Here is a 55,734-nt window from a genome sequence, read left to right as displayed (position 1 = left end):
CGGCCCCTGGGCAGCGCGGCATGGTGCTGTTGATCAGCCTGGTATTGCTGCTGTTGTTGACGGTTGTCGGCCTGGCTTCGATGCAGGGCGCGACGTCGCAGGAACAGCTCGCCGGCAGCCTCAGGCATCGCAACCAATCGTTCCAGGCGGCCGAAAGCGGGCTCAGGCGCGGTGAGTCGGCTGTACAGGCGCGCGGGTTCGGTTTGCCGGCCTGTCAGTCGCTGGTGACCTGTGCCCCGCCGAACGAGGCGTATGCCATCAGCCAGCCAGGCGTCGACCCAGTCTCGGCTATCACCTGGGTCGGCATGAAAGCGGGTGTGTACGGTATTCAGAACCTCGGCCCCGCTAGCGGGTTGGCACATTTGCCGCCCGACACCCCAGCGACGTTGTATCGGGTTACGGCAGTGGGGATCAGTGGCCAATCGCGCACCGTTCTGGAAAGCGTCTATGCGCGGGTAGCCGCGGATGCTGATGCCAGTGAGCGATTCCGGCGAATTCTATGGCGACAACTCCAGTAGGTAATCATGACGATGAGCGGCAATTGCAAGGGGTTCACTTTGATCGAGTTATTGATCGCGCTGGCGATCATTGCCACCTTGGCGGCGGTGATCTATCCGGGGTACGCCGCCCACGTGAAAAAGGCTTACCGCACAGAAATCGTCGGGCTGCTCACGGAGCAAGCCCAGCATCTGGAGCGCTATTACGTGAGAAATGGCACTTTTATTGATGCCAGCGGCGTCAGCACCGGCAATGATCGCTATAGAATCACGGTGATGCTGAACCCCCAGGATTTCACCCTGACCGCGACGCCTTTTGCTGGCGCGATGCTGGGTGATCCTTGTGGTGAGTTCAGTTTGACCAGTACTGGCGCGCGGGCCAATCCCGGCGCCGCACCCGGCACCACGCGTCAGGAGTGCTGGGGGCGATGACGCTGGTGGGCGACGGGGTGCCTGGAGCACTCCTTTCTTTTTATGAGCTGGATCGAACAATGACCAAGCAACAGCAAGTCGTGGTTGTGGGTGGTGGTGTTATCGGGCTGTTGACGGCGTTCAACCTGGCAACCCAGGGGCTGGCGGTGGTGGTGCTTGACCGTTCGTCGGTTGGGCAGGAGTCTTCCTGGGCCGGTGGCGGGATTGTTTCGCCGTTATACCCCTGGCGCTACAGCCCGGCCGTCACGGCGCTGGCCCATTGGTCCCAGGATTTTTACCCGCAATTGGCCCAGCGCCTGTTTGCGGCCACCGGCGTGGATCCCGAGGTTCATACCACGGGCTTGTATTGGCTGGACCTCGATGACGAGGCCGACGCCCTGGCCTGGGCTGCGCGGGAAGGCCGGCCCTTGAGCAAGGTGGATGTGTCGTCCGCCCGTGACGCGGTGTCGGTATTGGGCGCGGGGTTCGCCGAGGCTATCTATATGGCGAACGTGGCCAATGTACGCAATCCACGCTTGATCAAGTCCCTGAAGGCGGCGTTGCTGGCATTGCCGGGTGTGACCCTGCATGAGCAGTGCGCGGTACAGGGCTTTATCCAGGAGGGCGGCAGCATTGTCGGGGTCAATACTGCGCAGGGCGAGGTGCGAGGCGACCAGGTAGTGCTCGCGGCCGGTGCCTGGAGTGGTGAGCTGCTCGCCAGCCTGGGGCTGACGCTGCCGGTGGAGCCGGTCAAGGGCCAGATGATTTTGTACAAGTGTGCTTCGGACTTTCTGTCCTGCATGGTCCTGGCGAAGGGGCGCTATGCGATTCCCCGCCGGGACGGACATATCCTGATTGGCAGCACGCTGGAGCATGAAGGTTTCGACAAGACACCGACCGAATCGGCTCTGGACAGCCTCAAAGCCTCGGCGGTGGAACTGATTCCGGCCCTGGCGGATGCCGAGGTGGTGGGGCATTGGGCCGGTTTGCGGCCTGGTTCGCCGGAGGGCATTCCCTATATCGGCAAGGTGCCAGGGTATGAAGGGCTGTGGCTCAACTGCGGGCATTACCGCAATGGCCTGGTATTGGCGCCTGCGTCTTGCCAGTTGTTTGCTGACTTGCTGCTGGGGCATGAGCCGGTGATCGACCCGGCCCCTTATGCGCCCACTGGTCGGATATAAACCGGGGGGCCTACCGTTCCAGAGGACTCAGCGCTCGATAGACTTCGGACCCTGCTCCAGATGCGCCTGGGTGCAATACCAGTCCTGGCGCTGGCTCAGTGCCCGGTCCTGCGGCAGATGCACGCCACAGTGTGCACAGCGAACCATCGGCGCGGCGCCTTGTTCGCCGGGCTGTTGCTGCGTCGAAGCGGGGCGCTTGAACTTGCGCCAGAACCATACCGCAGCAGCAATCAGGGCAATCCAGAACAGTAAACGAACCATGGCAGGCAGCTTCTCAACAGGGAATCCGGCAGTTTAGCCAAGGATGTTAGCGGCGCACAGGGTAATAAAGTCGCGCCATGAAAAAAGGAGCCCCGAGGGGCTCCTTCTTGCGCTGCCAAGACGGGTTTCAGTCAAAGACACCGAACGTCATGTAGCTGAACCACGAGCGATCCTGGTTGTTGCCCAGGGCTTCTGGTGCTTCTTCCTCGATCACGTCGCCGTTCTCGTCATGGGGCTTGAGCTCCGACGGAATGGCGTCCTTGGCATCCTGGTACTGCTTGAGGATGTCCTGGTTGGCGCGGGTTTCGCCCGGCGGCAGCGGTGGACGGGACTCGATCATGCCCAGGGTGTACTTGCTCAACCACGAGCGGTTGTCCGCTTCGGCAACCTGCGGCACAAACTGGCCGTCTTGCAGGCTAGGGTGGTCCGGGTAGTTGAGTTTCAGGGTCTCCAGGCTGGTAGCGGCCAGGGTATCGAGGTGCAGGCGCTGGTAAGCCTCGGTCATCACTGCCAGGCCGTCACCCACGGAAGGGGTTTCCTGGAAGTTCTCCACCACATAGCGACCACGGTTGGCGGCGGCGACATAGGCCTGGCGCGTCAAGTAGTAGTGGGCTACGTGGATTTCGTAGGAAGCCAGCAGGTTGCGCAGGTAGATCATGCGCTGCTTGGCGTCCGGCGCGTAGCGGCTGTTGGGGAAGCGGCTGGTCAGCTGGGCGAACTCGTTATAGGAGTCGCGCGCGGCACCTGGGTCACGCTTGGTCATGTCCAGCGGCAGGAAGCGCGCCAGCAGGCCAACGTCCTGGTCAAACGAGGTCAGGCCCTTGAGGTAGTAGGCGTAGTCCACGTTCGGATGCTGCGGGTGCAGGCGGATAAAACGCTCGGCAGCGGACTTGGCAGCTTCCGGCTCGGCGTTCTTGTAGTTCGCATAGATCAGTTCGAGCTGGGCCTGGTCGGCATAGCGGCCAAACGGATAACGCGACTCCAGGGCCTTGAGTTTGGCCGTGGCGCTTGTGTAGCTATTGTTGTCCAGGTCGGCCTGAGCCTGCTGGTACAGCTCGACTTCACTGAGGTTTTCGTCGACGACGTCCTTTGTTGACGAGCAAGCAGCAGTCATGGCGAGGATGGCGATCAGCAGCAGGTGTTTCACTTGCATGGCGGCTTGCGTCCCTATGACGGCCGCTGTCTTGGGCGGGGCCGTCCTGTTATGATGAGCGCCCCGATGAAAGCCTCGGGGCAAAAGACGCCGTATTTAACCACAAGCGCGCAGCCGAAACCAAAGGCTGTGCCACGCCTAGTCTGAGCATGTCCGATAAAATTGAACTTCGCGCAGAGGTGCCGTCCGAATTGGGCGGCCAACGCCTCGATCAAGTCGCCGCACAACTATTCGCTGAGCACTCGCGCTCGCGCCTTTCCGCCTGGATCAAAGACGGCCGCCTGACTGTGGATGGAGCGGTTATCCGCCCGCGAGACATAGTGCATGGCGGTTCGGTTCTTGAGCTGACTGCCGAGCAGGAAGCCCAGGGAGAATGGATCGCCCAGGACATCGAGCTGGATATCGTCTATGAAGACGACGACATCCTGGTGATCAACAAACCCGCAGGCCTGGTGGTTCACCCGGCGGCCGGGCACGCTGATGGCACCTTGCTCAATGCCTTGTTGCACCATGTGCCGGACATCATCAATGTCCCGCGCTGCGGCATCGTCCACCGCCTGGACAAGGACACCACTGGTCTGATGGTCGTGGCCAAGACCATTCAGGCGCAGACGCAGTTGGTCACACAATTGCAGAGCCGCAGTGTCAGCCGCATCTATGAGTGCATCGTGATTGGTGTGGTCGTGGCCGGTGGCAAGATCAACGCGCCTATCGGTCGTCACGGCCAGCAGCGCCAGCGCATGGCGGTGATGGAGGGCGGCAAGCAGGCCGTCAGCCACTACCGCGTGCTGGAGCGTTTCCGTTCCCACACCCATGTGCGGGTCAAGCTGGAAACCGGCCGTACCCACCAGATCCGGGTACATATGGCGCATATCAACTTCCCGTTGGTCGGCGATCCGGCCTACGGTGGTCGCTTCCGTATTCCGCCGGCCGCCAGTGTGACCATGGTCGAGTCGCTGAAGTCGTTCCCGCGCCAGGCGCTGCATGCACGCTTCCTGGAACTGGATCATCCGACGAGCGGTGAGCGGATGAGCTGGGAATCGCCTCTGCCCGACGATTTTGTCTGGTTGCTGTCGTTGCTCAAGCAGGACCGCGAGGCCTTTGTCGGATGAATGACTGGCTGATTCCTGACTGGCCTGCGCCGGCCGGGGTCAAAGCCTGCGTCACCACCCGTGCGGGCGGCGTCAGTCTGGCGCCGTTCGACAGCCTCAACTTAGGCGATCATGTCGAGGACAGCCCCGAAGCTGTGCTTGAGAATCGCCGTCGTCTCACCGCCGCATTTGCTATCCAGCCCGCCTGGTTGCGCCAGGTGCATGGTGTGGTCGTGGTCGAGGCCGATCCGGGACGGATTGCCGAGGCCGACGGCAGTTGGACCGGTACGCCCGGCATCGCCTGCACGGCGATGACCGCCGATTGCCTGCCGGCCTTGTTTTGCAATAAGTCCGGAACTCGTGTTGCTGCCGCCCATGCCGGTTGGCGTGGCCTGGCGGCGGGTGTGCTGGAAGCGGCCGCCGACAGCCTGGATGCTGCGCCTGCCGACGTACTGGTGTGGTTGGGCCCGGCGATTGGCCCAAAGGCCTTTGAAGTCGGCCCGGAAGTGCGTGAAGCCTTTATGCAGCAACACCCGCAAACCGCGCAGGCTTTCGTTCCCAGCCACAACCCTGGCAAGTTCCTGGCTGATATCTACCAGCTGGCGCGCCTGCGCCTGGCTGCGCGTGGTATCACCGCTGTCTACGGTGGCGGTTTGTGCACCGTGACTGACCCGCGCTTCTTTTCTTACCGGCGCAGCCCGCGTACCGGTCGATTTGCCTCCCTGATCTGGCTCGAACGCTAGACTCTCCTGATCCATATCAAGCATTGCCGGCTTGAATGTTCCAGAATCCCCCCCATCTATAGGGGTATCTGGCAGGTTTCTTCATTCAGGATGCGTTTCTCGCGAGCAAGCTCGCTCGCACATAGCTCCGGCCTGCTCAAAAGGAAGGTGACTAATGCGTATTGATCGTTTAACCAGCAAATTACAATTGGCGTTATCGGATTCCCAATCCCTGGCCGTTGGCCTCGACCATCCGGCCATCGAGCCCGCGCACTTGATGCAGGCACTCCTCGAACAGCAGGGTGGTTCTATCAAGCCCCTGTTGATGCAGGTGGGCTTCGATGTCAACAGCCTGCGCAAGGAGTTGAGCAAAGAGCTCGACCAACTGCCGAAAATCCAGAATCCGACGGGTGACGTGAATATGTCCCAGGATCTGGCGCGCCTGCTTAACCAGGCCGATCGCCTGGCCCAGCAGAAAGGCGACCAGTTCATCTCCAGCGAACTGGTGCTGCTCGCCGCCATGGATGAAAACAGCAAGCTCGGCAAGTTGTTGCTGGGCCAGGGCGTGAGCAAAAAGGCCCTGGAAAATGCCATCAACAACCTGCGCGGCGGCGACGCGGTGAATGACCCCAATCATGAGGAGTCGCGCCAGGCCCTGGACAAGTACACCGTCGACCTGACCAAGCGCGCCGAAGACGGCAAGCTGGACCCGGTAATCGGGCGTGACGACGAGATTCGTCGCACCATCCAGGTCCTGCAGCGCCGCACCAAGAACAACCCGGTGTTGATCGGTGAGCCTGGGGTGGGTAAAACCGCCATCGCCGAGGGCCTGGCCCAGCGCATCATTAATGGTGAAGTGCCGGACGGCCTCAAGGGCAAGCGCTTGCTGTCCCTGGACATGGGGGCCTTGATTGCCGGTGCCAAGTTCCGTGGTGAGTTTGAAGAGCGCCTGAAATCCCTGCTTAATGAGCTGTCGAAGCAGGAAGGGCAGATCATTCTGTTTATCGACGAACTGCACACCATGGTCGGCGCGGGTAAAGGCGAAGGCTCGATGGACGCGGGCAACATGCTAAAGCCTGCACTGGCTCGGGGTGAGTTGCATTGCGTGGGGGCTACCACGCTCAACGAGTATCGCCAGTACATTGAAAAGGACGCGGCCCTTGAACGTCGTTTCCAGAAAGTCCTGGTGGAAGAACCGAGCGAAGAAGACACCATCGCGATCCTGCGTGGCCTGAAAGAGCGTTATGAGGTCCACCACCGCGTGGCAATCACTGATGGCGCGATCATTGCGGCGGCCAAATTGAGCCATCGCTATATCACTGATCGTCAGTTGCCGGACAAGGCCATCGACTTGATCGACGAAGCGGCCAGCCGGATTCGCATGGAGATCGACTCCAAGCCTGAAGTACTGGATCGCCTGGAGCGTCGCCTGATTCAACTGAAAGTCGAATCCCAGGCGCTGAAAAAAGAAGACGATGACGCGGCGAAGAAACGCCTGGAAAAACTCCAGGAGGAAATCGGCCGTCTGGAGCGTGAGTATTCGGACCTGGAAGAAATCTGGACCTCGGAAAAAGCCGAAGTACAGGGTTCCGCACAGATCCAGCAGAAGATCGAGCAGTCGCGCCAGGAACTGGAAGCTGCCCGCCGTAAAGGCGACCTGAACCGCATGGCCGAGTTGCAGTACGGGGTGATCCCGGACCTGGAACGCAGCCTGCAAATGGTCGACCAGCATGGCCACAGCGAAAACCAGTTGCTGCGCAGCAAGGTGACCGAGGAAGAAATTGCCGAGGTTGTGTCCAAGTGGACCGGCATTCCTGTGTCGAAAATGCTGGAAGGCGAGCGTGACAAACTGTTGCGTATGGAAAGCCTGTTGCACCAACGCGTGATTGGCCAGGAAGAGGCCGTGGTGGCAGTGTCCAACGCGGTGCGGCGTTCCCGCGCCGGCTTGTCCGACCCGAACCGTCCGAGCGGCTCGTTCATGTTCCTCGGCCCGACCGGTGTGGGTAAGACCGAGCTGTGCAAAGCCCTGGCCGAGTTCCTCTTTGATACAGAAGAGGCGATGGTGCGCATTGATATGTCCGAGTTCATGGAGAAACATTCCGTGGCTCGTTTGATCGGGGCGCCACCAGGCTATGTGGGCTACGAGGAAGGCGGCTACCTGACCGAAGCGGTACGGCGCAAGCCTTACTCGGTAATCCTCCTGGATGAGGTCGAGAAGGCCCACCCGGATGTGTTCAACGTGTTGCTGCAGGTGTTGGAAGATGGCCGGCTGACGGACAGTCACGGACGTACCGTGGACTTCCGTAATACGGTGATCGTGATGACCTCCAACCTGGGCTCGGTACAGATCCAGGAGATGGTCGGTGATCGTGAAGGCCAGCGTGCTGCGGTAATGGATGCGCTGACCAGTCACTTCCGCCCGGAATTTATCAACCGGGTTGATGAGGTAGTGATCTTCGAGCCTTTGGCGCGGGATCAGATCGCCGGTATCACCGAGATCCAACTGGGCCGCCTGCGCAGCCGTCTGGCGGAGCGCGAGCTGATGCTGGAGCTGAGCAGCGAGGCCTTGGACAAGTTGATCGCTGTCGGCTACGACCCGGTGTATGGCGCGCGGCCGTTGAAGCGTGCGATTCAGCGCTGGATCGAGAACCCGTTGGCCCAACTGATCCTGTCGGGCAGCTTTATCCCGGGGACCAGCGTCAAGGCCACCGTGGAAAACGACGAAATCGTCTTCCACTAAGCCCGAATTGGGTGGTTATGAGCAGAGGCCCCGCATTGCGGGGCCTTTTTTTTCGATAGGGCGTTGAACTGTAAGGCAAAGGCTTGTAAAGTGCGCCCCGCAGCAACGTCAGCCCACGGGTTTCTTCTCCCCAAGGAGAAATCAGAAAGAAGCGCAAATCATTGTCTTAAAAGCAATTTAAAGGGTTGACAGGGGCTTTTAAGATTGTAGAATAGCGCGCCTCAGAGACACGAACGTAGCGATACGGACAAGTCGAAGAGAAGGTAACAAGAAGCACCGTAGTACTTTGAAATATGTAGTTCCGTGATAGCTCAGTCGGTAGAGCAAATGACTGTTAATCATTGGGTCCCAGGTTCGAGTCCTGGTCACGGAGCCAATTTCAAACCGGGGTATAGCGCAGTCCGGTAGCGCGCCTGCTTTGGGAGCAGGATGTCAGGAGTTCGAATCCCCTTACCCCGACCATATTTGGGTCGTTAGCTCAGTTGGTAGAGCAGTTGGCTTTTAACCAATTGGTCGTAGGTTCGAATCCCACACGACCCACCATTTTTGAGACCAGTTAACGCTGGAATCGAATCTTAAGATCAGAGGCCAAAAGCCCTGATCGAAGAAGGCGACTTGAAAAGGTCGCCTTTTTTTTACCGGGGTATAGCGCAGTCCGGTAGCGCGCCTGCTTTGGGAGCAGGATGTCAGGAGTTCGAATCCCCTTACCCCGACCATATTAAAAATCCTCGTATCGAAAGATACGGGGATTTTTTTTGCCTGCGCAAAACCTGAAGGTGCATGGTGATCAAAGGTGGGAGCTGTCTCGCCCTGCGAGGCTGCGATGGCGGCGTCACTGCCATGTCGCCTGGCACACCGCTATCGCAGCCTCGCAGGGCGAGACAGCTCCCACAGGGGAGGGCAGGGCGCGCATGCTTATAAAATCGCCTCGCTTGCGCCCCGTCCGGAACCGTATTGTCAGTGAAGTTTGAGCCGCGGCTCGGTGCCCCGTCCGATTTTGCTGCCCAGCATCAACATCATCGTGCGGAAGAACCCGTACAACGCCATCTGGTGCATGCGGTACAGCGACACATAGAACATCCGCGCCAGCCAGCCTTCGAGCATCACACTGCCGGTCAGGTTGCCCATCAAGTTACCCACAGCCGAAAAACGCGACAGCGAGATCAGGGAGCCGTAATCGGTGTACTTGTAGCTGGGCAGCGCCTTGCCGTCGATGCGCAACTTCAGCGATTTAGCCAGCAGCGACGCCTGCTGGTGCGCTGCTTGCGCCCGTGGCGGAACGTTGCGGTCGGTGCCCGGTTGCGGGCAGGCCGCGCAGTCACCGAAGGCGAAGATATTCTCGTCACGGGTAGTCTGCAGGGTTGGCAGCACCTGCAGCTGGTTGATGCGATTGGTCTCCAGGCCGTCGATGTCCTTGAGGAAACCTGGCGCGCGAATCCCCGCCGCCCAGACCTTGAGGCTGGCAGGGATCACCTGGCCACTGCTGGTAATCAGGCTGTCGGCGGTGACTTCACTCACAGCCGAGTTAGTCATCACCGTCACCCCGAGCTTTTCCAGGGTTTTATGCACAGGCCCGCTGATTCGCTCTGGCAGGGCCGGCAATACCCGGGGCCCGGCTTCGATCAGGGTGATGTACATGTTTTCCGGCTTGATCCGGTCCAGGCCATAGGCCGCCAGTTCGTGGGCCGCATTGTGCAGCTCGGCGGCCAGTTCGACGCCGGTGGCGCCAGCGCCAACGATTGCCACGCTGATCTGTTCCACCACATCGGTTTGCCCGGCATGGGCGCGCAGGTAGTGGTTGAGCAATTGCTGGTGGAAACGTTCGGCCTGCTTGCGGGTATCGAGGAACAGGCAGTGCTGCGCCGCGCCTTCGGTACCGAAGTCATTGGTGGTGCTGCCGACGGCAATCACCAGGGTGTCGTAACCCAGCACGCGCGCAGGCACCAGTTCCCGGCCTTCTTCATCGAGGGTCGCGGCCAGCTGGATTTTCTTCTGTTCACGATCGAGCCCGCTCATGCGCCCCAGCTGGAACTCGAAGTGGTTCCATTTTGCCTGGGCAACATAATTGAGTTCGTCTTCAGAGGAGTTCAGCGAGCCGGCGGCCACCTCGTGCAGCAGGGGCTTCCAGATATGGGTCAGGTTGGTATCCACCAGCGTGACACTGGCGGTACCGCGCTTGCCCAGAGTCTTACCCAGGCGGGTAGCCAACTCCAGGCCGCCGGCGCCGCCGCCGACGATAATAATACGATGGGTCATGGGGGTATCTCGCAAGGCTAAAAGAAATCGGTGCAGTTACCCGAGCGAGCGCCAGGCAGCTCATAGCGTCAGGTAACTCAAAAGGCGGCTCAGGACGCCCAGGCCAATCACCACAACCAGTACCACCCCAAGGAGCAGCCACGGCCGGAAAGGCTTGCGCTCAACCTGGTGCTGGGACAGTTGCAGGTACTCTTCGACATGTTGTTGGTCGTCAGGGTTCAGGCGGCTGGTCATAAAGGCCTCGTCAGGGAGACGTTGCAAAAGGGCATCACGTTACAGGCTGATACCCACATCGAACACTATGCTGCGCCCCAGGTTGTTGCGCAAGAAATCCGGTGCGTCGGGATGGGCGAACAGCACCCGCGCAAAGGTCGGGCCGACCAACGACAGCGAGCGCCAGCCCTGGCGCAGGTATTCGGTGGGCGGCGGGAAATGGCTGTTGAGGTCCAGCACTTCGCGCTTGAGGCTGGCGAAGGCGATGATATCCAGCTCTCCCAGGTCCATGCCGCGTTCTTTGTAGTTATGGGCTTTCTTGCGCAGGGTCGGGGCCAGGCGCAGCAGGAATTCATGAGCGGGAATGCGCCTGGGCTTGGCCTCGCGCCGCACCAGTTGGCTCAGGGAAAAAGCGCTGCGCCGACGCACCAGTTCGTCGCGCCACTCGTCATTCAGGCGCCGGCCTTCATCGAGGACAAAAAACACTTCGAAGCTGGCATCGCGAAACAGTACGTCCGGCGGCTCCTGACCGGCGGCATGAAACTCTTCGGCGCGGTACGGCACATTCAGGCCTTGCAGCAGGCGCTGGCAGACCCAACGCTCACGCTCCCATTTGCGGGCATTGGACAGGAACGCGTTGGCTTGTTCGGCCGCTATGGTGAGCAGGCGCAAATAATCTGAGTCATCCATGCTTGCAGCTTAGCGTTCAAATGATGACTGCAGGAAGTCCCGTGTGAAAAGGCTCGGTGTAGACTGGCGGTTCTGTCGACGGTTTTGCACAAGGAGTTCGCGGTGAAGTTTTTGCTTACGGTGTTGCTCAGCCTTTTGCCCCTGTGGGCTCAGGCGGTTGAACTCGGGGAGCGGCTGGCGCCGTGGACCCTGCTCGATCAATTCGACCAGGCCTATACCCTGGATAACCAGGCGCAGGTCTTGCTGGTGGCGCGCAGCATGGATGCCGCCAAGTTGGTGGATGCGGCCTTGCAGGGCCAGCCCAAGGGGTATCTGGAGGCGCGCCATGTGGTGTTTGTCGCCGATATCCAGCGTATGCCGAGGCTGATCGCCAAGCTCTTTGCCGTCCCGGCGATGCAAGCCTACAACTACCGGGTGATGCTTGACCGTGATGCGCGGATCGCTCCGCGTTATCCGGCGCCTGTGGATAAAGTGCTGTGGTTGCAACTCGAAGACGGCAAGCTGGTTGCGCGCCATGAATACGCGACTGCCGCCGAGCTGCACCAGGTCCTGGAGCAGGTGCAGCCGTGATCAGTGCCGCCGTGCTGGCGCCGCAAACCCTGTGGCTGGGCTGGCTGCTGTATGCGCCGGTAATTGTCTGGGCGATCCTGCGCTCGTCCTGGGTCGAACTGTTCGCCGACCGGCGCCGCCAGCACCTGTTGTTTGGCACGGTGTTCGCGCTGTTCATGCTGTGGCTGGTGCGTCGGGACTTCGATACCGGGGTGTCCTACCACTTTATCGGCATGACCGCCGTGACCCTGCTGCTCGACTGGCCCTTGGCGATTGTCGGTGGGCTGGCGGCACAATTGGGCCTGGTGCTGCTCGGGCGCCAGGACTTGGCGGCGGTCGGGGTCAATGGTGCGCTGCTGGTCCTGCTGCCGGTGTTGGTGACAGAGACGTGCGCGCTGCTGGTGGAGCGGGCACAGCCGCGCAATCCTTTTGTGTATATCTTTTGTTCGGGTTTTTTTGCCGCTGCTCTGTCGGCGTTGTTGTGCCTATTGGCGGGCCTGGGCCTGCTGTGGCTGGACGGCCGCTTCGCCATGCCCGAGTGGATCGAGGATTTTATCGGTTACCTGTGGCTGATCATCTTTCCCGAAGCCTTTATCAACGGCACCGTGATCAGTGCGCTGGTGGTGTTTTGCCCGGAGTGGCTTGAGACGTTCAACCGCACGCGCTACCTCTCGGCGCCCTGGAAAGATGACAATTCACGCCCTTGATCCAAATCAAGGGCGCCACGCAAAAGTGGTCGCATGCTCTGCGAAACTTCCAGGAGCACGATCATGAGTGTGTACGAGTGGGCACGGCAGGAGTTGCGCAGAAGCCAGGACGCAGCACAGGAAATCGGTTTTGACCCGGGTCTGAGCCTGCGCGCCTTGCTCAGCGCGGTGGTGCAGCAGAGCAAAGGCGTGCGCAGTGCCGAAGACTTGGCCGACGAGTTGCAATTTCTCGCGGAAAACCTCGACGACCAGCAGGATTACGGCTTTATGCGGCCTTAGTGGGCGCGCGGTGGCAGGTCTTCGGAGAACAATTCGTCTTCGGCGTCCGGGCTGACCGGAATCTTGTGTTCTTCCGCAGCCCAGGCGCCCAGGTCGATCAGTTTGCAGCGATCCGAGCAGAATGGCCGGTTGAGGTTGGTCGCTTTCCATTCCACGGGGGCGCCGCAGGTTGGGCATTCGACGGTCAAGGGTTGGCTCATGTTCGGCCTCCACGCAAAGTAAGGTAAAAGTGGTGCAGTCGCTCGACCTCGGCCTTTAGCCAGGTCAGGTCCTGATCATTGACCAGTACATCGTCGGCTTGGCGCAAACGGTCTTCCCGTGAGGCCTGGGCCTTGAGAATCGCCTGCACCTGTTCTTCGCTGATGCCATCGCGCAGCAGGGTACGCTGAATCTGCGTTGCTTGCGGCACATCGATCACCAGGATGCGCTGGGTCATGGTGTGCTGGCCCGACTCGATCAACAACGGCGACACCAGGATCGCATAGGGTGAGCGGGCGCGGGCCAGATGGCTACGGATCTCGTCGGCAATCAACGGATGCAGCAGGGCCTCAAGCCACAGGCGTTCTTGCGGCGCCTCGAAAATGCGCTTGCGCAAGGCCGCGCGATCCAGTTGGCCATCGGGCAGCAGGATCTCGCCGCCGAAGTGCTCGGCAATCCTCGCCAGCGCCGGGCGGCCGGGTTCCACCACCCAGCGCGAGGCATGGTCGGCGTCGATAAGGTCCACGCCAAGGTCGATAAAGTGCTGGGCCGCAGCGCTTTTACCGCTGCCGATGCCGCCCGTCAGGCCAAGGATCCAGGGTGTTGCGACAGAAGTGGTCATCTGAAACCGACAGACTGCAAATAGAAGTCGGTTATTTGACCACCCCAGAGCAATGCAATCCAGCCGGCAATCGCCAGATAGGGACCAAAAGGCAAGGGCACTGACGTCTGCGCGTTGCGTATGCGCAAGACAATCACCCCTGCGATCGCACCCACCAGCGATGCCAGCAACAGCGTCAGCGGCAGGATCTGCCAACCGCCCCAGGCACCGAGCAGGGCCAGCAGCTTGAAGTCGCCATAGCCCATGCCGTCCTTGCCGGTGCACAACTTGAACAGCCAGAACACCGACCACAGGCTCAGGTAACCGGCAACCGCGCCCAGCAGGGCATCGGGCAAGGTCGTGTACAACTCGAAATAATTGAGGATCAACCCCAGCCACAGCAGTGGCAGCACCAGCACATCCGGCAGCAGTTGGTGATCGGCGTCGATCAGGCTCATGGCCAGCAAGCCCCAGCTCAAGAACAGCACGCCAGCGGCTGGCCAGCCGAAGCCGTAATGCCAGGCAATAAATGCCGAAAGCAGCCCGCACGCCAGTTCGGTCAGCGGGTAGCGTGGGCTGATGGAACCGTGGCACTGCGCGCAGCGCCCCCGCAGCAGCAAGTAGCTGAGCACCGGGATGTTTTGCCACGGGCGAATCGGCTGTGAGCAGTGCGGGCAGCAGGAGTTGGGGTGCAACAGGTTATAGGTCGGGCCGCCGGGTTCCGGGGGCAGGCCGAGTATTTCATGGGCCTGGGCGCGCCAGTCGCGCTCGAGCATTTTTGGCAGGCGCCAGACCAGCACGTTGAGGAAGCTGCCGACGATCAGCCCCAGCACCAGTGAAGCCCAGACGAACAGCCAGGGATGGAGGATCAGGAGGAGGTCCAGGGTCATGTTCAAAACGCCGTGCCAAGCTGGAAGATCGGCAGGTACATGGCGATCACCAGCGCCCCGACAATGCTGCCGAGCACCACCATGATCAGCGGTTCCATCAGGCTGGTCAGGTTGTCCACCAGGTTGTCGACGTCCGTTTCATAATGGTCGGCGACCTTCTCCAGCATGCTGTCCAGTGCGCCCGATTCTTCGCCGATGGCTGTCATCTGGATCGCCATGCCAGGGAACAGGCCGCTGGCGGTCATGGTTCGATTCAATTGCATTCCTATTGCTACGTCCTGGCGCATACGCGTGACTGCTTGTTTGAAGCGTTCGTTGCCGGCGGCTCCCGCCACTGAATCCAACGCCTGTGCCAGCGGTACGCCGGCGGCAAAGGTAGTGGCGAGGGTGCGAGCGTAGCGGGCGACAGCGGTTTTTTTCAGCAGTGTGCCTGCCAATGGCACTTTCAACAAACCGGCGTCCAGCCACAGGCGAAAACCACTGTGTCGACGATAGCTGCGACGTATGCCCCAAGTAGTCGCCGCCACGGCCAGCAACAGCATCCACCACGCGCTTTGCATGAATTCGGACAGCACAATAACCAGCAGGGTAAAGCGCGGCAGCGGCGTGTCGATGCCGGCGAACAGGCTTTCGAACTGGGGCACGACGTGGATCAGCAAGATACTGCTGACCAGGGTGGCCACGAGCAGGACCACCAGTGGATAGGTCATGGCTTTCTTGATCCGGGCCTTGAGGCGTTGGCTTTTTTCCAGGTGGGTGGCGACCCGCTCCAGCAGGGTTTCCAGGGTGCCGGCCTGTTCGCCGGCCGCGATCAGGCTGCAATACAGGGCGTTGAAGCACTGCGGTTGTTTCAATAACGCGCCGGTCAGGCTGTTGCCGGCGGCAATCTCCTGCTTCAATCCCTGGACCATTGTGCGCATGGCCCGGTTTTCAAAGCCTTCGCCGATCATGTCGAAGGCTTGCAGCAGGGGGATTCCCGCCTTCAGCAGGGTCGCCAGTTGGCGGGTGAACAGCGCAACATCGGCTGGGGTGATGGGGTTGCGCAGGCCAGACAGGAGGCTGGAGCGCATCTGGACCCGAACCGGATTGATCCCTTGTCGGCGCAATTGGGCCTTGATCACGGCCGGGCTATGCCCTCGGGTTTCGCCGGACACCTTGCGGCCATTGCGCAGGGTGCCTTCCCAGGCGTAGGTGGCGGTGGGGGCCGGGTTTACGGTGACATCATTCATGGGGTGCTACGGCTCATCGACAGGTGACGATTTACAGCTTAGTCAGGGCTGTGTGTCCGTCAGGCGATTGGGCAAGGGAAAAATGTCAGATTGTGCGTCTTGTGAGGGCCTGGCCCGGCGCGGATGAGTACACTGGCGCGGTTGTTGAGGGCAGGGCGCAGGAGGTGCCTTGCGATGGGTTTTATTCTGGAGAGTGAATGTGATGCGTCAGAACGGCTTTACTTTGATCGAGTTGTTGATCGTCGTGGCGATCATCGGCATCTTGGCCACGATTGGCCTGCCCATGTATACCAAGCACCAGGCCAAGGCCAAGTTCACTGCGGGGTTGGCGGAAGTCTCGGCGTTGAAGGCGGGCTTCGAAGACACCTTCAACCAGGGCACGGCACCCACGCTGACGCTGATCGGCGGCACCAGCCCGACCGCCAATTGCGTGATCAGCGTGGCGGGCGATGTGGCTGCGGGGACGGGTTCGATTGCCTGTGAGATCCTCGATGCGCCTGCGCCTGTCCAGGGCAAGCTCATTACCCTGGCGCGCAGTGCCAGTGACGGTTGGAAGTGCACCACCAACGCTGACGAGCAGTACGTTGCAAAGGGTTGCACGGCTGGCAACTGAGCCCGGGCCACCTAAATCAGTGATGGGGGCCTGGCGTGACGGGCTCCCAGGCACTTCACTGGGTAGTAAGGGGTGCCCATGACGTTATCCGTGCAACAGCGAGGAAGCGTGTTTTTGGTGATGGCGCTGAGCCTTTTGCTGCTGGGCATCACCCTGTCCTTCAGTGGTCATGACTGGCAGCGTGTGCTGCAGGTCGGCGTGGCTGTGTGTGCGTTGCTCTATGGCCTGGCGACTCCCGCCGGGCGCCTGGTCGACAGACCCACCGCTATCGGCCTGGGGCTGGTGTTCGGCCTGGGCCTGATCTCTTCGTTGTTGGCCCACCAGCCTCTCTGGGCGCTGACCGAGTGGGCGCTGATGATCACCTGCGGGGTGATTGCCGCAGCTTTTGCCCGCTTGCGACGCAATGGCGATCAAACCCTGGATCAGGTGCTGATCCTGTTTGTGTTGCTGCTGTGCCTGATCAAGAGCCTGCAATATGGGTACGCGGGCGTCCTGGCGTTTACCAGTGGCGAACCGACACTGGACACCGACCTGCTGCTTTCCGGGTTCTCCAACAAGCGTTTCTACGGCCAGTTCCAGACGTTTACCTTGCCCTTGCTGGCGTTGCCGCTGCTGCTCACGGGCACCTCGCGGTTGGCGCGTGGGCTGGTGTTCGCCCTGTTGTGTGCATGGTGGTTGATTGCAATCAGTGGCGGCACCCGTGGCACCTGGCTGGGCTTCGGCGTTGCGGCACTGGTCCTGGCTTTTCTGGGGGCGGCGGGGCGTCGCTGGTTGACCTGGCAGCTGGCTGCGCTGTGTGGCGGGCTGGTTTTATACGGGTTGTTGTTCACGGTGTTGGCGCCTTACCTGGGGCTGGAAATTGCCAGTCTTTCCAATGACCGCCTTACCACCAGCCTTTCGGGTCGTGAAGTGATCTGGTGGCAAGCCTGGGACATGATCCGCGAACGGCCGTGGCTCGGTTTCGGGCCGATGCACTTTGCCGATATCCCCAACCCGATTGCCGCCCATCCGCACCAGGCAATCCTGCAGTGGGCCAGTGAGTGGGGCGTGCCCTCGGCCCTGTGCGTCGCGTTGCTGGCGCTGCGCGGCGGCTGGGCCACACTGAGGGTCATTCATCGGCAAGGGCCGTCAGGGGCACCGCAAGACCTGCTGCGCCTGTGTCTATTCGCCGCGCTGCTGGGCGCGACGGTGCAGGCGATGGTCGACGGGATTATCGTGATGCCCTATTCGCAACTGTGGTTGGCGCTGGTGGTGGGTTGGTTGATGGCATTGCATCCGTGGCGCACGCCGGTTGTCGAGCCGATGCCGCTGTTGCGCGGGGCCTGGCAGGTGTCGGCTGTGCTGTCGGTGGCGTTGCTGGTATTTGTCGTGTACCGCGACCTGCCAGGCGCCACCGAGCGCAGCCAGCACTATATCGACATTGCCAAAAGCCATCTGCAGCCGCGCTTCTGGGTCCAGGGAGTCATTGCGCCGCACATTCGGTAAGTTGCCGGGCGCCCATTGCAGTGCTAGCTTTAGCCCACCGCCCGTGTAGCTCAGTTGGTAGAGCAGCGCACTCGTAACGCGAAGGTCGCAGGTTCGATTCCTGTCTCGGGCAAATAAGGCACCACAGTTTTCAGATGATCCCAGAATGGTTCTGAAGGCCAGACGAACCGGTATTCGTGCCCGTTCTTTTGTATCTGCGCAACCTTGATGACCCAGATGCATCCCCATTCCTTCGATCTAAGAGAACGACATGACCACGACAGAAATGACCCAGGAAGTGCGGCACGCAGAAGCCCTCAAGAAATACCTCGAGGAGTCGGCGCAGCTTAAGGAAGAGATTAAGGACCTGAGCGCTGATGATCAGCGTGACCAGATCCAGTGGGCATTCGAGGACGAGGCCGAGAGCCAGGGCTTCCAGCCTTGGGAACTGACCCTCAAGTACACCTGCACAGCGGAAGAATTCGAAGCTGCGCGCCTGGCCCTGCACAAAGAGGCGGCCGAGGTGCTGGGTGTCGAGTGGGAAGAGTATTGCGAGATGAACAATCTGGTGGTTTAGAAGCCACGGCAGGTTTCAAGCTGCAAGTGTCGCCACGCGCCCTTGCAGCTTGAAGTTTGCAGCGACTCAGATACTGAGCCGCATCGACAGATCCACCGCCTTCACATCCTTGGTCATCGCGCCGATAGAGATGTAGTCCACGCCGGTCTCGGCAATGGGCAGCAAAGTGCTTTCGTTGATCCCGCCACTGGCTTCCAGCTTGGCCTTGCCGCCGTTCAGGCGCACGGCTTCGCGCATGTCGTCCAGGCTCAACTCATCCAGCATGATGATGTCGGCACCTGCCGCCAGGGCCTCGCGTAACTCTTCCAGGCTTTCCACTTCGACTTCCACCGGCTTGCCCGGGGCGATCTTGTGGGCGGCAGTAATGGCCTGTGCAATCCCCCCGCAGGCGGCGATATGGTTTTCCTTGATCAGGAACGCGTCATACAGACCGATGCGGTGATTGTGGCAACCGCCGCAGGTCACCGCGTACTTTTGCGCCAGGCGCAGCCCCGGCAGGGTCTTGCGGGTGTCCAGCAGCTTGACCTGGGTGGTGGCGACAAAGTCTGCCAGGTACTGCGCGCGGGTGGCCACGCCTGACAACAGTTGCAGGAAATTCAGTGCACTGCGTTCGCCGGTCAGCAATGAGCGGGCAGGCCCTTCGAGGTGGAACAGCGCCTGGTTGGGGCTGACGCGTTCACCGTCGCGTACCTGCCAATGCACGGCAACCCGTGGGTCCAACTGGCGGAACACGGCATCGACCCAGGCGGTGCCACTGATAACCGCAGCATCACGGGTGATGATCGTGGCCTTGGCCAGGCGTTCGGCCGGGATCAGTTGCGCGGTGATATCGCCGCTGCCGATATCTTCCAGCAGTGCGCGGCGCACGTTGGCTTCGATTTCGGCGGTGAGGTCGGCGAGGCGTAGATTCGGCATAGCGGGCTCCACATACAAAGTGCCTCGATTATAGGGGCATGGCAGCGCCGAACCCAAGGTATGCCGGCATAACCTGGCTGATTACAAAGCCCGTACAGAGTTTGCTGGCGCTACAGGGTCTATTTGCAAGATAATCTCGCGCCTTGCAATTGGCGTCATAGCTTTGACGTCTCGGTGATCTACAAATAATCGTGGTAGCCACCGGTATTCCATCGGTGGTTGTGGCGATCGTTCACAAAACCGAACCCCGTCGCTCCAGGAGGCCAGCATGCACAATGACGCAAAGGTGGTGCCGATCAACAGGATCGCCGCACAAGCGATGCCGTCGCCGCTCGCCCGCCTGCCTGTGATTGTGCTGCAGGTGCGTGACAAGGCCACGCAGCAACTCGACCGGGGGCTGCAGGAGTTGTTCGATAACGCCGACGACACTCTGTTCGAGATGGCCGACAAAGCCCGCAGCAGCGCCGACCACAATATTTTTTTTGAAGCCATGCGCGACCTGCGCCTCAAGCGCAAGAACTTCGAGCGCATGTTCATGGAACAGCTCTTCGACGCATTTGCCAACCTGGGGCAGGCCGGGCAAGGCGAGTTGCTGTTGCCGACGGTCTCCTACGAAGCAGCGCCCGGCGCGTGCGCCGATGACCTGGAAAAAGCCGTGGCCCTGGAGGCCATGCTCGACAAGGTCATGCACCGTGACGGCCTGGCCCTGGGGCAACTGACCGCCCGCCTCGGTGCGCTGCTGGGCAAGCACCTCGACGATCGGGAAAACCCCCTGGGCCCGGCGATGCTCTGCGAGTACTTCCTGCGGGCCGGGCGCAGCCTGGGGGTGGAGATCCGGGTCAAGCTGATCATTTTGAAACTGTTTGAAAAATACGTGCTCAGCGATGCCGACCTGCTGTACGGCGAGGCCAATCAGTTACTGGTGGCCACGGGTGTGCTGCCCGAGCTCAAGGCCGTACCCTCACGACGTCCCGGCGAACGTGCCAGCCGGGTCCGCCCGCCGGCGGAGGTAGCTCCGACTGCCGACGCCCAGGCCGATGAGGGTGAGCAACAAGTGTTCGCGGCCCTGCAGGAACTGTTGCTGACAGTGCGCGGCAGCGTCGCCCCGACCTTGGAGGCCAGCGCCCAGGCCCAGCCTATTTCCACCCGCGACCTGCTGCGTCTGCTCTCCCACTTACAGCAATATGTGCCAGACCCTGCGGTCGAGGACGATTTTGACCTGCGCCGCCAGTTGGAAGAACTGCTGACCCGGGTCAGCGTCAAGAGTGGCAAGTCGCGGGTGGTGGAGGATGCCGACGAGGACGTGATCAACCTGATCGCCATGTTGTTCGAGTTCATTCTCGACGACCGTACCTTGCCCGACTCCCTCAAGGCGTTGATTGCGCGCCTGCAGATTCCCATGTTGAAAGTGGCCGTGCTGGACAAGAGTTTTTTCAGCCGTGGCAGCCACCCGGCGCGGCGCCTGCTCAATGAAATCGGCACGGCCGCCTTGGGCTGGGGCAAGCGTGATGACTATCAGCGTGACAGTCTTTATGTGCGCATCGAGCAGGTGGTGCAGCGCCTGTTGAACGACTTTGTCGATGACCCGGCGATTTTCGCCGTACTTCTGCAGGAGTTCACCGCGTTTACCCAGGACGAGCGCCGCCGCAGTGAGCTGCTCGAACAGCGTACCCGCGACGCCGAAGAAGGGCGCGCCCGCACCGAACAGGCCCGGCAGCGGGTCGCCGATGCGGTGAATCAACGGTTGCGGGGCAAGGTCTTGCCGCACTTCGTGGTGCAGTTCCTGCAACAGGCCTGGAGCCAGGTGTTGTTGCTCGAATGCCTCAAGCACGAGCAACCCTCGCCGCAGTGGCAGGCGCGGCTGCGGGTCATGGACGAATTGATCTGGAGTGTCGGCCTGAGTGAAGACACCGAAGCCGGCCGCCGCCTGCTGGAACAATTGCCCGCGTTGCTCAAGGCCCTGCGTGAGGGGCTGAGCGAGGCGGCGTTTGATTCCTTTGTGACCCGTGAGTTTTTTATCCAGTTGCAGGCCCTGCATACCCAGGCGTTCCAGGGGGCGGCGCTTCCCAATGTGACGCTGATTGAAGTGCGCGAAAACTCAGGCGCTGCGCCGCCGGTGGAGGCGGTCAGGCTGGCAGAGGACGATCCCGATCTGCTCAAGGTCCGGCAATTGCGCATCGGCAGTTGGGTCGAGTTCCGTGAAGATGAGGAAAACACCCTGCGCTGCAAGCTGACGGCGATCATTGCCCCGGCCAACAGCTATATATTTGTCAATCGCACTGGCCTCAAGGTCCTGGAAAAAACCTGCACGGAGCTGGCCCTGGAGTTCAAGCGTGGCGGGGTCCGCACCCTGGATGATGCACTGCTGTTCGACCGCGCGCTGGCGTCGGTGATTGGCAGCTTGCGCCAACTCAATCGCGCCAAGTGATCGCAACCACCCTGCGTATCACGGCATACTGAGCGCTCCCAAGTCGTGCGCAAGGAACCTGTATGCAGTTGGACCCCACCAGCGGTTGGTGCCAGGGCATTGCCCATTGCCCGTCGCCCAACTTCAATGAACGCCCAGGCGGCGAGATTTCCCTGTTGGTGGTGCACAACATCAGTTTGCCGCCGGCCCAGTTCGCCACGGGCAAAGTGCAGGCGTTTTTCCAGAATCGTCTGGATGTCACGGAACATCCCTACTTTGCAGGCATCGCTGACCTACGGGTATCCGCGCATTTTCTGATTGAGCGTGATGGTACGGTGACGCAATTTGTCTCCTGCCGGGACCGTGCCTGGCATGCTGGCGTCTCCTGTTTCGAGGGGCGCGAGACCTGCAATGACTTTTCCCTGGGGATCGAGCTTGAAGGGACCGACGACCAACCCTTTACCGACGCCCAGTACCATTCCCTGATCGAACTGAGTCGCCAATTGCTGGCCGCCTACCCGGGCATCACGCACCAGCGCATTTGCGGTCATAGTGACATCGCCCCAGGACGCAAGACCGATCCTGGACCGGCTTTTGATTGGGCGCGTTTTCGCGGCGCCTTGCAGGATGGAGGACATGCACAATGAGTTTCCTGGTGTTGGTGCTGGCAGTGTGGATCGAGAAGTTCTCGGCCTTGCGTCAGCGGGTACAGCGTGATGGCCGTTGGCTGCGCCAACTGGCCCGGCTTGAGTCGAGCGCGCGGCTGGGCAAACAACCCTGGCTGATCCTGGCGCTGCTGGTGTTGCTGCCGGTGGCATTGCTGGGGCTGTTACTGCTGGTCCTGGAGCCGCTGGCCTATGGTTTGCTGGCGCTGCCGGTGCACCTGTTGGTGGTGATCTACAGCCTGGGCCGCGGCGATTTGCTGGGCCAGTTGGGGCCGTTTCGCGATGCCTGGCGCCGGGGTGACTTGCAAGCCGCTGAACACGTTGCCGAACGTGACCTGGGCATTGGCGCCGACAGCGGCGAGCAACTGCTGGAGCGGGTCCAGGGCCATTTGCTGTGGCAGGCCTATCAGAGTTTTTTTGCGGTGATTTTCTGGTACTTCCTCCTCGGCCCGGTGGTGGCCCTGGCCTACCGCCTGTTGGCCCTGGCCAGTGAACACGGGCAGAACCCGCTGGTGGTCGAGCGCGCCGGACAATTGCGCCATGCGTTCGACTGGTTGCCGGTGCGGTTGCTGGCGGCGAGCTTTGCCTTGGTCGGCAATTTTGTCGCGGTCAGCCGGGTAATGCTGCATGAACTGTTGAACTGGGATATCAGTGCGGCGCAGTTGGTGGAAAAGGTTGGCCTGGTGGCCGGCGAAATTCCTGCGCCGGTGGTCGGTGCCGAAGGGATCAACAGCCTGGATCGGTTGTGGGAACTGCTGCTGCGCGCGGCCGTGTTGTGGTACGCCGGGTTTGCGATCTGGACCGTCCTGCCCTGAAAAACACCTCTTGTGGGAGCGGGCTTGTGTGGGAGCGGGCTTGCCCGCGATGCGGTGTAGCAGTCAAAAAATCTGGTACTGACACACCGCTCCCACAAAGAGCCCGTAGTGGCTTCAAAAATCGGTCGGCCGCCAGGCCCCGCCGATCGCGTTAACCTTAAGTTACAAAACTTCCCGCCGATTTAAGCTATACAGACAGCGCGCCCAATAGTGGCTTTCTGCCGCTGCCCTGCGCCTTCAATAAAAATAAAAGAAAAGGGAGTTCATCTGTGAAGAGCTTGCTCTATCCCGCCATCGCGCTGATGAATCGCCTGAGCTTCGGCATGAAGTTCAGCCTGATCAGTGTGTTGTTTTTCCTGCCCATGCTGGTGACCAACTATTACCTGGTCCGCGATTCCTGGCGTGAGTTCCAGGGCACGCAGGTTGAGTTGCAGAGCCTGGACCTGTTGGGCAGCAGCCTGATCCTGCGGCGCGACCTGGAAACCCTGAACAATCAGGTGCAGATCAACGCCACCCTTGGGCAGGCGGGCAAGGCGGGGGATATCGAAAGTCAAATCAGCGCTTTGGAGCAGCGCGTACTGGAACGTCTGCAAGGTTTCCAGGCGATGACGACCGATCCCGAGCAGGTCGCGGTGTTCGAGGGCAAGCGCGATGAGATGATTGCGGCCTTCAAGGCCCAGCAAAGCGAGTCTTCACTGCTGAGCAAAAGTGCCTTGATCGGCAAGTTGCTGAACAAGGCGCAGATGTTCAGCCAGATCATTGCCAGCCAGTCGGGGTTGAGTCGTGATGTCCAGGGCGACGTGCGCCAACTCAGCGAACTGATTACCAGCGTCACTCCGCAAGTCACCCAGACCCTGGGCGAAGGCCGGGCCATGGGCGCATATTCCCTGGGCCAGGGTTTTCTCAACTCATCGTCCAGCACGCGTTTTGACGAACTGCTGCAGCAACTGGAAAAACTCCAGGCGGAATACGGTTTGAAAGTGCAGGACGCCCTGGGCTCCAGCAAGGCCGCCCATGGTTCACTGGATGCCTTGGCCCAAGCCAGCCAGGCCAGCCTCAAGCAGGGCAGCGAGCTGTTTGAAGAGCAGGTGGTGATGGCCGAAACCCTGGAGGCGCCGTGGCAGACCTTCTATGACGAAGTGACGGCCTTGATGGCCAAGACCTATCAACTGGACGACGCGACCCTGTCCTTCCTCGACCAGCAACTGCAGCAGCGCCTGGCCCAGAACCGTACGCACATGGTGCTGCTGGTCACAGCGCTGGCGGCGGTGTTCTTGTTGATTTTCTATCTGTACGGCGGCTTCTACGCCTCGACCCGCACCACCCTGCGCCACCTGGGGGCAATGATGGATAAGGTCGCTGCCGGGGACATGACTGTCAGCTTCAAGTCCCAGAGTCGCGATGAGCTGGGTGAATTGGGCGAAGTGTTCAATGGCACCGTGGCGAAAATCCACGACCTGATCGAGCGGGTAGGGCAGACCGTCCAGGAGGTCGAGCATCAGGCCGGGCAGGTGGAGTCGGTGTCGGCGCGCAGCAATCAGGCGGTGTCGGGCCAGCGCAGCCAGATCGAGCAGGTGGCGACGGCCATGAACCAGATGTCGGCGACTGCACATGAAGTGGCGCGCAGTGCCGCGGCGGCTGTCAGCAGTGCCCATAGCGTCAACGATGAAACCCTTAACGGGCGTGGCCTGGTGCAATCCCAGCAGGGCAGCATCGCGCTACTGGCATCGGAGATCGACCAGTCAGTGCTGGTGATCAACCAACTGGCCATCGACAGTCAATCCATCAGCAGCGTGCTGGAAGTGATCAAGAGCATCGCCGAACAAACCAACCTGCTGGCCCTGAACGCGGCCATCGAGGCGGCGCGGGCGGGGGAGCAGGGGCGTGGGTTTGCCGTGGTGGCCGATGAGGTGCGCACCCTGGCCCGGCGCACCCAGCACTCCACCGAAGAAATCGAGCAGATGATCGCCAAGTTGCACCAAGGCGTCGGCGCGGCCGTGAAGGCCATGGGCAGCAGCCATAAAATGGCCAGCGGCACGGTCGGGCAGTCGGAACAGGTCCAGTTGGCCCTGGAAAATATCCTCGGTGCGGTGGGCATGATCGTCGATCAGAACCAGCAAATCGCGGCGGCGGTGGAGCAGCAGACGGCGGTGGCCCACGACATCGACCAGAATATCGTCGAGATCAATCGGGCTGGCGAGCACGCGGCCCAGGGCGCGCACCAGACCGAAGAGGCCAGCCGGCAATTGTCCTTGCAGGTGATTGAGTTGAAAAAGCTGATCGGTGCCTTCCGCGTGTAAGACTTGGTTGTAGGCTTTATCCCTTTGCTATGTGGTGCATGTCCTGTTTTCCCGCGTGAGCTTTTTTTGCGCTGGGATTGGGTGAGAATTTGTTTCACCCCATCCAGCGCTTCCGGGAGGCAGGGCCATGACCGCGACAACTCCAGGCGTGAAAGGGCATTGCGCCCATTGCGATATCACCTTTGTGCTCAAGCCCTGGCAGCTCAATGCCATTGCACTCAACGAGCCCTTTGATTGCCCGTATTGCCACAAAGTCCTGCTGCTCAATTGCCCCAGGCAACTGCGTCAGTTGAAGTCCCTGGACAACCTGGCCCTGCTGCGCCCGAGCATGCTGGTGCTGACCTGCGTGGCCTTGTTGGTGGCCCTGGTGGTCGAGTGGGTCGGCTTGATCAGCAAGATCGGGCAATTGAATGTGTCGCTGGTGGCGATCCTGATTCACTTCCTGACCCTGCGCCACGCCCGCCACCGGCACCGCATGACCCTGACGCTAGAGGCGGTCAACCCCGTCATCGACGGGCCAGTGGAACACTTCGCAGGCGTTGCGGGTGCTCGCTTTGGCCAGCGCTGAAGGGCTGATGCCCATCAGTTCGGCCAGGGCGCTGCAGATGGCCGGCAGGTGTTGCGGGCTATTGCGTTGGCCGGGGTACATGGCGGGCGCCATGTCCGGCGAGTCGGTTTCCAACACCACTGATTCCAGCGGCAGTTGGGCGATGACCTTGTGCATGCGCAGGGCCTGAGGCCAGGTTGGCGCGCCGCCCAGGCCCAGCTTGAACCCCAGCTTGATGTATTCGCGGGCTTCTTCGCGGCTGCCGGCGAAGGCATGGATGATCCCGCCCCGGGGCAGGCGAATGCGCTTGAGGGTGGCGATAACGGCCGCATGGCTGCGCCGCACATGCAGCAGCGCCGGCAACTGGAAGTCCACGGCCAACTGCAACTGGGCTTCAAACAGGGATTGCTGGCGTTCGCGGTCCAGGTGCGCCAGGAAGTAGTCCAGGCCGATTTCACCCACGGCGCAGAGTTGGCGATGGCCCTTGAGGCGGGTCAGCCAGTCGCCCAACTCGATCAGGTCTGCGGGGCGATGCTCATCCAGGTATACCGGGTGCAGGCCGAAGGCCCCGTGCAGGTCCGGGTCCTGTTGTGCCAGGTCCCATAGCCGTTGCCAATTGCGCTGGTACACCCCTAGCACCACCATGCGCCGCACGCCGAGCTGGCGACTGTGCCTGAGCACCTCGTCGCGATCAGCGTCGAAGTCCTCGAAGTCGAGGTGGGTGTGGCTGTCGATCAGCTCCACGCCTACGCCTCGTGAATCCGCTGCTTGAAGGTCCGGCCAATGGCATGCACACCCGGTTGGTAGTGTTGCTCTTCAATCGCAGCGAGTGCCAGGCGCAGGGCCGTCTCGGCGATCAGCGCATGCTGCTGGGCCATGGCGTTGACCGGCAGCGGCAGGAAGTCCAGCAACTGGGTATCACCAAAAGTGCCCAGGCGCAGCGGCCGGGATTTGAGCGGGAAGTCATGCAGCGCGTCAAACACCCCTTGCAGCAGGACGTAGGAAGTCGTCACCAATGCATCGGGTAAATGCCCCAGGCGTTGCAGGAGTTCTTCCATCAACTGGCGACCGCAGTCGCGGCTGAAGGCTTCGCCGTGCTCGACCAGCACATCACCTTTGAAGTCTTCAAGCGCTTGCTGGAAACCCGCCGCGCGCTCCTGGCTGATGCTCAGCTCGGGGCGGGCACCGATCAGGACGATCTGCCGGGGCAGGGGTTGCAGCAGGCTGCTGGTCAATTGCTGGCAGGCCTGGCGGTCATCGCTGACCACCGAGCAGAACTGCTCGGCGTCCATCACCCGGTCGATGGCAATCACCGGCAGGCCCTTGGCTTGCAGCTCGCGATAGCTGTCATCGCTGGCGGGCAGGCAACTGGCGACGAACAGTGCATCGCAACGCCGCGCGCGGAACAGTTGCAGCAACTGGCGCTCGCTGTCGGCATCGTCATCGGAACTGGCGATCAGCAACTGATAGCCACGGGCCCGTGCGCCTTGTTCCAACAGCTTGGCGATCCGTGCATAACTGGGGTTTTCCAGGTCCGGCAGGATAAAGCCCAAGGTACGCGTGTGCCGGCTGCGCAAGCCGGCGGCCTGGGGGTTGGGGGTAAAGCCGTGCTCCTCGACCACCGCCCGCACCCGTTCCACGGTGGCGGTGCTGATCCGTTGCTGTGCGGCCTTGCCATTGATGACGTAGCTGGCGGTGGTCACGGACACACCGGCTAAGCGTGCAATATCACTGAGTTTCAAACCGGGATTTCCTTGTTTTTTAGAGCTTGCCCCGACATTTTGTCCAATCGTAACCGATTCCTGCACGCGACCATTGTCGCAACTCAAGCGCCGAGCGGTGCTTCAAGGATGCAGAATTACCCAGTAATCTGCCATAAATTCTAGATTAAACGTTTCAGCAGGCGTATTTTTACGATGATCGCTGCTGAGTGCCTACTGCCAATTGACCACTCAGTCAGTTATTTTTGCACGGTTTAATCAAAACAATACCTAGTGCGCACCCCGCACTAACTAGGAGAAAGGCATGCTTGAGCTCACCGTAGAGCAGATATCCATGGGCCAGGTGGCTGTGGATAAGTCTGCTGCCTTGCAACTGCTCGCCGAAAAACTGGTGGCCGATGGCCTGGTCGCCGAGGGTTACCTGAGCGGCCTGCAAGCCCGTGAAGCGCAAGGCTCGACCTTCCTTGGCCAAGGTATTGCGATCCCCCACGGCACTCCCGAAACCCGCGACCAGGTATTCGCCACCGGCGTGCGCCTGCTGCAATTTCCCCAAGGCGTGGATTGGGGCGATGGCCAGATCGTCTACCTGGCGATTGGCATCGCGGCCAAATCCGATGAACACCTGCGCCTGCTGCAACTGCTGACCCGCGCCCTCGGTGAAACCGACCTGGGCCAGGCGCTGTGCCGCGCCACCTCGGCCGACGCCTTGCTCAAACTGCTGCAGGGTGCGCCCCAGGAGCTGGCGCTGGATGCACAGATGATCGGCCTGGGCGTGTCCGCCGACGATTTTGAAGAACTGGTGTGGCGCGGCGCGCGCCTGTTGCGCCAGGCCGATTGCGTGAGCAATGGTTTTGCTGCCGTGTTGCAGCAAGTCGATGCATTACCCCTGGGTGATGGCCTGTGGTGGCTGCACAGTGAACAAACGGTCAAGCGCCCGGGCCTGGCCTTTGTCACCCCGGACAAACCCATGCGCTACCTCGGCCAGCCATTGAGCGGCCTGTTCTGCCTGGCCAGCCTCGGTGAGGCCCACCAGGCCCTGCTTGAGCGCCTGTGCGCCTTGCTGATTGAAGGGCGCGGCCAGGAACTGGGGCGCGCCACCAGCAGCCGGGCGGTCCTCGAAGTACTGGGTGGCGAACTGCCCGCCGACTGGCCCAGCGCACGCATTGCCCTGGCCAATGCCCACGGCCTGCATGCGCGGCCGGCCAAGGCCCTGGCGCAACTGGCGAAGGGCTTCGACGGCGAGATCCGCGTGCGGATCGTCGACGGGCAGGGCGGCGCGGTGTCGGTCAAGAGCTTGAGCAAGCTGCTCAGCCTCGGCGCCCGCCGTGGCCAGGTGCTGGAGTTTGTCGCCGAGCCGGCGATTGCCGACGATGCGCTGCCGGCGTTGCTGGCGGCTGTGCAAGCGGGGCTCGGTGAAGACGTCGAGCCGCTGCCGGCCGTCAGCGCGCGGGTTGAAGTCATCGAGGCCGAACCACCGCTCAGTGCGCCGCTCTCCGGCAGCCTGATTCAGGCAATCCCTGCGGCACCGGGGATCGCCATCGGTCCGGCCCATATCCAAGTGTTGCAGCCTTTCGATTATCCACTGCGGGGCGAGTCGGCCAGCGCCGAGCGCGAGCGCCTATCCGCTGCGCTGCGTGATGTGCGCCACGATATCCAGGGCTTGATCGAGCGCAGCACGTCCAAGGCGATCCGCGAGATTTTCATCACCCACCAGGAAATGCTCGACGACCCGGAACTGACCGACGAAGTCGACACCCGCCTCAAGCAAGGCGAAAGCGCCGAAGCGGCGTGGATGAGCGTGATCGAAGCGGCCGCCAAACAGCAGGAGTCCTTGCAGGACGCGCTGCTCGCCGAACGCGCCGCCGACCTTCGGGATATCGGCCGGCGGGTGCTGGCGCAACTGTGTGGCATCGACACCCCGCAGGAGCCCGACGAACCTTACATTCTGGTGATGGATGAGGTCGGCCCGTCGGATGTGGCGCGCCTCGACCCGACGCGCGTGGCGGGGATCCTCACCGCACGTGGGGGGGCCACCGCCCACAGTGCCATCGTCGCCCGCGCCCTGGGGATTCCCGCATTGGTTGGCGCGGGGCCGGCGGTCTTGCTGCTGGCCTCGGGCACGCCACTGTTGCTCGACGGCCAGCGTGGGCGCCTGCATGTGGATGCCGATGCCGGCACCTTGCAGCGCGCCACGCAGGAGCGCGACACCCGCGAACAACGCCTGCAGGCCGCCGCCGCCCAGCGCCATGAACCGGCCATGACCCGTGATGGGCATGCCGTGGAAGTGTTCGCCAATATCGGCGAAAGCGCAGGAGTGGCGGCGGCGGTCGAGCAGGGCGCCGAAGGCATTGGCCTGCTGCGTACCGAACTGATTTTCATGGCCCATTCCCAGGCCCCGGACGAAGCCACCCAGGAAGCCGAATACCGCCGGGTGCTCGACGGCCTGGCTGGGCGACCGCTGGTGGTGCGCACCCTGGATGTGGGCGGTGATAAACCCCTGCCTTACTGGCCGATTGCCAAAGAAGAAAACCCGTTCCTGGGTGTGCGCGGCATCCGCCTGACCCTGCAACGCCCGCAGATCATGGAAACCCAACTGCGTGCGCTGTTGCGTTCGGCGGACGGTCGCCCGCTGCGCATCATGTTTCCCATGGTCGGCAGCGTCGATGAGTGGCGCCAGGCCCGGGACATGACCGAGCGCCTGCGCGAGCAGATCCCGGTAGCGGACCTGCAACTGGGGATCATGATCGAAGTGCCTTCGGCGGCCTTGCTGGCGCCAGTACTGGCCAAGGAAGTGGACTTTTTCAGCATTGGCACCAATGACCTGACCCAGTACACCCTGGCCATCGACCGTGGGCATCCCACCCTGTCGGCCCAGGCTGACGGGCTGCACCCGGCGGTGCTGCAACTGATCGACATCACCGTGCGCGCCGCCCATGCCCATGGCAAATGGGTCGGGGTGTGCGGTGAGCTGGCGGCCGACCCGCTGGCCGTGCCGGTGCTGGTCGGCCTTGGCGTCGACGAGTTGAGCGTGTCGGCCCGCAGCATTCCCGAGGTCAAGGCCCGTGTCCGTGAATTCACCCTGAGCGAGGCCCAGACTCTCGCACAAAACGCCTTGGCCGTGGGCTCTCCCGCGCAAGTGCGCGCCCTTGTGGAGGCTGTGTAAATGGCAAGGATTCTAAGCCTGACGCTGAACCCGGCGTTGGACCTGACCGTACAACTGGCGCGCCTGGAGCCAGGGGCGGTCAATCGTAGCCAGGCCATGCTGACCCATGCGGCGGGCAAGGGCGTGAATGTCGCCCAGGTGTTGGCGGACCTTGGCCATCAAGTGACGGTTGGCGGATTCCTGGGGGCAGACAATCCCCAGGCGTTCGACGCGTTGATTGCCCGTCGGGGTTTTGTCGATGCGTTTATTCGTGTGCCGGGGGAAACCCGCAGCAATATTAAAATCGCTGAGCACGACGGCCGGGTGACCGATATCAACGCCCCGGGGCCACAGGTCAGCGCGCAGGCGCAAGAGGCGATGCTTGAGCAGTTGACGCGGATTGCCCCCGGCCATGATGTGGTGGTGGTCGCTGGCAGTCTGCCCCGTGGGGTCAGCCCGCAGTGGCTGTACGCCTTGTTGCAGCACCTGAAAACCCTGGGTCTCAAAGTCGCCCTGGACACCAGCGGCGAGGCTTTGCGTGCCGGGTTGCAGGCCGCTCCCTGGTTGATCAAGCCCAACACCGAAGAACTGGCCGATGCGCTGGATTGCTCAGCCGACACGCCTGCTCAACAGGCCCAGGCGGCCAAGCGCCTGCATGCGCAAGGTGTGGAGCATGTGGTGGTGTCCCAGGGTGCCGAGGGGGTCAATTGGTTCACTGCAAACGGCGCGTTCCATGCCACGCCGCCCCGCGTCACCGTCGCCAGTACGGTGGGCGCGGGTGACTCGTTGCTGGCCGGCATGCTCCACGGTCTGCTGGTACAGGACAGCGCACATACGACCCTGGCGCGGGCCACGGCCATCGCCGCCATGGCCGTCACACAGATCGGTTTCGGCATCAGCGATGACGCGCACCTGGCGCGCCTCGAAAGCGGCGTGCAAGTACGCCCGCTGACAGAACAATAAGAGGGTTTGTCATGAAGTTAGCCATTGTTACCGCCTGCCCCAACGGCATGGTCACCAGTGTGCTGTGCGCCCGCTTGCTGGACGCCGCCGCACAACGCCAGGGCTGGAGCACCAGCGTGGAAGTGGTGGACGTGAACCACCCCGAGCGCGCCCTTTCCCAGGCCACCCTCGACGCGGCCGAATGGGTGTTGCTGGTCGCCAGTACGCCCGTGGACATGCAGCGCTTTGTCGGCAAGCGCGTGTACCAGAGCACTCCGGCCCAGGCGTTACAGGACGTTGAAGCGGTGCTGCAACGGGGCGCGCAAGAGGCCCAGTTGTACGTTGCCAGCACCACAGTGCCGACGGTAAAAAACGTGCCGCGCATTGTCGCCATCACCGCCTGCCCCACCGGCGTGGCCCACACCTTTATGGCCGCCGAAGCGTTGCAGCAGGCCGCCAAGGCCAAGGGTTACGACCTGCAGGTAGAAACCCAGGGCTCGGTAGGCGCACGTACGCCCCTGAGCGAGCAAGCCATTCGCGACGCCGACGTGGTGCTGCTGGCCGCCGATATCGAAGTGGCCACCGAGCGCTTTGCCGGCAAGAAAATCTACCGCTGTGGCACTGGCATTGCGCTCAAGCAGTCCGCCGCGATCCTCGATAAAGCCCTGGCCGAAGGCCAGCAGGAAAGCGCCGCCAGCGGTACGACGGCCAAACCAGAGAAAACCGGGGTCTACAAACACCTGCTGACCGGCGTGTCATTCATGTTGCCGATGGTCGTGGCCGGGGGCTTGTTGATTGCCCTGTCCTTCGTCTTCGGTATTCACGCCTACGAAGAGCCCGGCACCCTGGCGGCGGCCCTCAAAGCGGTCGGCGACCATGCCTTCACCCTGATGGTGCCGCTGCTCGCCGGCTACATCGCCTATTCGATTGCCGACCGTCCGGGCCTCGCGCCGGGGATGATCGGCGGCCTGTTGGCCAGCACCCTGGGCGCAGGTTTTATCGGCGGGATCTTTGCCGGGTTCCTCGCCGGCTACAGCGTCAAGCTGATTACCCGCGCGGTGCCATTGCCGCAGAGCCTGGAGTCGCTCAAGCCGATCCTGATCATCCCGTTGCTGGCGAGCCTGATCACCGGCCTGGCGATGATCTACCTGATCGGCCCGCCGGTGGCGCAGATGCTAGTGGGCCTGACGGACTTCCTCAGCACCATGGGCACCACCAATGCGGTGCTGCTGGGCATCCTGCTGGGCGGGATGATGTGCGCCGACCTTGGCGGGCCGATCAACAAGGCGGCCTACGCGTTCTCCGTCGGCCTGCTGGCCTCCCAGAGCGGCGCACCGATGGCCGCCACCATGGCCGCGGGCATGGTGCCGCCGATTGGCATGGCAATCGCCACGTTCCTGGCCCGGCGCAAGTTCGCCCAGACCGAGCGCGAGGCCGGCAAGGCCGCGTTGATCCTGGGCATGTGCTTTATCTCCGAAGGCGCCATCCCGTTTGCCGCCAAGGACCCGCTACGGGTGATCCCGGCCAGCATCGCCGGCGGCGCATTGACCGGTGCCTTGTCGATGTACTTCGGCTGCAAGCTGATGGCACCCCACGGCGGGCTGTTTGTGATGCTGATCCCGAACACCATCAACCATGCGCTGTTGTACCTGTTGGCGATCGTCGCTGGCAGCGTGCTCACCGGCTTGGTGTATGCCGTGATCAAGCGCCCCGAGGCCGTCGCCTGAATGTAGGTGTCGGCGCCTGTCATCTGTGCTTCATCCGCCCATGCTTTAGTTTTCCTTTTGCTGTGCAGAGGGAAAGCCATGAGCCACTTCAACCCCGGCCGTCGCCGGGTGATTCAGGGTGTCGGCGCCGGCCTGCTGTTGCCGGGGCTGGCACCGGCGGTGATCGCGTCGGTCAAGGACCGGCCGCAGTTGACCGATGGCGTGCAGTCCGGCGACTTGCTGGGCGACCGCGCCATGATCTGGAGCCGCTGCGACCGCCCTGCACGGATGGTGGTCGAGTGGGATACCCGCAGCCTGTTCAGCAACCCGCGCCGATTCATCTCGCCTTTGGCCGACAGCCGCAGCGACTTCACCGCCCGCGTCGAGTTGACCGGGCTGCCCGCCGACCAGGCGATTTTCTACCGTGTGCAATTTGAGGACGCGCAGACCGGCGTGGCCAGCGAGCCCTGGTTCGGCCACTTGCGCAGCGTGCCGCAACAGCGCCGCGATATCCGCTTTGTGTGGAGCGGCGACACCGTCGGCCAGGGCTTCGGCATCAACCCGGACATCGGCGGCATGCGCATCTACGAAGCCATGCGTCTGCGCCTGCCGGATTTTTTTATCCACAGCGGCGACACCATCTACGCCGACGGCCCGGTGCCGGCGCAACTGACCACCGAAAGCGGGCGTATCTGGCGCAACCTCACCACCGAGGCCAAGAGCAAAGTCGCCGAAACCCTGGATGAATACCGTGGTAACTATCGCTACAACCTGATGGACGAAAACGTGCGCCGCTTCAATGCCCAGGTGCCGCAGATCTGGCAATGGGACGATCACGAAGTGGTCAACAACTGGTCGCCTGGCAAGCAACTGGACGAGCGTTACCAGACCAAGGACATCACCACCCTGGTGGGCCGCGCACGCCAGGCCTGGCTGGAATACGCGCCGATGCGCTTGCAGGGCGCCGACCAGGGCGGGCGCATCTACCGCAAGCTCAGCTACGGGCCGTTGCTCGATGTGTTTGTACTCGACATGCGCAGCTATCGTGAGGCCAACGATGACAACCTGGGCGCTGCCAAACCGTTTCTGGGGCGGGCGCAATTGGACTGGCTCAAGGGCGGACTCAAGGCATCGAAGGCGCAGTGGAAGGTGATTGCCGCCGACATGCCTATCGGCCTCGGCGTGCCCGACGGCGAAGTCAGCCCCGGTGTGCCGCGCTGGGAAGCGGTGGCCAACGGCGACCCTGGCGCGGCCCAGGGCCGTGAGCTGGAAATTGCCGAGTTACTCGGTTTCCTGCGCGCGCAACAGGTGCGCAACCATGTGTGGCTGACCGCCGATGTGCACTACTGCGCGGCGCACCACTACCACCCGGACCGGGCGGCGTTCCAGGATTTCGAGCCGTTCTGGGAGTTTGTCGCGGGGCCCTTGAATGCAGGGAGCTTCGGGCCCAATCCGCTGGATAAAACCTTTGGCCCGCAGGTGGTGTTTGAAAAAGCCCCACCGGCGCAAAACACGTCGCCGTTTGCCGGGTTCCAGTTTTTTGGCGAGGTGCAGATTGATGGGCAAACGGCGGAGCTGACGGTCACGTTGCGCGACCTGGATGGCGTGTCGGTATTCGAACAAAAACTCCAACCCACCTGACCTGAAATGCGCCCAAACCTGTGGGAGCGGGCTTGCCCGCGATTGCGATAGATCAGCCAGCCAATCGGTTACTGACAGACCGCCATCGCGGGCAAGCCCGCTCCCACATTTGGATGTGTGCGTGTCCAGAGATCGTAGACATCCCGCCGTTTGTGGGCTCCCAGTCTTCTTGATTTGGAGTGCTCCCACATTTTGATGGCTGTAGGTCAGTAGACATCCCGGCGGTAGCGGCCCTGTTCGATAAGGCGTTGCACCGCCTCGCTTCCCAGAACATCCACCAACACCTGATCCACCCCGGCCGCCATGCCCTGCAAACTCCCGCAGACATAAATCGCTGCGCCCTCGGCCAGCCATTTACGCAGTACATCGGCGGATTCGCGCAGGCGGTCCTGGACGTAGATTTTCTCGTCTTGATCCCGCGAAAACGCCAGGTCCAGCAACGCCAGGTCGCCACTGGCCAACCAGCCTTGCAGCTCGTCCTGGCAGTGGTAGTCATGGGCGATGTTGCGTTCGCCGAACAGCAACCAGTTGCGCTGCTGGCCATCGGCGATGCGCGCCTTGAGCAGGCTGCGCAAGCCGGCCAGGCCAGTGCCGTTGCCCAGCAGAATCATTGGCACAGGCTCCGTTGGCAGATGGAAGCCGCTGTTGCGCCGCAACCGCAGGCTGATCGCGGCACCCAGCGGCGCGTGCTCGGTCAGCCAGCCCGACCCCAGGCCCAGGCTGCCGTCAGGGTGGCGTTCCTGGCGCACGATCAGCTCCAGCACGCCGTCGCTGGCAATCGAGGCGATGGAGTATTCGCGCATGCCCACTGGCACCAGTGCCTCCACCAGGGCCTGGGCGTGCAGGCCGACCAGATGGGAGCGGTTGTCCGGCAATTGGCGGCTGGCCAGCACCTGTTCCAGGGGCCGCGCCAGGCCATCGACAAGCACTTCGTCCGTGCCGGCGATGCCCAGGCCATCGAGGAAATGCTCGACGGCCCACGGGCAATGGCGTGGCAGAATTTCCACCAGGTCGCCGGCCAGCCAGTCGCGCGGGGCGGGCGGGTTGAGGCCCAGCAGGTAGACACCCGTGCCGCTGCTGTCTGGGTTGAGCAGGGTACGCCGGCTCAGGGTCCAGCTTTCATAGTGGGCGCTGGCCCAGGCGGCCGGTGCATGGCCGGTGATCTGCCCCAGTTGGTGTTGCCAGTGCAGCAGGGCCTCCTGGTCGCCGCTGTCGACTTCGACCGGGGCGAACAACGCGTTGCCGCCCTGGTGGGTCAGCCAGAAGTGCAGGCGCCGGGCAAAGCCGCAGAAGTGCTGGTATTGGCGATCGCCCAGGGCCAGCACCGAGTAGTTCAGGCCCTGGAGAGAAAGGTCGCGCCCCAGCACGCTGCGTTCGAAGCCGCGCGCGCTGTCCGGTGCTTCGCCATCGCCGAAGGTACTGACCACAAACAGTGCGTGTTCCGACTGGCGCAAGTCCTCTTCGCTGACGCTGCCCAAGGGCTGGACCTTCACCGGCAACCCGGCGGCCTGCAACTGGCCGGCGGTCTGCCAGGCCAGTTGCTCGGCAAACCCGCTCTGGCTGGCGAAACCGATCAGCCAGGCCGGTGCATCGCTGTGGTTCTCGCCCAGGCCTTTACGGGCATCGCGCACCTGGCGCTTTTTGCGGCGGCGGTCCAGGTACAGCAACCAGCCGGTAATAAAGAACAGCGGCATGCACAGTGCAGTGACGGTAAGAATGATCCGCCCCACCAGGCCGAAATAACTGCCCACATGCAGGGCATAGATGCTGGTCAGCAGCTGCGCCTTGAGGCTTTTGTCGCCATAGCGCTCGACGCTTTTGACGACGCCTGTGGCCGGGTCGAGGTTGATCTGGTTCAGCGCGCGGTCATGGGGCGAGCTCTGCAACAGGTAGTAGACCGTGGCCGGTTGCCCGGCGACAGGTGGCATACGGATGTTGTAGGCGCTCAAGCCCGGGCCGGCAGTGCTGTAGATGCTGCTCCAGATTGCCTCGTAATTGGCGATGGGCGCCGGGCCCGCAGGCGCCGGGCCGCGATTGCGCACCCGCTCGTTCTGCGGTGCATCGGACAGCAGCCGGGTCAGGCCTTTGTTGTACCACTCGTAGGACCAGGACAGCCCGGTAAGCGCGGCCAACAGATAGAACAGCAGGCACCAGGTGCCGAACACCGAGTGCAGGTCCCAGTTGAAGCTGCGGCCTTTCTTGCGCCAGTCCAGGGTCAGCCAGGCACGCCAGCTCGCCACCTGGCGCGGCCAGCGCAGGTACAGGCCGGAAAGGCAGAAGAAAATCAGAATCAGCGTACAGGCGCCGGTGATTTGCCGGCCGGTGTCACCCATGGCGAGGAAGCGGTGCAGTTGCAGCATCAGGCCGAAAAAGTCCTGGCCGACGGCGTCGCCCAGGTAGTCGCCGGTGTACGGGTCGAAGTAGCGCATCTGCCCCCGGCGCTCGCCCGGTGGCGGGGTGAAGAACACGCGGGCAGCGTTGCCGCTTTCGCTTTCTACCCACAGCATGGACACGGCCTTGCCTTCGGTGGCTTCGAGTTTGCGTACCAGTTCAGCGGGCGGCAGCACCCCGGCGGGTTGTTTTTGCACGGTCAGTACCGTGGGGTTGAGCGCCCGCAGGATTTCATCCTGGAACGAGTACGCGGCCCCGGTAATCCCCATCAATGCCAACACCAGCCCGGCGGTAATGCCGAAAAACCAGTGCAACTGGAACAGGGTTTTCTTCAACACGTCGGACGGCCTCGCTGAGCTGGATATGATTTTTACGGCGCGCATTATGCCGTGGGTGGTCGAGAAACTTTCTTTTTTACAGACGAAAGCCCCGGGCAGCCAATGCGCGGGGCTTTTGCATGAAACGTCTAGCGCCTTAGAAGTGGAAGCTGGTGGTCAACAGCGCGGTACGACCGGCTGCCTGGTTGGCGAAGTGCGCGCCATAGGCCTTGTCGTAGTAGGTCTTGTCGGTCAGGTTTTGCACGTTCAATTGCAGGTCGACGTTTTTGGTCAGCTTGTAACTGGCCATGGCGTCGTAGCGGGTGTAGGACGGCACGTAGACGGTGTTGGCCGGGTCGCCGTAGACGTCGTCCACATAGAACGCGCCGCCACCGACGGTCAGTTTCGAGGTGATGTCATAGGTGGTCCACAGGCTGAAGGAGTGCTTCGGCGTGTTGGGCATTTCGTTGCCTTTGTTGGAGCCCGCAGTCACCACGCCTTGGCGGTTGCCGTTTTTGCCTGGGTCCACCAGCTCGCTTTTCAGGTAGCTGTAGCCGGCGAATACCTGCCACTGCTCGGTGAGCTTGCCGCTGGCGGAAAGCTCCAGGCCATCGACCCGGGATTCGCCGGCATTTTCATAGGTGTTGGAGTTCACCAGGATGCGCGCGTTTTTCTTCTCGGTGCGGAACAGGGCAGCGGTCAGGGACAGGCGGTCGTGGAACAGATCCCACTTGGTGCCCAGCTCGTAGTTGACGGTTTCTTCCGGCTTCATGTCGCTGGTGTTGATGCCGGTTGGGATGGCGTTGGAGTCGACACCTTCACCCACCAGGCCGCCAGCGGGCGAGGCCGAAGTGGCATAGGAGGTGTAGATGCTGCCGTTTTCCATCGGCTTCCAGACCAGGCCGGCCTGCCAGTTGAAGAACTGGCTGTCGTCTTTGAGCTTGGTACGGCCGGTGGCTGCGTTGGTGTTGGCGACGGTGTCGAAGGTGTCATAACGCAGGCCAACGTTCAGCAGCCACTGTGGATCGAGCTCGATGGTGTCGAACACGTACGCGGCGCGGCTGGTGGCCTTGGTGTTGGTGCCCATGTAGTTGCGGGCGACGCTGCCGGTCCAGGCATCGTTTGGGTTCGGGTTGCCCAGCGAGGTGCATTGGCCGCCGCTGTTGCCGACCTTGCCAGGTGTGCAGCCGCCGGTAGGGTTGCTGTTAGGGCTGACGGTGTAACCGCTGACACGGGTTTCTTCCCCGGTAAATTCCAGGCCGGTGGAGTAGCTGTGCTTGAAGCCCAGGGCCTGGAAGCTGCCAAACAGATCGGTCTGGTTGGTGGTGGTCGTGGTGGTCGACACACGGCTATTGGCCCGGCGCCAGACGGTGCCGAACTGGTTGACGTTGAGTTTGCTGTCGTCCGGCTGAGTGAGGACGTAATCCTGACCCGTACTGCCATGACGCAGGGTGTTCTTGATCGTCATGTTGTCGTTCAGATCGTGCTCGATGGAGAACGTACTGATATCGGCGCGGGTCTTGCGGAAGTCGCGATCCTTGAGGCCGTAGAAGTTGCTGCTGTCGCCGCCGTCGGTAGGCTTGTCGTGACCATGGGCGGTGGCTGCGGCGGAGCTATAGCCATAAGGAATACCCGAATCCGGCAGGTCGTTGCTTTCCATATGGTAGTAGCTGAGGTTGACGCGGGTCGGGGTGCCCAGGCCAAAGGTCAGCGACGGTGCCACGCCCCAACGGTCGTAGTTGACTGCGTCGCGGCCGGCCACGTTCTGTTCGTGGCTCATCAGGTTCAGGCGGAACGCGGCGCTGTCGAGGAACTGGCGGTTGACGTCGAGGGCATAGCGACGGGTCTGGTCGGAGCCGTAGGTAAAACCGCCGTTGAGGAAGTCCCGTGCTTGTGGGGTTTTGCTCACCAGGTTGAGGCTGCCACCGGCCGAGCCACGGCCACCGAACGAGGAGTTGGGGCCCTTGCTGACTTCGATGGACTCGATATCGAAAATTTCCCGGCTCTGGCCGCCGGTGTCACGCACGCCGTCCAGGTAGGTGTCGCCCTGGGCATCGAAGCCGCGGATGAACGGGCGGTCGCCCTGGGGGTTGCCGCCTTCGCCAGCACCAAAGGTAATGCCCGGCACGGTACGCAAAGCGTCCTGCAGCGAGGTGGCGGCAGTGTCCTTGAGTACCTGCGCCGGTACCACGGTGACGGAGCGCGGGGTGTCGACCAGCGGCGCGGTGTATTTCTGCGAAGAGGCGTTTTCGGTCTGGTAGGAGGTCGCGTCCTGTTCCTGGCCGGTGATGCTGGTGGCTCCCAGGGAAATGCTGTTGCGCTCGCCTTTTTGTTCGGTCTCTTCGGCCGCTTGCGCCATGTGGGCCACGGAGCTGGCGCTGATGGCCACGCCAATGGCCGAGGCCAGCAAGCGCGGTGAACTGTTTGGTGTTTTTGTAATGTGGCGCGACATGAAATTCCCTACCCCAAGGATGTTAGGGCGCGAAATATATTGTAAACAATTATGCATAGCAATTGAGAGGCATTGCTATTTGCATTCTATTTACAAAATTTACACTTCGGGAGTTACGGTTTTTGCGGGCTCATACGTCTGCCCGTCGGATCAGGGTTTTACAGCGCCAATAGTAATCAATACCATTGGCGCCCCTCTGCTCTCAGGTAACGCCCCATGCTGCTGCATATTCCCGGCCTGTTCTCCCGCGACGAGGTATTGCGCATCCGCGAAGCCCTGGAGCAGGCGGACTGGGCTGACGGCAAGATCACCGCCGGTCATCAGTCGGCCAAGGCCAAGCACAATCTGCAATTGCCGGAGGGCCATCCACTGGCCAAGGAAATCGGCGCGGCCATGCTCGAGCGCCTGTGGCAAAACCCGCAGTTCATGTCGGCGGCGCTGCCGCATAAAGTCTTCCCGCCCCTGCTCAATTGCTACACCGCCGGCGGCAGCTTCGACTTCCATATTGATAACGCCGTACGCCAGCCCAAGGGCAGCCACGAGCGGGTACGCACTGACCTGTCCTCTACGCTGTTTTTCAGCGACCCGGATGAATACGACGGCGGCGAACTGGAGATCCAGGACACCTTCGGCCTACAGCGGGTCAAGTTGCCGGCCGGCGACATGGTGTTGTACCCAGGCTCCAGCCTGCACAAGGTCAATGCCGTGACCCGGGGCGCGCGCTATGCCGCGTTTTTCTGGACCCAAAGCCTGGTGCGCGAAGACAGCCAGCGTACGTTGCTGTTCGAAATGGACGGTGCGATCCAGCAACTGAGCCGTGACGTACCGGACCACCCGGCGCTGATCCAGCTCACCGGCACCTATCACAACCTGTTGCGTCGCTGGGTCGAGGTCTGAGCATGGCTTTTCACTTGCGCCGCGAAGAACGCCTCGACGGCGAACAACTGCGGGCCATGCTCGACGAATCACCGGCCCGCGCGGCCCAGGCGATCCTGATGGCGGCGAAGGAGGGCGTGCTCGATGCCCAGGCGCTACTGGGGCAAATCCTCCTGGAAGGGCGCGGGATCGAGCGCGATGAAGCACTGGCCCTGCGCTGGTTCCGGATTGCCGCCCAGGGCGGCCACTTGATGGCCCGCAATATGGTGGGGCGCTGCCTGGAGCATGGTTGGGGTTGCGCCGCCAATGAGCGGGCGGCTGCCGGGGAGTACCGCCAGGCGGCAGAAGCCGGGTTGGATTGGGGGCTGTACAACTACGCCAACCTGCTGGCCACCGGGCGCGGGGTGACGCAAGACCAGCAGCAGGCACTGGCCTGCTATCGCCAGGCTGCCGAACGGGGGCATGCCAAGTCGATGAACCTGTTGGGGCGTTACCTGGAAGAAGGGCAGTTCTGTGCGCAAGACGTGCCCGCAGCGCTTGAGTGGTATCGCCGCTCGGCGCAAGGTGGGGATTTTCGCGGGCAGTTCAGTTATGCGGCCATGCTGGCTGAGCATGGGCAGATCGAAGCGGCGCTGGAGTGGTTGCACAAGGCACTGGAGGGCGGGAATCTGAAGTTCTTGCGGGTGGCCCATAAAGCGCTGGCAGCGGCCAATGATCCGCAGATTCGCGCCATGGCCGATGCCTACCAACAACGCGCAGAGGAGTTGCAGGAGCCGGCAAGCCGGCTCCTACGGGATCAGACGTAGAAGGATTTCAGCGGCGGGAAACCGTTGAATTCAACTGCGCTATAGCTGGTGGTGTACGCACCCGTCGACAGCCAGTACAGGCGGTCACCAATGGCCAGGTTCAGAGGCAGGCCGTACTTGTAGTTTTCGTACATGATATCGGCGCTGTCGCAGGTAGGACCGGCGATCACCACTTCTTCCATCTCGCCCTTTTTCTCGGTCCAGATCGGGAACTTGATGGCTTCGTCCATGGTTTCGATCAGGCCCGAGAACTTGCCCACATCCGTGTACACCCAACGCTCGACGGCGGTGCGGGATTTACGGGCGACCAACACCACTTCACTGACCAGGATCCCGGCGTTGGCGATCAACGAACGGCCTGGTTCCAGGATGATTTCCGGCAGCTCGTCACCGAAGTCTTCCTTGAGGAAGCGGATGATTTCCTCGGCGTAGGTTTCCAGGCTGTTGGTGCGGGTGATGTAGTTGGCCGGGAAGCCACCGCCCATGTTGATCAGCTTGAGGTGGATGCCGTCCTCTTCTTTCAAACGCTCGAAGATCACTTTGACCTTGGCAATGGCGGCGTCCCACACGCTGATATCACGCTGCTGCGAACCCACGTGGAACGAGATGCCGTAAGGCACCAGGCCCAAATCGCGGGCGAGGATCAGCAGGTCCATGGCCATGTCGGTCTGGCAGCCGAATTTGCGCGACAAAGGCCAGTCAGCCGTGGTCGAGCCTTCGGTGAGGATACGCACATAGACTTTCGAGCCCGGCGCGGCCTTGGCGATGTTGCGCAGGTCGGCTTCGGAGTCGGTGGAGAACAGGCGCACGCCCTTCTCGTAGAAGTAGCGGATGTCCTTGGATTTCTTGATGGTGTTGCCGTAGCTGATACGGTCGGCGCTGACGCCGCGGTCCATGACCTTGTCCAGCTCGTAGATCGAGGCGATGTCGAAGCTCGAACCCTTGTCTTTCAACAGGTCGATGATCTCGACAGCCGGGTTGGCCTTGACGGCGTAGTACACCTTGGCGAATTCGAAACCGGCGCGCAGGTCATCGTAGGCCTGGCTGATCATCGCGGTGTCGATCACCACGAACGGGGTTTCTTGCTTGTCGGCGAACGCCTTCATTTTGTCAAAAGTGGCGCGCGCGAAATAATCTTCGACGTTGATCGACATGCTGGGAACTCCTAAGGGCAAACTGAAATTAACAATGGGTGCAAATGAACGTCCTCCGTATCCCCACTTTGGTTCGCCTACTTCCCAAGGCATGTCGCCGAAAGCAAAAAGGCCATGGGATAAGCTTCCCTTGGCCTTGCTGTCTCGTCGTCAGTACTTGAGCCGGATGGATCGTTTCCAGCATGGACGTTCGGCGCGAACTTTAGGGCGTGAGGGGCTTGAGATCAACTAAAAATGTCGCGTTTTTGCACGCGTTCGTCGCGTGACCCAGTTCAGCTACTTATGTAACCGACCGGTGTGACGGATTGATGTTCCCCAATGAGGAGGAATCAGGCTATTTCCTGACACCCAGCAGAACTAAATGCGGGAGCGGGCTTGCTCGCGAAGGCGGTGGGTCAGCACCCATTCAGTGACTGACACACCGCTTTCGCGAGCAAGCCCGCTCCCACAATTTTGACCGAGTGGTCTCAGGCCAGTGCGGTCTCGGCAGGCGACACAATACTGGTCTTGCCCCCACGGGACTTACCAGAGCTCAGGTACTCGGCAATCGACTCCTGGGTCACTTCACCCAAAAACACCCGCTCGGCATCCATCACCGGCAGCCACGAGCGGTTGAACTCGTACATGCGCGACAACAGGATGCGCAAGTGCTCGTCAAACGCCGCCGTGGCGTTGAACTCGCGCAGGTATTGGGCGCAGGTACCCGTCTGACGATGCAGGTCGCGACGTCGTACATAACCCAGCGCCTTGTTCTCGGCGCAGGTGACCACCACATAGCGGCGGTCATGCTCGTCCATCAGCTCCAGGGCATCGGCCACCGGGGTTTGCGGGCTGACCGACGGGGCGTTGTCCGCCGCGTCTTCGGCCTTGACCAGCAGCAGGCGCTTGAGGGTGCTGTCCTGGCCGACAAAGTTGCTGACAAACTCGTCGGCAGGATGGGCCAGGAGAGTGTCCGGGTGGTCGATCTGCAACAACTTGCCGGCGCGGAAGATGGCGATTTTGTCGCCCAGCTTGATCGCCTCGTCGATGTCATGGCTGACCATGATCACCGTCTTGTTCAGCGCGCGTTGCATCTCGAAGAACTCGTTCTGGATCATCTCGCGGTTGATTGGGTCGACCGCGCCGAACGGCTCATCCATCAGCAGCAACGGCGCGTCGGCCGCCAGGGCGCGGATCACGCCGATGCGCTGTTGCTGGCCACCGGACAGCTCGCGCGGGTAGCGGTGCAGATACTGCTTGGGTTCGAGCTTGATCATGCTCATCAACTCGCGGGCGCGGTCGTGGCATTTCTGCTTGTCCCAGCCCAGCAGCTTGGGCACGACCACGATGTTTTCCTCGATGGTCATGTTGGGAAACAGGCCGATCTGCTGGATCACGTAGCCGATATTGCGGCGCAGGGTCACTTCATCGAGGTCGGTGGTGTCTTCGCCGTTGATCAGGATCTTGCCCGAGGAGGGCTTGATCAGGCGGTTGATCATCTTCAGCGTGGTGCTCTTGCCGCAGCCCGAGGGACCGAGGAACACGCAAATCTCGCCTTCATTGACAGTCAGGCTCACGTCGTTAACGGCGGTGACAGTCTTGCCGTTGCTTTGGAATGTCTTGGACAGGTTTTGAAGTTCGATCATTTGAGCAATCCTTTTGGAGTCAGCGAGCGTTGCAGCCATTGCAGAAGCAGGTCGGCGAAGATGGCCAGGAGACTGACCAGCACGGCGCCAACGATCAGCATCGACATGTCGCTGCGGCTGATGGAAGCCAGAATAAGTACACCCAGGCCACCGGCGCCGATGGTGGCGGCAATGGTCATCACACCGATGTTCATCACCACGGCGGTGCGCACCCCGGCGAGGATCACCGGCACGGCAATCGGCAGCTCGACCATGCGCAGGCGCTGGCCGAAGGTCATGCCGATGCCTTTGGCGGCTTCGCGGATGCCCGGCTCGACGCCGGTCAGGGCCAGGTAGGTGTTACGCATGATCGGCAGCAGGGAGTAGAGGAATACGGCGGTGATCGCCGGCATCGGCCCCAGGCCCTGGCCAAATTTGGAGTAGAACGGCAGCAGCAGGCCGAACAGGGCAATCGATGGCACCGTCAGCAGCACCGTGGCACTGGCTTGCAACGGGCCGGCCAGGGTCGGGAAGCGGGTCATCAGCACGCCCAGGGGCACGCCTACGACGATCGCGAGGATCACGGCGATCCCGACCAGGGTGATGTGCTGCCAGGTCAGGTGCAGGACTTGGGCCCAATCAAGATGGGAAAAGGCGTTCAGAAATTCCATGTCTTCTCCTCTTTTAGTTGAGTGGGTGCTGGCGCAGGAAATCAGCGGCTACAGCCGATGGGCTTTCATGGTCGACGTCGACCCGCGCGTTCAGCTGGCGCATGGTTTCATCGTCGAACAGCGCTGCCAGTGGCTTGAGGTCGGCGGCCAATTGCGGGTGGGCATCCAGATAAACCTGACGCACCACGGGGGCTGCGGTGTAATCCGGGAAGTAGTGCAGGTCATCTTCCAGCAGCTTCAATTTGAAGGCATTGAGGCGACCGTCGGTGGTGTACACCAGGCCGGCAAATACCTGGCCATTGCGCAAGGCGGTGTAGACCAGACCGGCGTCCATCTGCCGGGTGTTCTTGCGGGTGAGGTTCATGCCGTACAGCTTGACCATGCCGGCCATGCCGTCGGAACGGTTGGCGAACTCGGTGTCCAGGGCCACCAGGCGGTTTTCATGGGTTGTCTCGGCCAGCGCCTGGGTCAGGTCGCTGATGGTGTTGATCTGCGGATACTCCTTGGCCACGTTTTCCGGCAGGGACAGGGCGTAGGTATTGCTGAATTTCGACGGCGACAGCCAGACCAGGCCTTTTTTTGCGTCGAGTTCTTTAACCCGTGCGTAGGACTGTTCGCTGTCGAGCTTCTCGTCCACATGGTTGTAGGCCACCAGGGACACGCCGGTGTACTCCCAGATCAGGTCCAGTTGCCCGCTTTCCTGGGCACTGCGCGCCAGGTTGCTGCCCAGGCCGCCGGTCACGCGGGTGTCGTACCCCTTGGTGCGCAGGTACTGGGAGGTGATTTCGGCGAGCAGGGTCTGTTCGGTGAAGACCCGGGCGCCGATGCGGATCACCGGTTTTTCAGCAGCTTGCGCAATGCCTGCAAACAGCAGGACGCAGCTCAGTATCAAAGTCAGTTTTTTCATGTGAATTCCTTTGCCAAGCCTTAAGACGGACGCAACCCGCGTTCCAGCCAGAGGCGGCTGGCCATGGTCACCAGACCGTCAAGCAGCAATGCCAGCAGCGCGGTGCACGCGGCGCCGAGCAGCAATTGCGGCTGGTTGTTCAGGGCGATGCCGGGGAAGATCAGGCTGCCCAGGCTATTGGCGCCAATCAGGAACGCCAGCGGTGCGGTGCCGACGTTGATTGCCAGGGCCACACGTACGCCACCGATAATGATCGGCACGGCGTTGGGCAATTCGACGCGAAACAGCACCTGGCGTGGGGTCATGCCGATGCCGACGGCGGCTTCCTTCAAGGAACCCTGCACGTTTTTCAGGCCTTCGTAGGTATTGCGCACGATGGGCAGCAAGGAGGCGAGGAACAGGGCGAAGATGGCCGGGCCACTGCCGATGCCGAGGACGCCGAGGGCGATGGCCAGTACGGCCAGGGGAGGGACGGTGTTGCCGATGTTGAAGATCTGCATGAAGCGTTCTGCGCGCCCGACCATATTCGGTCGGCTGAGCAGGATACCGGCGGGGATCCCTACGATCAGGGCAGCCAGCATGGAGACAAGTACAAGAATCAGGTGAGCTTGCAGGTAAAACAACAAATCGTCGCGGTACAGTTCGATCGTGTTGATGCCGATCCAGTGGACCAGCAGGGCCAGGAGAGCGACGACAACCGCTCCTCCTATCAGCCCTTTGCCATAGCGAATAGCCACAGGCGGACTCCTTTTTTCTTTTGTCGGCGAACACATTTCCGAGCGGCAATGCCATTCCTGGCTGTCGGCGAATATGTTCGCGAAAAGCAGCTCGCCGATACCGGCAACGCGGTATGCGACCAAGCCATGAGCGCAGCCTCGTCAGGCTAACTTGCTGATTTTTCAGCCCCTGTTCCGAGTGCGGTAGCAGGGGAGTGGACGTCTCTACCTTTTAAAAGGTTCCATACTTGGCAGCATTTAGCCACCCCCCAATCGGGTGAACGGTGGTCCGGCTCCCTGGGTTTGCGCTATACTCGCCGCCCTTTTTTGACTCACCTGCCAGGCGATTTCCCATGACCCACCAGGCCGCCGAAGTCGCGAAACGCCGCACTTTCGCCATTATTTCCCACCCCGATGCCGGTAAAACCACCATCACCGAAAAGCTCCTGCTGATGGGCAAGGCGATCGCAGTGGCCGGCACGGTGAAATCCCGCAAATCCGATCGCCATGCCACCTCTGACTGGATGGAGATGGAGAAACAACGGGGTATTTCCATTACCACGTCGGTCATGCAGTTCCCCTATCGCGACCACATGGTCAACCTGCTCGACACCCCGGGCCATGAAGACTTCTCCGAAGATACCTACCGCACCCTGACCGCGGTGGACTCGGCCTTGATGGTCCTCGACGGCGGTAAGGGCGTCGAGCCACGCACCATCGCGCTGATGGACGTGTGCCGCCTGCGCGATACGCCGATCGTCAGCTTTATCAACAAACTCGACCGTGACATCCGCGACCCGATCGAACTGCTGGATGAAATCGAAGCCGTCCTGAAGATCAAGGCCGCGCCGATCACCTGGCCGATTGGCTGCTACCGCGACTTCAAGGGCGTGTACCACCTGGCCGACGACTACATCATTGTCTACACCGCCGGCCACGGTCACGAACGCACCGATGTGAAGATCATCGAGAAACTCGACTCCGATGAGGCCCGCGCCCACCTGGGTGACGAGTACGAGCGCTTCGTCGACCAACTGGAACTGGTGCAGGGCGCCTGCCACGCGTTCAACCAGCAGGAATTCCTCGACGGGCAACTGACCCCGGTGTTCTTCGGTACCGCCCTGGGCAACTTCGGCGTCGACCACGTACTGGATGCGGTGGTCAATTGGGCACCGAAACCACTGGCGCGGGTTGCCAACGAGCGTACCGTGGAGCCGGTTGAAGAGAAATTCAGCGGCTTCGTGTTCAAGATCCAGGCGAACATGGACCCCAAGCACCGCGACCGTATCGCCTTTATGCGTATCTGCTCCGGCAAGTACGAAAAAGGCATGAAGATGCGCCACGTACGCACCGGCAAGGACGTACGCATCGGCGACGCCCTGACGTTCTTCTCCTCGGAGCGTGAGCAACTGGAAGAAGCGTTTGCCGGCGACATCATCGGTTTGCACAACCACGGCACCATCCAGATCGGCGACACCTTCACCGAAGGCGAAGCCTTGAGCTTCACCGGTATCCCGCACTTCGCCCCGGAACTGTTCCGCCGCGTACGCCTGCGCGACCCGCTGAAATCCAAGCAACTGCGCCAAGGTCTGCAGCAATTGGCGGAAGAGGGCGCCACCCAGGTGTTCTTCCCCGAGCGCAGCAACGACATCATCCTCGGCGCCGTGGGTGTGCTGCAGTTCGATGTGGTGGCCAGCCGCTTGAAAGAGGAATACAAGGTCGAATGCTCCTACGAGCCGATCACCGTGTACTCGGCACGCTGGATTGATTGCAGTGACAAGAAGAAGTTGGAGGAGTTCTCCAACAAGGCCGTGGAAAACCTCGCCATCGACGGCGGTGGCCACCTGACCTACCTGGCGCCTACCCGGGTGAACCTGGCGTTGATGGAAGAGCGCTGGCCTGATGTGAAATTCCGTGCGACCCGCGAACACCACTAAGGGTTAGCGGTATAAAAAAAGGCGGAGCTGTGATGGCTTCGCCTTTTTTTGCGGTAGATTACCGGGTGTTGGGGCCAACTTTAAGTTGTTTAAGGGACAGTTCAGCACCGGCCATTAGCGTTTCAACTTGTGCGGCTATTGCATCCTTGACAATGGCTTCGCCCACATCAGTGATTTCCTGGTCCTTTATGTAGTTCAGGCTCAAAAACAATAAGTGCATGGCAACATCCATCGAACTTTGAAATGCCAGCAATGTATTGTTTTTCCCCAGTTCATCGACCACCCTTCCCCAGCGCAGGTCGGATTCAACCTGCAAGGCCTTGAACTCCATCAGCGACACGTCGCCGTCCTCGTAGATATCAGACAGCAGCTTTTTCAGAGATTTTGAAATTTCTCTCATGACAGTTCTCGCAAAGAATATAGGAAGTTGTAGCTGGCGGACTTTATTCTTCTGAGATTGCGTTGCGCAATTGCGGAAACATGGTAGTTACAAGTTGCGGAAAGTTTGCTTTGTTGGTGGGCGATAGTGCTGTTTTTAATGTCGGACTTGTCGTTGGTTTGCTCGCGAATAAACGGTAATTGCTAACGCTTAATTAAAGGTAACACCCACTGGTGGCGAGGGGATTTGTCCCCTCGCCAAAGTGTCCAGATACAGCTGACTATTCAAAGACCTTCAATAGCATGGCCCTTAGAACGAAGCCGTCACCGACGCAAAGTAAGCCCGACCCGGTTCGTTATACGTCTGGGCACCGGCATCGTCAGCATTGCCTTTGCGATACAGGCGCTTGTCCAGCAGGTTCTCGATGCCCACGCGCACACTCAGGTTCTTGGTGAACTCGTAGCCGCTGCTCAACCCCATCAAACCGTACGGGTCCACATCCTGTTGGGCGCTGCGATCATAGCGGTTGGCGCTGCGGGAGTTGAGGGTCGGCGCCTCCTGCTTGCCGTAGTAGGTGCCGCTGACCTGGAACGACAGCTTGTCGGTGGCCTGCCAGTCCAGAGTGGTGTTGACCGTGTACTTGGGAATGACGCTCAGCGGTTCGCCGGTGTCCTTGTCCTTGGAGTCGATCATGTAGGTCAGGTTGGTGTTCCAGTCCAGGTCGTCGCGCAGGGTCATGAACAGGTTGCCCTCGACCCCCTGCACCAGTGCCGCCCCGCTGTTTTCCCACTCCAGCACGCGGCGCCCGCCGTCCAGGCGGTAGGCGGCGGTGTTGCTGGCGTTGATTTTGTTCTTGTAGTCATTACGGAAGTAGGTCGCGCTGGTGCGCCAGGTGCCTTTGTCATAGGCCAGGCCGATTTCCTTGTTGACGCTGATTTCCGGTTTCAGGTCCGGGTTACCCACCAGGTAGCAGCCGCCGGAGTTGGCTTCGCTGGCGTTGCAACCGTTGCCACGGCTGTACAGCAAGTAGTTGGGGTTGGACTGGTACAGGTTGGGCGTCTTGTAGGCGCGGGCAATACCGCCCTTGAGGCTCAGCTCATCGGTCAGTTGGTGCGAGGCGTTGAGGCTCGGGCTCCAGTTGCCGCCGTACTCTTCATGATCGTCGTAGCGCAGGCCGGGGGTGATGATGGTCTTGCTGCCGACTTCGATGTTGTCCTCGGCGAACAGCGCATAGCTGGAGGCCGTGGTCTTGGTGCTGCTGCGGCTCATCCCCGGAATGCTCGGTACGCCACCTGTGCCAGGGTCGTAGCTTTGTGGGCGCAGCGACCCCGGATCGTTCATCGACTCGTAGAGGTATTCGCTGCCCAGGGTCAGCACCTGCTCGGTGCCGAAACTCAGGGGCAGGTTGACCTCGGCCGTGGCCCGGGTGTTGCGCAGCCGCGATTCGAAACGGCCAGCGGTGGCGGAGGGCGCGCCCTCGCCGGAACCCGCCAGGCCTTCGTTGAGGCGTGCGTTGCGGGTCAGGTCGTGGCTCAGCGATGCCATGGTCGAGCCCCAGTCGAACTCGCCACGGTGGGTGGCGGAGAAACTGCTGCGCTGGATCACGCTGGTTTCCTTGCCGACCAGGCTGTTCACGAATACACCGCCGCCGTTGAGCATGGTGTCGCCGGCGAAGATATTGCCCTGACGGCTGTAGCTGGCTTCCAGGTCCAGGGTCTGCTCGGGGGTGAATTGCCAACTGAGCAAACCGTTGACGTCCTTGTTGCGCACACCCTCGCGGCCGGCGACCAGCGAGTCTGCGCTAGCCTGCTCGGCCTGGTTGATGGTGGAGTCATCGGCATCGGTCTTGTTCAGGCCGCCATACACCCGGAACGCCAAGGTGTCGCTCAACGGGCCGCTGAGGTTGAAGTTGGTGCGTTTGCTCATGCCTTCGGCATCGTCTTCGGGCAGCGACACGTAGGTGGTCAGCGAGCCGTGCAACTGGTCGGTGGGGCGCTTGGTGATGATGTTGATCACCCCGCCCATGGCCCCGGAGCCGTAGCGAGCAGCCGCCGGGCCACGCAGGATTTCAATGCGTTCGACTTCTTCGGCCGGCACCCAGTTGGTTTCGCCACGGGTGTCACGGTCGCCGCTCCAGCCGTAGCGCACGGCGTTGCGCGAGGTCGAGGGCTTGCCATCGATCAGGATCAGGGTGTTTTCCGGGCCCATGCCGCGCAGGTCGATCTGGCGGTTGTTGCCTCGGCTGCCGCTGGAGCTGTTGCCACTGAGGTTGACGCCCGGTTCACGGCGGATGATGTCCGACAGGTCGTTGGTCGGCGGGCGTTTCTTGATGTCTTCGGCGGTGATGATCGACACGCCGGGGGCTTGTTTGAGTTCTTCGGCAGCGGTGCCCAGGATTCGTGTTTCGCTCAACTCCAGGGCTTGGGAGGTGCCGTCGACGGGCAGGTCGGTAGCGGCTACCGGCACTTTGCCGTGTTCTCTTTCCAAGGTATCCGCCAGCAGTGCGGGAGACGAGAGGGCGGCGATAAACGCCAGGGAGAAATGGCTGAGCCTGAATCGAGGTGACATGTCCGCAGAATCCTTTAGGGAAGGTGGCAACTGAGCGAGATGCACCAGAACTGCCTTCCAGCAGGATTCGGCGCCCTCTGTGCGCCGGAATGCTAGTCATTATCAAATACAAGTAAATGTCATTTACAACTTTTACACTTTGCTAAAAACAAAAAAGCCCCTCCCGCCAGACTGATGCGCAATCTGGCGGGAGAGGCTGTACAACGCTGTATCGCCCTGTGGGAGAGGGCTTGTGTGGGATAGGGCTTCGCACTGTCAGTTAAACCGCGCTGATGCTATCGCGGGCAAGCCCGCTCCCACACAAGCCCACCCCTACAGGGGGTTAGGCCACGAACTGCTCCGCGTGATGGCAAGCCACTTGGCGGTTGTCCAGTTCGCGCAGCAGCGGCTCTTCACTGCTGCAGCGCTCGGTGGCATACGGGCAGCGCTTATGGAACGCGCAGCCGGAGGGCGGGTTAAGCGGGTTGGGCAGCTCGCCGACGATCTTGATCTTTGGCTTGTTCGGGTCCGGGTGAATGGTCGGGGTGGCCGACAGCAGCGCCTGGGTGTAAGGGTGCAGCGGGCGCTCGTAGATGTCGTTCTTCGCGCCCATTTCCACCGGGCGACCGAGGTACATCACCATCACGTGGTCGGCAACGTGTTGCACCACCGCCAGGTTGTGGGAAATGAACACGTAGGCCGTGTTGTACTGCTGCTGCAGGTCCATAAACAGGTTGAGCACCTGGGCCTGGATCGACACGTCGAGGGCCGAGGTCGGTTCATCCGCCACCAGCACCTTGGGTTGCAGCATCATGGCGCGGGCCAGGGCAATGCGCTGGCGCTGGCCACCGGAGAACATGTGCGGGTAACGCTGATAATGCTCAGGGCGCAGGCCCACTTGCTTCATCATCGCCTGCACTTTTTCGCGGCGTTCGGCGGCGGACAGGTTGGTGTTGATCAACAGCGGCTCGCCCAGTTGATCACCGACTTTCTGCCGCGGATTCAACGAGGCATAGGGGCTCTGGAACACCATCTGCACGTCTTTGCGCAGTTGTTTGCGCTGGGCCTTGTCGGCGCCGGCGACTTCCTGGCCGGCGATTTTCAACGAGCCGGACGACGGCTCTTCAATCAGCGTCAGCGCCCGGGCCAGGGTGGATTTGCCACACCCCGACTCACCCACGACGGCGAGGGTCTTGCCGGCTTCCAGCTCGAACGACACGCCATTGAGGGCGCGCACGGTGGCGTGGCCCTTGAACAGGCCACGGGACACTTCGTAATGACGGGTCAGGTCGCGGGCGGTAAGAACGACGGCCATTACGCCACCTCCTGGTTCAAGGGGTAGAAGCAGCGCACAAGGCTGTGGGCTTGCGGGTCCAGGGTCGGACGGGTCTGGCGGCAGCTGTCCTGCACATATGGGCAGCGTGGCGACAGCAGGCAGCCTTGCGGGCGGTCATACCGACCGGGGACGATGCCCGGCAAGGTCGACAGACGGGCGGCGCCCATGCTGTGTTCCGGGATCGCCGCCAGCAACGCTTCGCTGTACGGGTGCGCCGGCACGTCGAACAGGCCGGGCACCTGGCCGACTTCCACCGCTTGGCCGGCGTACATTACGCACACGCGCTGAGCGGTTTCCGCGACGACTGCGAGGTCGTGGGTGATCAGCACCAGGCCCATGTTCTGTTCTTTTTGCAGAGCCAGCAGCAGTTCCATGATCTGCGCCTGGATGGTCACGTCCAGGGCGGTGGTGGGTTCGTCGGCGATCAGCAGCTTTGGTTCGCCGGCAATCGCCATGGCAATTGCCACACGCTGGCTCATGCCGCCGGACAGTTGGTGCGGGTAGGCATCCATACGGCTGGAGGCGCCAGGGATCTCGACCTTTTCCAGCAGTTCAATGGCCCGCTTGCGCGCTTGCTTGCCGGACATTTTCAGGTGCAGGCGCAGTACTTCTTCAATCTGGAAGCCCACGGTGTAGCTGGGGTTCAGGGCGGTCATCGGGTCCTGGAACACCATCGCCAGGTCTTTGCCGACGATCTGCCGGCGCTGGCGATTGCTCAGCTTGAGCATGTCCTTGCCGTCGAAGGTCAGCGAGTCGGCGGTGACAATGCCGGGATGCTCGATCAGGCCCATCAGCGCCATCATGGTCACGGACTTACCCGAACCCGACTCGCCAACGATGGCCAACACTTCGCCTTTGTCCACGGACAGGTCGAGGCCATCGACCACCGGCACAGCGGTTTTGTCGCCGAAGCGCACATTGAGATTCTTGATTTCTAGCAGTGACATGGGAATCTCCTCACGCGGCATTCTTGAGTTTCGGGTCCAGCGCATCGCGCAGGCCGTCGCCCATCAGGTTGATTGCCAGCACGCTGAGCAAAATGGTCAAACCAGGCAGGCTCACGACCCACCAGGCACGTTCGATGTAGTCACGGGCCGAAGCCAGCATGGTGCCCCACTCAGGTGTCGGCGGTTGCACGCCAAGGCCGAGGAAGCCCAGGGCGGCGGCATCGAGAATCGCCGAGGAGAAGCTCAAGGTGGCCTGCACGATCAATGGCGCCATGCAGTTGGGCAGCACGGTCACGAACATCAGGCGCGGCAGGCCGGCACCGGCCAGGCGCGCGGCGGTCACGTAGTCACGGTTGAGCTCGCCCATCACCGCCGCGCGGGTCAGGCGCACGTAGGACGGCAGCGACACAATGGCAATCGCGATCACGGTGTTGATCAGGCCAGGGCCGAGGATGGCGACAATCGCCACGGCCAGCAGCAGCGATGGCAGGGCCAGCATGATGTCCATCAAACGCATGATGGTCGGGCCGAGCAGACGCGGGAAGAACCCGGCGAACAGGCCTAGCAGGATCCCCGGGATCAGCGACATCACCACCGACGACAAACCGATCAGCAACGATAGGCGTGAGCCCTGGATCAGGCGCGACAGCAGGTCGCGGCCCAGTTCGTCGGTGCCCAGCAAAAACTGGATCTGCCCGCCTTCCAGCCACGACGGCGGGGTCAGCAGGAAGTCGCGGTATTGCTCGCTCGGGTTATGGGGCGCCACCCAGGGGGCGAAGATCGCGCAGAACACGATCAGCAACATAAACAGCAGGCCGGCAACCGCGCCCTTGTTCTTGGAGAAGGCTTGCCAGAATTCTTTGTACGGCGACGGGTACAGCAGGCTTTGATCGACTGCTGACACTTGAGTAGGTGTGGTCATGGTCATGATCTCAGCGCTGGTGACGGATGCGTGGGTTGGCGAAGCCGTAGAGGATATCCACCACGAAGTTCACCAGGATCACCAGACAGGCGATCAGCAGGATGCCGTTTTGCACCACCGGGTAGTCCCGCGCGCCAATGGCTTCGATCAGCCATTTGCCGATGCCGGGCCAGGAGAAGATGGTTTCGGTCAAAACCGCACCGGCCAGCAGTGTGCCGACTTGCAGGCCCACCACTGTCAGCACCGGGATCAGCGCGTTACGCAGGCCGTGCACGAACACCACGCGCGCCGGCGACAGGCCCTTGGCCTTGGCGGTACGGATGTAGTCTTCGCGCAGCACTTCAAGCATCGAGGAACGGGTCATCCGCGCAATCACTGCCAGCGGGATGGTGCCCAGTACGATGGCCGGCAGGATCAGGTGGTGCAGGGCATCCCAGAATGCGTCCGGCTCGTCGGCCAGCAGGGTGTCGATCAGCATGAAACCGGTGCGCGGCTCGATGTCGTAGAGCAGGTCGATACGCCCGGAAACCGGGGTCCAGCCCAGGCTCACCGAGAAGAACATGATCAGGATCAGGCCCCACCAGAAGATCGGCATCGAATATCCCGCCAGGGAGATGCCCATCACCCCATGGTCGAACAGGGATCCTCG

The 55,734-nt window shown here is 61.6% G+C and carries 49 protein-coding genes, 5 tRNA genes and 1 pseudogene (1 of these 55 only partly in view); 30 read left to right on the top strand and 25 right to left on the bottom strand.

Annotated elements, in window-relative coordinates; genetic code table 11:
* The first annotated feature begins 20 nt into the window (after window positions 1-20).
* The 3 genes from PSH73_RS22330 to thiO are packed head-to-tail and all read left to right on the top strand — an operon-like array spanning window position 21 to window position 2,089.
* Entirely contained in the window at window positions 21-518 is a 498-nt protein-coding gene (locus tag PSH73_RS22330; RefSeq protein WP_169989543.1) for a PilX N-terminal domain-containing pilus assembly protein, read from the top strand.
* 12 nt (window positions 519-530) lie between these two features.
* Entirely contained in the window at window positions 531-929 is a 399-nt protein-coding gene (locus PSH73_RS22325) for a type IV pilin protein (protein WP_169989534.1), read from the top strand.
* Between the two features lie 59 nt (window positions 930-988).
* Window positions 989-2,089, top strand: coding sequence for a glycine oxidase ThiO (thiO, locus tag PSH73_RS22320; protein ID WP_186625042.1), 1,101 nt, complete (start codon window positions 989-991; stop codon window positions 2,087-2,089).
* Between the two features lie 27 nt (window positions 2,090-2,116).
* Here thiO and PSH73_RS22315 read toward each other — a convergent pair whose 3' ends face one another.
* Both PSH73_RS22315 and PSH73_RS22310 read right to left on the bottom strand, forming a co-directional pair.
* The gene (locus tag PSH73_RS22315; RefSeq protein WP_057441079.1) at window positions 2,117-2,350 is read right to left on the bottom strand and encodes a PP0621 family protein; all 234 of its coding nucleotides are present in this window, start codon (window positions 2,348-2,350) and stop codon (window positions 2,117-2,119) included.
* Window positions 2,351-2,477: 127 nt separating this feature from the next.
* Window positions 2,478-3,503 (bottom strand): outer membrane protein assembly factor BamD, encoded by a 1,026-nt coding sequence (locus PSH73_RS22310; RefSeq protein WP_057441077.1) that lies wholly within the window; start codon window positions 3,501-3,503, stop codon window positions 2,478-2,480.
* 149 nt (window positions 3,504-3,652) lie between these two features.
* On the opposite strand from PSH73_RS22310, the gene rluD reads away from it, so the two are divergent.
* The 7 genes from rluD (at window position 3,653) to PSH73_RS22275 (ending at window position 8,772) form a co-directional block, all read left to right on the top strand.
* Window positions 3,653-4,615, top strand: coding sequence for a 23S rRNA pseudouridine(1911/1915/1917) synthase RluD (rluD, locus tag PSH73_RS22305; protein WP_029292014.1), 963 nt, complete (start codon window positions 3,653-3,655; stop codon window positions 4,613-4,615).
* Window positions 4,612-5,337 carry a peptidoglycan editing factor PgeF gene (pgeF, locus tag PSH73_RS22300; protein WP_128592789.1) on the top strand — a complete coding sequence of 242 codons (726 nt, stop codon included), beginning with the start codon at window positions 4,612-4,614 and terminating at the stop codon, window positions 5,335-5,337. The genes rluD and pgeF overlap by 4 nt, the downstream gene beginning before the upstream one ends.
* A gap of 154 nt (window positions 5,338-5,491) precedes the next feature.
* Complete coding sequence (gene clpB, locus PSH73_RS22295) at window positions 5,492-8,056, top strand: ATP-dependent chaperone ClpB (RefSeq protein WP_057441075.1); 2,565 nt, start codon at window positions 5,492-5,494, stop codon at window positions 8,054-8,056.
* Window positions 8,057-8,356: 300 nt separating this feature from the next.
* Window positions 8,357-8,432 (top strand) — tRNA-Asn (locus PSH73_RS22290).
* Between the two features lie 9 nt (window positions 8,433-8,441).
* A tRNA-Pro gene (locus tag PSH73_RS22285) sits at window positions 8,442-8,518 on the top strand.
* A gap of 5 nt (window positions 8,519-8,523) precedes the next feature.
* Window positions 8,524-8,599 (top strand) — tRNA-Lys (locus tag PSH73_RS22280).
* A gap of 96 nt (window positions 8,600-8,695) precedes the next feature.
* Window positions 8,696-8,772, top strand: a tRNA-Pro gene (locus tag PSH73_RS22275).
* 241 nt (window positions 8,773-9,013) lie between these two features.
* Here PSH73_RS22275 and PSH73_RS22270 read toward each other — a convergent pair.
* From PSH73_RS22270 to PSH73_RS22260, 3 genes are read right to left on the bottom strand one after another with little or no spacing between them, the layout of a single operon-like run.
* Window positions 9,014-10,312, bottom strand: a complete 1,299-nt coding sequence (locus PSH73_RS22270) for an NAD(P)/FAD-dependent oxidoreductase (RefSeq protein WP_057441073.1) — start codon at window positions 10,310-10,312, stop codon at window positions 9,014-9,016.
* 60 nt (window positions 10,313-10,372) lie between these two features.
* Complete coding sequence (locus tag PSH73_RS22265) at window positions 10,373-10,546, bottom strand: DUF3094 family protein (RefSeq protein ID WP_057441071.1); 174 nt, start codon at window positions 10,544-10,546, stop codon at window positions 10,373-10,375.
* A gap of 39 nt (window positions 10,547-10,585) precedes the next feature.
* Window positions 10,586-11,215 (bottom strand): DUF1780 domain-containing protein, encoded by a 630-nt coding sequence (locus tag PSH73_RS22260; RefSeq protein WP_057441069.1) that lies wholly within the window; start codon window positions 11,213-11,215, stop codon window positions 10,586-10,588.
* A gap of 102 nt (window positions 11,216-11,317) precedes the next feature.
* Between PSH73_RS22260 and PSH73_RS22255 the strand changes: the two genes are divergently transcribed.
* From PSH73_RS22255 to PSH73_RS22245, 3 genes are all read left to right on the top strand, one after another.
* Entirely contained in the window at window positions 11,318-11,785 is a 468-nt protein-coding gene (locus tag PSH73_RS22255) for an FAD/FMN-containing dehydrogenase (protein WP_120734168.1), read from the top strand.
* Complete coding sequence (locus PSH73_RS22250) at window positions 11,782-12,471, top strand: energy-coupling factor ABC transporter permease (RefSeq protein WP_057441064.1); 690 nt, start codon at window positions 11,782-11,784, stop codon at window positions 12,469-12,471. Before PSH73_RS22255 ends, PSH73_RS22250 begins: the two co-directional genes overlap by 4 nt.
* Window positions 12,472-12,534: 63 nt before the next feature.
* On the top strand, window positions 12,535-12,750 hold the full coding sequence (locus tag PSH73_RS22245) for a hypothetical protein (RefSeq protein WP_057441062.1): 216 nt from the start codon (window positions 12,535-12,537) through the stop codon (window positions 12,748-12,750).
* On the opposite strand, the gene yacG is transcribed toward PSH73_RS22245, so the two are convergent.
* The 4 genes from yacG to PSH73_RS22225 are packed head-to-tail and all read right to left on the bottom strand — an operon-like array spanning window position 12,747 to window position 15,668.
* Window positions 12,747-12,950, bottom strand: a complete 204-nt coding sequence (gene yacG, locus PSH73_RS22240; protein WP_032861907.1) for a DNA gyrase inhibitor YacG — start codon at window positions 12,948-12,950, stop codon at window positions 12,747-12,749. The genes PSH73_RS22245 and yacG overlap by 4 nt on opposite strands.
* On the bottom strand, window positions 12,947-13,570 hold the full coding sequence (gene coaE, locus PSH73_RS22235; protein ID WP_198817574.1) for a dephospho-CoA kinase: 624 nt from the start codon (window positions 13,568-13,570) through the stop codon (window positions 12,947-12,949). Before coaE ends, yacG begins: the two co-directional genes overlap by 4 nt.
* Window positions 13,567-14,439 carry an A24 family peptidase gene (locus PSH73_RS22230; protein ID WP_198817572.1) on the bottom strand — a complete coding sequence of 291 codons (873 nt, stop codon included), beginning with the start codon at window positions 14,437-14,439 and terminating at the stop codon, window positions 13,567-13,569. Before PSH73_RS22230 ends, coaE begins: the two co-directional genes overlap by 4 nt.
* Window positions 14,440-14,441: 2 nt before the next feature.
* Window positions 14,442-15,668, bottom strand: a complete 1,227-nt coding sequence (locus PSH73_RS22225) for a type II secretion system F family protein (protein ID WP_057958403.1) — start codon at window positions 15,666-15,668, stop codon at window positions 14,442-14,444.
* A 202-nt stretch (window positions 15,669-15,870) separates the two neighbouring features.
* Between PSH73_RS22225 and PSH73_RS22220 the strand changes: the two genes are divergently transcribed.
* The 4 genes from PSH73_RS22220 to PSH73_RS22205 all read left to right on the top strand — a co-directional run bounded on the left by PSH73_RS22220 (window position 15,871) and on the right by PSH73_RS22205 (window position 18,322).
* The gene (locus tag PSH73_RS22220; RefSeq protein WP_057958404.1) at window positions 15,871-16,281 is read left to right on the top strand and encodes a pilin; all 411 of its coding nucleotides are present in this window, start codon (window positions 15,871-15,873) and stop codon (window positions 16,279-16,281) included.
* Window positions 16,282-16,359: 78 nt separating this feature from the next.
* Window positions 16,360-17,766 (top strand): O-antigen ligase, encoded by a 1,407-nt coding sequence (locus PSH73_RS22215; RefSeq protein WP_198799651.1) that lies wholly within the window; start codon window positions 16,360-16,362, stop codon window positions 17,764-17,766.
* Between the two features lie 39 nt (window positions 17,767-17,805).
* Window positions 17,806-17,878 (top strand) — tRNA-Thr (locus tag PSH73_RS22210).
* 138 nt (window positions 17,879-18,016) lie between these two features.
* The gene (locus PSH73_RS22205) at window positions 18,017-18,322 is read left to right on the top strand and encodes a DUF6388 family protein (RefSeq protein WP_057444407.1); all 306 of its coding nucleotides are present in this window, start codon (window positions 18,017-18,019) and stop codon (window positions 18,320-18,322) included.
* Window positions 18,323-18,388: 66 nt separating this feature from the next.
* On the opposite strand, the gene nadC is transcribed toward PSH73_RS22205, so the two are convergent.
* Window positions 18,389-19,237: a carboxylating nicotinate-nucleotide diphosphorylase gene (gene nadC / locus PSH73_RS22200; RefSeq protein WP_057958406.1), complete on the bottom strand. Its 849-nt coding sequence runs from the start codon at window positions 19,235-19,237 to the stop codon at window positions 18,389-18,391.
* 268 nt (window positions 19,238-19,505) lie between these two features.
* On the opposite strand from nadC, the gene PSH73_RS22195 reads away from it, so the two are divergent.
* The 6 genes and pseudogenes from PSH73_RS22195 (at window position 19,506) to PSH73_RS22175 (ending at window position 25,992) form a co-directional block, all read left to right on the top strand.
* Complete coding sequence (locus PSH73_RS22195) at window positions 19,506-21,665, top strand: DUF1631 domain-containing protein (RefSeq protein WP_186625301.1); 2,160 nt, start codon at window positions 19,506-19,508, stop codon at window positions 21,663-21,665.
* Between the two features lie 62 nt (window positions 21,666-21,727).
* A complete protein-coding gene (gene ampD / locus PSH73_RS22190) occupies window positions 21,728-22,291 on the top strand; it encodes a 1,6-anhydro-N-acetylmuramyl-L-alanine amidase AmpD (protein WP_057441053.1) in 564 nt (187 codons plus the stop codon).
* Complete coding sequence (ampE, locus tag PSH73_RS22185; RefSeq protein ID WP_057441051.1) at window positions 22,288-23,124, top strand: regulatory signaling modulator protein AmpE; 837 nt, start codon at window positions 22,288-22,290, stop codon at window positions 23,122-23,124. Before ampD ends, ampE begins: the two co-directional genes overlap by 4 nt.
* 302 nt (window positions 23,125-23,426) lie before the next feature.
* Window positions 23,427-24,518 (top strand): annotated as a pseudogene (locus PSH73_RS27140) (methyl-accepting chemotaxis protein); the annotation flags it as partial.
* Entirely contained in the window at window positions 24,495-25,424 is a 930-nt protein-coding gene (locus tag PSH73_RS27135) for a methyl-accepting chemotaxis protein (RefSeq protein ID WP_370693753.1), read from the top strand. The pseudogene PSH73_RS27140 and the gene PSH73_RS27135, both read left to right, overlap by 24 nt.
* A gap of 127 nt (window positions 25,425-25,551) precedes the next feature.
* Window positions 25,552-25,992, top strand: coding sequence for a hypothetical protein (locus tag PSH73_RS22175; RefSeq protein ID WP_057958408.1), 441 nt, complete (start codon window positions 25,552-25,554; stop codon window positions 25,990-25,992).
* Here the strand turns inward: PSH73_RS22175 and PSH73_RS22170 are convergent.
* Both PSH73_RS22170 and cra read right to left on the bottom strand, forming a co-directional pair.
* Complete coding sequence (locus PSH73_RS22170) at window positions 25,912-26,715, bottom strand: TatD family hydrolase (protein WP_200659115.1); 804 nt, start codon at window positions 26,713-26,715, stop codon at window positions 25,912-25,914. The genes PSH73_RS22175 and PSH73_RS22170 overlap by 81 nt on opposite strands.
* Before the next feature lie 2 nt (window positions 26,716-26,717).
* Window positions 26,718-27,713, bottom strand: a complete 996-nt coding sequence (cra, locus tag PSH73_RS22165) for a catabolite repressor/activator (protein ID WP_200659113.1) — start codon at window positions 27,711-27,713, stop codon at window positions 26,718-26,720.
* Between the two features lie 283 nt (window positions 27,714-27,996).
* On the opposite strand from cra, the gene ptsP reads away from it, so the two are divergent.
* From ptsP to PSH73_RS22145, 4 genes are all read left to right on the top strand, one after another.
* A complete protein-coding gene (ptsP, locus tag PSH73_RS22160) occupies window positions 27,997-30,855 on the top strand; it encodes a phosphoenolpyruvate--protein phosphotransferase (RefSeq protein ID WP_169959779.1) in 2,859 nt (952 codons plus the stop codon).
* A complete protein-coding gene (pfkB, locus tag PSH73_RS22155; protein ID WP_305461368.1) occupies window positions 30,856-31,797 on the top strand; it encodes a 1-phosphofructokinase in 942 nt (313 codons plus the stop codon).
* An 11-nt stretch (window positions 31,798-31,808) separates the two neighbouring features.
* Window positions 31,809-33,503 carry a PTS fructose-like transporter subunit IIB gene (locus PSH73_RS22150; protein ID WP_057958413.1) on the top strand — a complete coding sequence of 565 codons (1,695 nt, stop codon included), beginning with the start codon at window positions 31,809-31,811 and terminating at the stop codon, window positions 33,501-33,503.
* Window positions 33,504-33,581: 78 nt separating this feature from the next.
* Window positions 33,582-35,123 carry an alkaline phosphatase gene (locus PSH73_RS22145; protein ID WP_057958414.1) on the top strand — a complete coding sequence of 514 codons (1,542 nt, stop codon included), beginning with the start codon at window positions 33,582-33,584 and terminating at the stop codon, window positions 35,121-35,123.
* 206 nt (window positions 35,124-35,329) lie between these two features.
* Here PSH73_RS22145 and PSH73_RS22140 read toward each other — a convergent pair whose 3' ends face one another.
* Window positions 35,330-37,852: a sulfite reductase flavoprotein subunit alpha gene (locus PSH73_RS22140; protein WP_305461365.1), complete on the bottom strand. Its 2,523-nt coding sequence runs from the start codon at window positions 37,850-37,852 to the stop codon at window positions 35,330-35,332.
* Window positions 37,853-37,988: 136 nt separating this feature from the next.
* Window positions 37,989-40,283, bottom strand: a complete 2,295-nt coding sequence (locus PSH73_RS22135) for a TonB-dependent siderophore receptor (RefSeq protein ID WP_305461363.1) — start codon at window positions 40,281-40,283, stop codon at window positions 37,989-37,991.
* A gap of 216 nt (window positions 40,284-40,499) precedes the next feature.
* Between PSH73_RS22135 and PSH73_RS22130 the strand changes: the two genes are divergently transcribed.
* Both PSH73_RS22130 and PSH73_RS22125 read left to right on the top strand, forming a co-directional pair.
* Entirely contained in the window at window positions 40,500-41,180 is a 681-nt protein-coding gene (locus tag PSH73_RS22130) for a Fe2+-dependent dioxygenase (RefSeq protein ID WP_057441033.1), read from the top strand.
* Window positions 41,181-41,182: 2 nt separating this feature from the next.
* Window positions 41,183-41,965 (top strand): tetratricopeptide repeat protein, encoded by a 783-nt coding sequence (locus tag PSH73_RS22125; RefSeq protein ID WP_057441031.1) that lies wholly within the window; start codon window positions 41,183-41,185, stop codon window positions 41,963-41,965.
* Here PSH73_RS22125 and PSH73_RS22120 read toward each other — a convergent pair.
* The 5 genes from PSH73_RS22120 to PSH73_RS22100 all read right to left on the bottom strand — a co-directional run bounded on the left by PSH73_RS22120 (window position 41,956) and on the right by PSH73_RS22100 (window position 47,074).
* Window positions 41,956-43,119: a type III PLP-dependent enzyme gene (locus PSH73_RS22120; RefSeq protein ID WP_032861941.1), complete on the bottom strand. Its 1,164-nt coding sequence runs from the start codon at window positions 43,117-43,119 to the stop codon at window positions 41,956-41,958. The two genes, PSH73_RS22125 and PSH73_RS22120, sit on opposite strands and share 10 nt — an antisense overlap.
* A gap of 467 nt (window positions 43,120-43,586) precedes the next feature.
* On the bottom strand, window positions 43,587-44,744 hold the full coding sequence (locus PSH73_RS22115) for a betaine/proline/choline family ABC transporter ATP-binding protein (protein ID WP_120734155.1): 1,158 nt from the start codon (window positions 44,742-44,744) through the stop codon (window positions 43,587-43,589).
* Window positions 44,741-45,394 (bottom strand): ABC transporter permease, encoded by a 654-nt coding sequence (locus tag PSH73_RS22110; protein WP_027604864.1) that lies wholly within the window; start codon window positions 45,392-45,394, stop codon window positions 44,741-44,743. The genes PSH73_RS22115 and PSH73_RS22110 overlap by 4 nt, the downstream gene beginning before the upstream one ends.
* Window positions 45,395-45,407: 13 nt before the next feature.
* Complete coding sequence (locus tag PSH73_RS22105) at window positions 45,408-46,301, bottom strand: glycine betaine ABC transporter substrate-binding protein (protein ID WP_169989526.1); 894 nt, start codon at window positions 46,299-46,301, stop codon at window positions 45,408-45,410.
* Window positions 46,302-46,321: 20 nt separating this feature from the next.
* Window positions 46,322-47,074 carry an ABC transporter permease gene (locus tag PSH73_RS22100; RefSeq protein WP_233092015.1) on the bottom strand — a complete coding sequence of 251 codons (753 nt, stop codon included), beginning with the start codon at window positions 47,072-47,074 and terminating at the stop codon, window positions 46,322-46,324.
* A 296-nt stretch (window positions 47,075-47,370) separates the two neighbouring features.
* Between PSH73_RS22100 and PSH73_RS22095 the strand changes: the two genes are divergently transcribed.
* Window positions 47,371-48,954 (top strand): peptide chain release factor 3, encoded by a 1,584-nt coding sequence (locus PSH73_RS22095; RefSeq protein WP_120734153.1) that lies wholly within the window; start codon window positions 47,371-47,373, stop codon window positions 48,952-48,954.
* 58 nt (window positions 48,955-49,012) lie between these two features.
* Here the strand turns inward: PSH73_RS22095 and PSH73_RS22090 are convergent, their stop codons facing one another.
* The 6 genes from PSH73_RS22090 to PSH73_RS22065 form a co-directional block, all read right to left on the bottom strand.
* Window positions 49,013-49,354, bottom strand: coding sequence for a hypothetical protein (locus PSH73_RS22090; protein WP_057958422.1), 342 nt, complete (start codon window positions 49,352-49,354; stop codon window positions 49,013-49,015).
* Between the two features lie 288 nt (window positions 49,355-49,642).
* The gene (locus PSH73_RS22085; protein ID WP_057438048.1) at window positions 49,643-51,901 is read right to left on the bottom strand and encodes a TonB-dependent siderophore receptor; all 2,259 of its coding nucleotides are present in this window, start codon (window positions 51,899-51,901) and stop codon (window positions 49,643-49,645) included.
* Between the two features lie 322 nt (window positions 51,902-52,223).
* Window positions 52,224-53,195, bottom strand: a complete 972-nt coding sequence (locus PSH73_RS22080) for a peptide ABC transporter ATP-binding protein (protein WP_057958423.1) — start codon at window positions 53,193-53,195, stop codon at window positions 52,224-52,226.
* Window positions 53,195-54,163 (bottom strand): ABC transporter ATP-binding protein, encoded by a 969-nt coding sequence (locus PSH73_RS22075; RefSeq protein WP_057438051.1) that lies wholly within the window; start codon window positions 54,161-54,163, stop codon window positions 53,195-53,197. Before PSH73_RS22075 ends, PSH73_RS22080 begins: the two co-directional genes overlap by 1 nt.
* Before the next feature lie 10 nt (window positions 54,164-54,173).
* The gene (locus tag PSH73_RS22070; protein ID WP_029291943.1) at window positions 54,174-55,085 is read right to left on the bottom strand and encodes an ABC transporter permease subunit; all 912 of its coding nucleotides are present in this window, start codon (window positions 55,083-55,085) and stop codon (window positions 54,174-54,176) included.
* Window positions 55,086-55,095: 10 nt separating this feature from the next.
* Window positions 55,096-55,734, bottom strand: partial view of an ABC transporter permease subunit gene (locus PSH73_RS22065; protein WP_057958424.1) — the 3' portion only. Its footprint extends 372 nt past the window's final position; only the last 639 of its 1,011 coding nucleotides appear in the window; its start codon lies beyond the right edge, outside the window — the gene reads right to left on this strand; it ends in the stop codon at window positions 55,096-55,098.

The organism is Pseudomonas sp. FP2294, assembly GCF_030687625.1.
In the GTDB taxonomy this organism is placed as follows: Bacteria; Pseudomonadota; Gammaproteobacteria; order Pseudomonadales; family Pseudomonadaceae; genus Aquipseudomonas; species Aquipseudomonas shahriarae.
Note: the sequence above shows the minus strand (reverse complement) of the source record. Positions and strands in the feature narration are given on the sequence as shown.

What these genes read in the sequence shown, in the direction of transcription:
- rluD (WP_029292014.1), top strand. Translation starts at nt 3,653, where the DNA reads ATGTCCGATAAAATTGAACTTCGCGCAGAGGTGCCGTCCGAATTGGGC.
- PSH73_RS22315 (WP_057441079.1), bottom strand. Translation starts at nt 2,350, where the DNA reads ATGGTTCGTTTACTGTTCTGGATTGCCCTGATTGCTGCTGCGGTATGG.
- PSH73_RS22260 (WP_057441069.1), bottom strand. Translation starts at nt 11,215, where the DNA reads ATGGATGACTCAGATTATTTGCGCCTGCTCACCATAGCGGCCGAACAA.
- PSH73_RS22085 (WP_057438048.1), bottom strand. Translation starts at nt 51,901, where the DNA reads ATGTCACCTCGATTCAGGCTCAGCCATTTCTCCCTGGCGTTTATCGCC.
- PSH73_RS22145 (WP_057958414.1), top strand. Translation starts at nt 33,582, where the DNA reads ATGAGCCACTTCAACCCCGGCCGTCGCCGGGTGATTCAGGGTGTCGGC.
- PSH73_RS22110 (WP_027604864.1), bottom strand. Translation starts at nt 45,394, where the DNA reads ATGGAATTTCTGAACGCCTTTTCCCATCTTGATTGGGCCCAAGTCCTG.
- PSH73_RS22230 (WP_198817572.1), bottom strand. Translation starts at nt 14,439, where the DNA reads ATGACCCTGGACCTCCTCCTGATCCTCCATCCCTGGCTGTTCGTCTGG.
- PSH73_RS22175 (WP_057958408.1), top strand. Translation starts at nt 25,552, where the DNA reads ATGACCGCGACAACTCCAGGCGTGAAAGGGCATTGCGCCCATTGCGAT.
- PSH73_RS22130 (WP_057441033.1), top strand. Translation starts at nt 40,500, where the DNA reads ATGCTGCTGCATATTCCCGGCCTGTTCTCCCGCGACGAGGTATTGCGC.
- PSH73_RS22195 (WP_186625301.1), top strand. Translation starts at nt 19,506, where the DNA reads ATGCACAATGACGCAAAGGTGGTGCCGATCAACAGGATCGCCGCACAA.
- pgeF (WP_128592789.1), top strand. Translation starts at nt 4,612, where the DNA reads ATGAATGACTGGCTGATTCCTGACTGGCCTGCGCCGGCCGGGGTCAAA.
- PSH73_RS22120 (WP_032861941.1), bottom strand. Translation starts at nt 43,119, where the DNA reads ATGTCGATCAACGTCGAAGATTATTTCGCGCGCGCCACTTTTGACAAA.
- PSH73_RS22245 (WP_057441062.1), top strand. Translation starts at nt 12,535, where the DNA reads ATGAGTGTGTACGAGTGGGCACGGCAGGAGTTGCGCAGAAGCCAGGAC.
- PSH73_RS22095 (WP_120734153.1), top strand. Translation starts at nt 47,371, where the DNA reads ATGACCCACCAGGCCGCCGAAGTCGCGAAACGCCGCACTTTCGCCATT.
- PSH73_RS22325 (WP_169989534.1), top strand. Translation starts at nt 531, where the DNA reads ATGAGCGGCAATTGCAAGGGGTTCACTTTGATCGAGTTATTGATCGCG.
- PSH73_RS22220 (WP_057958404.1), top strand. Translation starts at nt 15,871, where the DNA reads ATGCGTCAGAACGGCTTTACTTTGATCGAGTTGTTGATCGTCGTGGCG.
- PSH73_RS22135 (WP_305461363.1), bottom strand. Translation starts at nt 40,283, where the DNA reads ATGTCGCGCCACATTACAAAAACACCAAACAGTTCACCGCGCTTGCTG.
- PSH73_RS22150 (WP_057958413.1), top strand. Translation starts at nt 31,809, where the DNA reads ATGAAGTTAGCCATTGTTACCGCCTGCCCCAACGGCATGGTCACCAGT.
- PSH73_RS27135 (WP_370693753.1), top strand. Translation starts at nt 24,495, where the DNA reads ATGACTGTCAGCTTCAAGTCCCAGAGTCGCGATGAGCTGGGTGAATTG.
- coaE (WP_198817574.1), bottom strand. Translation starts at nt 13,570, where the DNA reads ATGACCACTTCTGTCGCAACACCCTGGATCCTTGGCCTGACGGGCGGC.
- PSH73_RS22270 (WP_057441073.1), bottom strand. Translation starts at nt 10,312, where the DNA reads ATGACCCATCGTATTATTATCGTCGGCGGCGGCGCCGGCGGCCTGGAG.
- thiO (WP_186625042.1), top strand. Translation starts at nt 989, where the DNA reads ATGACCAAGCAACAGCAAGTCGTGGTTGTGGGTGGTGGTGTTATCGGG.
- PSH73_RS22310 (WP_057441077.1), bottom strand. Translation starts at nt 3,503, where the DNA reads ATGCAAGTGAAACACCTGCTGCTGATCGCCATCCTCGCCATGACTGCT.
- ampD (WP_057441053.1), top strand. Translation starts at nt 21,728, where the DNA reads ATGCAGTTGGACCCCACCAGCGGTTGGTGCCAGGGCATTGCCCATTGC.
- clpB (WP_057441075.1), top strand. Translation starts at nt 5,492, where the DNA reads ATGCGTATTGATCGTTTAACCAGCAAATTACAATTGGCGTTATCGGAT.
- PSH73_RS22075 (WP_057438051.1), bottom strand. Translation starts at nt 54,163, where the DNA reads ATGTCACTGCTAGAAATCAAGAATCTCAATGTGCGCTTCGGCGACAAA.
- ptsP (WP_169959779.1), top strand. Translation starts at nt 27,997, where the DNA reads ATGCTTGAGCTCACCGTAGAGCAGATATCCATGGGCCAGGTGGCTGTG.
- nadC (WP_057958406.1), bottom strand. Translation starts at nt 19,237, where the DNA reads ATGCCGAATCTACGCCTCGCCGACCTCACCGCCGAAATCGAAGCCAAC.
- pfkB (WP_305461368.1), top strand. Translation starts at nt 30,856, where the DNA reads ATGGCAAGGATTCTAAGCCTGACGCTGAACCCGGCGTTGGACCTGACC.
- PSH73_RS22125 (WP_057441031.1), top strand. Translation starts at nt 41,183, where the DNA reads ATGGCTTTTCACTTGCGCCGCGAAGAACGCCTCGACGGCGAACAACTG.
- PSH73_RS22265 (WP_057441071.1), bottom strand. Translation starts at nt 10,546, where the DNA reads ATGACCAGCCGCCTGAACCCTGACGACCAACAACATGTCGAAGAGTAC.
- ampE (WP_057441051.1), top strand. Translation starts at nt 22,288, where the DNA reads ATGAGTTTCCTGGTGTTGGTGCTGGCAGTGTGGATCGAGAAGTTCTCG.
- yacG (WP_032861907.1), bottom strand. Translation starts at nt 12,950, where the DNA reads ATGAGCCAACCCTTGACCGTCGAATGCCCAACCTGCGGCGCCCCCGTG.
- PSH73_RS22330 (WP_169989543.1), top strand. Translation starts at nt 21, where the DNA reads ATGGTGCTGTTGATCAGCCTGGTATTGCTGCTGTTGTTGACGGTTGTC.
- PSH73_RS22070 (WP_029291943.1), bottom strand. Translation starts at nt 55,085, where the DNA reads ATGACCACACCTACTCAAGTGTCAGCAGTCGATCAAAGCCTGCTGTAC.
- PSH73_RS22215 (WP_198799651.1), top strand. Translation starts at nt 16,360, where the DNA reads ATGACGTTATCCGTGCAACAGCGAGGAAGCGTGTTTTTGGTGATGGCG.
- PSH73_RS22090 (WP_057958422.1), bottom strand. Translation starts at nt 49,354, where the DNA reads ATGAGAGAAATTTCAAAATCTCTGAAAAAGCTGCTGTCTGATATCTAC.
- PSH73_RS22080 (WP_057958423.1), bottom strand. Translation starts at nt 53,195, where the DNA reads ATGGCCGTCGTTCTTACCGCCCGCGACCTGACCCGTCATTACGAAGTG.
- PSH73_RS22115 (WP_120734155.1), bottom strand. Translation starts at nt 44,744, where the DNA reads ATGATCGAACTTCAAAACCTGTCCAAGACATTCCAAAGCAACGGCAAG.
- PSH73_RS22225 (WP_057958403.1), bottom strand. Translation starts at nt 15,668, where the DNA reads ATGAATGATGTCACCGTAAACCCGGCCCCCACCGCCACCTACGCCTGG.
- PSH73_RS22100 (WP_233092015.1), bottom strand. Translation starts at nt 47,074, where the DNA reads ATGTGTTCGCCGACAAAAGAAAAAAGGAGTCCGCCTGTGGCTATTCGC.
- PSH73_RS22205 (WP_057444407.1), top strand. Translation starts at nt 18,017, where the DNA reads ATGACCACGACAGAAATGACCCAGGAAGTGCGGCACGCAGAAGCCCTC.
- PSH73_RS22105 (WP_169989526.1), bottom strand. Translation starts at nt 46,301, where the DNA reads ATGAAAAAACTGACTTTGATACTGAGCTGCGTCCTGCTGTTTGCAGGC.